Origin of the sequence: Micromonospora noduli, from assembly GCF_003264475.1 — a bacterium.
Lineage (GTDB): Bacteria > Actinomycetota > Actinomycetes > Mycobacteriales > Micromonosporaceae > Micromonospora > Micromonospora noduli.
This window is the reverse complement of sequence record NZ_PYAC01000001.1, coordinates 114,495-171,307: the sequence shown is the minus strand read 5'-3', so window position 1 is coordinate 171,307 and position 56,813 is coordinate 114,495. Positions and strand designations below refer to the sequence as shown.

At 71.9% G+C, this 56,813-nt stretch carries 54 protein-coding genes (2 of these 54 cut by a window edge); 24 read left to right on the top strand and 30 right to left on the bottom strand.

The window, feature by feature from the left end; genetic code table 11:
* From MED15_RS00790 to MED15_RS00775, 4 genes are all read left to right on the top strand, one after another.
* Nucleotides 1-61, top strand: the final stretch of a protein-coding gene (locus MED15_RS00790) for a hypothetical protein (protein WP_112734558.1). It extends 1,166 nt beyond the left edge of the window; 61 of the gene's 1,227 nt are visible here — the last part of the coding sequence; the start codon falls outside the window, past its left edge; the stop codon is at nt 59-61.
* A 34-nt stretch (nt 62-95) separates the two neighbouring features.
* A complete protein-coding gene (locus MED15_RS00785; RefSeq protein ID WP_112602463.1) occupies nt 96-536 on the top strand; it encodes a hypothetical protein in 441 nt (146 codons plus the stop codon).
* Nucleotides 537-616: 80 nt separating this feature from the next.
* A complete protein-coding gene (locus tag MED15_RS00780; RefSeq protein WP_112590056.1) occupies nt 617-1,189 on the top strand; it encodes a GNAT family N-acetyltransferase in 573 nt (190 codons plus the stop codon).
* Between the two features lie 29 nt (nt 1,190-1,218).
* Complete coding sequence (locus tag MED15_RS00775; protein WP_112734557.1) at nt 1,219-1,632, top strand: type II toxin-antitoxin system Phd/YefM family antitoxin; 414 nt, start codon at nt 1,219-1,221, stop codon at nt 1,630-1,632.
* An 84-nt stretch (nt 1,633-1,716) separates the two neighbouring features.
* Here the strand turns inward: MED15_RS00775 and MED15_RS00770 are convergent, their stop codons facing one another.
* The 7 genes from MED15_RS00770 to MED15_RS00740 all read right to left on the bottom strand — a co-directional run bounded on the left by MED15_RS00770 (nt 1,717) and on the right by MED15_RS00740 (nt 8,684).
* Nucleotides 1,717-2,784 (bottom strand): ABC transporter ATP-binding protein, encoded by a 1,068-nt coding sequence (locus MED15_RS00770; protein ID WP_112590061.1) that lies wholly within the window; start codon nt 2,782-2,784, stop codon nt 1,717-1,719.
* Nucleotides 2,781-3,617, bottom strand: a complete 837-nt coding sequence (gene modB / locus MED15_RS00765; protein WP_112590066.1) for a molybdate ABC transporter permease subunit — start codon at nt 3,615-3,617, stop codon at nt 2,781-2,783. Before modB ends, MED15_RS00770 begins: the two co-directional genes overlap by 4 nt.
* Nucleotides 3,614-4,381: a molybdate ABC transporter substrate-binding protein gene (gene modA, locus MED15_RS00760; protein WP_425271068.1), complete on the bottom strand. Its 768-nt coding sequence runs from the start codon at nt 4,379-4,381 to the stop codon at nt 3,614-3,616. The genes modB and modA overlap by 4 nt, the downstream gene beginning before the upstream one ends.
* 107 nt (nt 4,382-4,488) lie before the next feature.
* On the bottom strand, nt 4,489-4,911 hold the full coding sequence (locus tag MED15_RS00755; protein WP_112699363.1) for a TOBE domain-containing protein: 423 nt from the start codon (nt 4,909-4,911) through the stop codon (nt 4,489-4,491).
* Nucleotides 4,912-5,409: 498 nt separating this feature from the next.
* Nucleotides 5,410-5,802: an SCO5389 family protein gene (locus MED15_RS00750; protein WP_112590077.1), complete on the bottom strand. Its 393-nt coding sequence runs from the start codon at nt 5,800-5,802 to the stop codon at nt 5,410-5,412.
* A 127-nt stretch (nt 5,803-5,929) separates the two neighbouring features.
* On the bottom strand, nt 5,930-6,421 hold the full coding sequence (gene smpB / locus MED15_RS00745; protein WP_112590079.1) for an SsrA-binding protein SmpB: 492 nt from the start codon (nt 6,419-6,421) through the stop codon (nt 5,930-5,932).
* Nucleotides 6,422-6,446: 25 nt separating this feature from the next.
* Nucleotides 6,447-8,684, bottom strand: coding sequence for a hypothetical protein (locus tag MED15_RS00740; protein WP_112590082.1), 2,238 nt, complete (start codon nt 8,682-8,684; stop codon nt 6,447-6,449).
* Nucleotides 8,685-8,835: 151 nt separating this feature from the next.
* On the opposite strand from MED15_RS00740, the gene MED15_RS00735 reads away from it, so the two are divergent.
* Both MED15_RS00735 and MED15_RS00730 read left to right on the top strand, forming a co-directional pair.
* Nucleotides 8,836-10,494 carry an NAD(P)/FAD-dependent oxidoreductase gene (locus MED15_RS00735; RefSeq protein WP_112590084.1) on the top strand — a complete coding sequence of 553 codons (1,659 nt, stop codon included), beginning with the start codon at nt 8,836-8,838 and terminating at the stop codon, nt 10,492-10,494.
* A gap of 98 nt (nt 10,495-10,592) precedes the next feature.
* On the top strand, nt 10,593-12,026 hold the full coding sequence (locus MED15_RS00730) for an ATP-binding protein (protein ID WP_112699360.1): 1,434 nt from the start codon (nt 10,593-10,595) through the stop codon (nt 12,024-12,026).
* A gap of 108 nt (nt 12,027-12,134) precedes the next feature.
* On the opposite strand, the gene MED15_RS00725 is transcribed toward MED15_RS00730, so the two are convergent.
* Genes MED15_RS00725 through MED15_RS00700 form a run of 6 tightly spaced genes read right to left on the bottom strand, consistent with a single transcriptional unit; the run spans nt 12,135 to nt 17,309 of the window.
* Complete coding sequence (locus MED15_RS00725; protein WP_112734556.1) at nt 12,135-12,650, bottom strand: NUDIX domain-containing protein; 516 nt, start codon at nt 12,648-12,650, stop codon at nt 12,135-12,137.
* Nucleotides 12,651-12,709: 59 nt separating this feature from the next.
* Nucleotides 12,710-13,351 (bottom strand): SRPBCC family protein, encoded by a 642-nt coding sequence (locus tag MED15_RS00720; protein WP_112734555.1) that lies wholly within the window; start codon nt 13,349-13,351, stop codon nt 12,710-12,712.
* Nucleotides 13,351-13,716 carry an ArsR/SmtB family transcription factor gene (locus MED15_RS00715; protein WP_112590094.1) on the bottom strand — a complete coding sequence of 122 codons (366 nt, stop codon included), beginning with the start codon at nt 13,714-13,716 and terminating at the stop codon, nt 13,351-13,353. The genes MED15_RS00720 and MED15_RS00715 overlap by 1 nt, the downstream gene beginning before the upstream one ends.
* Nucleotides 13,717-13,744: 28 nt before the next feature.
* A complete protein-coding gene (locus MED15_RS00710; RefSeq protein WP_112734554.1) occupies nt 13,745-15,835 on the bottom strand; it encodes a xanthine dehydrogenase family protein molybdopterin-binding subunit in 2,091 nt (696 codons plus the stop codon).
* Nucleotides 15,832-16,815 carry an FAD binding domain-containing protein gene (locus MED15_RS00705; RefSeq protein WP_112590100.1) on the bottom strand — a complete coding sequence of 328 codons (984 nt, stop codon included), beginning with the start codon at nt 16,813-16,815 and terminating at the stop codon, nt 15,832-15,834. Before MED15_RS00705 ends, MED15_RS00710 begins: the two co-directional genes overlap by 4 nt.
* Nucleotides 16,812-17,309 (bottom strand): 2Fe-2S iron-sulfur cluster-binding protein, encoded by a 498-nt coding sequence (locus tag MED15_RS00700; RefSeq protein WP_181518587.1) that lies wholly within the window; start codon nt 17,307-17,309, stop codon nt 16,812-16,814. The genes MED15_RS00705 and MED15_RS00700 overlap by 4 nt, the downstream gene beginning before the upstream one ends.
* A gap of 126 nt (nt 17,310-17,435) precedes the next feature.
* Here MED15_RS00700 and MED15_RS00695 point away from each other — a divergent pair, with 126 nt between their 5' ends.
* A complete protein-coding gene (locus tag MED15_RS00695; protein ID WP_244220319.1) occupies nt 17,436-18,044 on the top strand; it encodes a nucleotidyltransferase family protein in 609 nt (202 codons plus the stop codon).
* On the opposite strand, the gene MED15_RS00690 is transcribed toward MED15_RS00695, so the two are convergent.
* From MED15_RS00690 to MED15_RS00670, 5 genes are all read right to left on the bottom strand, one after another.
* Nucleotides 18,004-18,672, bottom strand: coding sequence for a TMEM175 family protein (locus MED15_RS00690; protein WP_112590109.1), 669 nt, complete (start codon nt 18,670-18,672; stop codon nt 18,004-18,006). The two genes, MED15_RS00695 and MED15_RS00690, sit on opposite strands and share 41 nt — an antisense overlap.
* Before the next feature lie 109 nt (nt 18,673-18,781).
* Nucleotides 18,782-20,158, bottom strand: a complete 1,377-nt coding sequence (locus MED15_RS00685) for a GH1 family beta-glucosidase (protein ID WP_112603190.1) — start codon at nt 20,156-20,158, stop codon at nt 18,782-18,784.
* Between the two features lie 29 nt (nt 20,159-20,187).
* Nucleotides 20,188-21,027: a carbohydrate ABC transporter permease gene (locus MED15_RS00680; RefSeq protein WP_091398610.1), complete on the bottom strand. Its 840-nt coding sequence runs from the start codon at nt 21,025-21,027 to the stop codon at nt 20,188-20,190.
* Nucleotides 21,020-22,012, bottom strand: a complete 993-nt coding sequence (locus MED15_RS00675) for a carbohydrate ABC transporter permease (protein ID WP_112590114.1) — start codon at nt 22,010-22,012, stop codon at nt 21,020-21,022. Before MED15_RS00675 ends, MED15_RS00680 begins: the two co-directional genes overlap by 8 nt.
* Before the next feature lie 70 nt (nt 22,013-22,082).
* Complete coding sequence (locus MED15_RS00670; protein ID WP_112590117.1) at nt 22,083-23,381, bottom strand: ABC transporter substrate-binding protein; 1,299 nt, start codon at nt 23,379-23,381, stop codon at nt 22,083-22,085.
* A gap of 235 nt (nt 23,382-23,616) precedes the next feature.
* Between MED15_RS00670 and MED15_RS00665 the strand changes: the two genes are divergently transcribed.
* Together MED15_RS00665 and MED15_RS00660 are read left to right on the top strand one after the other, a co-directional pair.
* Complete coding sequence (locus MED15_RS00665; RefSeq protein ID WP_112603191.1) at nt 23,617-24,816, top strand: ROK family transcriptional regulator; 1,200 nt, start codon at nt 23,617-23,619, stop codon at nt 24,814-24,816.
* Between the two features lie 226 nt (nt 24,817-25,042).
* A complete protein-coding gene (locus MED15_RS00660; RefSeq protein WP_112734553.1) occupies nt 25,043-27,679 on the top strand; it encodes a discoidin domain-containing protein in 2,637 nt (878 codons plus the stop codon).
* 109 nt (nt 27,680-27,788) lie between these two features.
* Here the strand turns inward: MED15_RS00660 and MED15_RS00655 are convergent, their stop codons facing one another.
* A complete protein-coding gene (locus tag MED15_RS00655) occupies nt 27,789-29,099 on the bottom strand; it encodes a flavin monoamine oxidase family protein (protein ID WP_112734552.1) in 1,311 nt (436 codons plus the stop codon).
* A gap of 183 nt (nt 29,100-29,282) precedes the next feature.
* On the opposite strand from MED15_RS00655, the gene MED15_RS00650 reads away from it, so the two are divergent.
* Together MED15_RS00650 and MED15_RS00645 are read left to right on the top strand one after the other, a co-directional pair.
* A complete protein-coding gene (locus MED15_RS00650; protein WP_112699355.1) occupies nt 29,283-29,639 on the top strand; it encodes a YciI family protein in 357 nt (118 codons plus the stop codon).
* A 2-nt stretch (nt 29,640-29,641) separates the two neighbouring features.
* Entirely contained in the window at nt 29,642-30,862 is a 1,221-nt protein-coding gene (locus MED15_RS00645) for an RNA polymerase sigma factor (protein WP_112590128.1), read from the top strand.
* Here MED15_RS00645 and MED15_RS00640 read toward each other — a convergent pair.
* On the bottom strand, nt 30,816-32,477 hold the full coding sequence (locus MED15_RS00640; RefSeq protein WP_112734911.1) for a DUF885 domain-containing protein: 1,662 nt from the start codon (nt 32,475-32,477) through the stop codon (nt 30,816-30,818). The genes MED15_RS00645 and MED15_RS00640 overlap by 47 nt on opposite strands.
* A 235-nt stretch (nt 32,478-32,712) precedes the next feature.
* Between MED15_RS00640 and MED15_RS00635 the strand changes: the two genes are divergently transcribed.
* Nucleotides 32,713-33,846, top strand: a complete 1,134-nt coding sequence (locus MED15_RS00635) for a carboxylate-amine ligase (RefSeq protein ID WP_112603199.1) — start codon at nt 32,713-32,715, stop codon at nt 33,844-33,846.
* 25 nt (nt 33,847-33,871) lie between these two features.
* Here MED15_RS00635 and MED15_RS00630 read toward each other — a convergent pair whose 3' ends face one another.
* Together MED15_RS00630 and MED15_RS00625 are read right to left on the bottom strand one after the other, a co-directional pair.
* Complete coding sequence (locus MED15_RS00630; protein ID WP_112734551.1) at nt 33,872-35,656, bottom strand: N-acetylglutaminylglutamine amidotransferase; 1,785 nt, start codon at nt 35,654-35,656, stop codon at nt 33,872-33,874.
* Between the two features lie 98 nt (nt 35,657-35,754).
* Complete coding sequence (locus tag MED15_RS00625) at nt 35,755-36,186, bottom strand: MarR family winged helix-turn-helix transcriptional regulator (RefSeq protein ID WP_091398582.1); 432 nt, start codon at nt 36,184-36,186, stop codon at nt 35,755-35,757.
* Nucleotides 36,187-36,284: 98 nt separating this feature from the next.
* On the opposite strand from MED15_RS00625, the gene MED15_RS00620 reads away from it, so the two are divergent.
* Nucleotides 36,285-38,063, top strand: a complete 1,779-nt coding sequence (locus MED15_RS00620; protein ID WP_208646433.1) for an ABC transporter ATP-binding protein — start codon at nt 36,285-36,287, stop codon at nt 38,061-38,063.
* 44 nt (nt 38,064-38,107) lie between these two features.
* On the opposite strand, the gene MED15_RS00615 is transcribed toward MED15_RS00620, so the two are convergent.
* Complete coding sequence (locus MED15_RS00615) at nt 38,108-39,073, bottom strand: TetR family transcriptional regulator (protein ID WP_112734549.1); 966 nt, start codon at nt 39,071-39,073, stop codon at nt 38,108-38,110.
* A gap of 108 nt (nt 39,074-39,181) precedes the next feature.
* Between MED15_RS00615 and MED15_RS00610 the strand changes: the two genes are divergently transcribed.
* The 9 genes from MED15_RS00610 (at nt 39,182) to MED15_RS00575 (ending at nt 46,973) form a co-directional block, all read left to right on the top strand.
* A complete protein-coding gene (locus MED15_RS00610; RefSeq protein ID WP_112734548.1) occupies nt 39,182-40,201 on the top strand; it encodes an ABC transporter ATP-binding protein in 1,020 nt (339 codons plus the stop codon).
* The gene (locus MED15_RS00605) at nt 40,198-41,823 is read left to right on the top strand and encodes an ABC transporter permease (protein ID WP_112734547.1); all 1,626 of its coding nucleotides are present in this window, start codon (nt 40,198-40,200) and stop codon (nt 41,821-41,823) included. The genes MED15_RS00610 and MED15_RS00605 overlap by 4 nt, the downstream gene beginning before the upstream one ends.
* Before the next feature lie 199 nt (nt 41,824-42,022).
* On the top strand, nt 42,023-42,748 hold the full coding sequence (locus MED15_RS00600) for a hypothetical protein (RefSeq protein WP_244220318.1): 726 nt from the start codon (nt 42,023-42,025) through the stop codon (nt 42,746-42,748).
* Between the two features lie 6 nt (nt 42,749-42,754).
* Nucleotides 42,755-42,964 carry a DUF559 domain-containing protein gene (locus MED15_RS33905; protein WP_244220317.1) on the top strand — a complete coding sequence of 70 codons (210 nt, stop codon included), beginning with the start codon at nt 42,755-42,757 and terminating at the stop codon, nt 42,962-42,964.
* A 51-nt stretch (nt 42,965-43,015) separates the two neighbouring features.
* Nucleotides 43,016-43,588, top strand: a complete 573-nt coding sequence (locus tag MED15_RS00595) for a hypothetical protein (RefSeq protein WP_112734546.1) — start codon at nt 43,016-43,018, stop codon at nt 43,586-43,588.
* Between the two features lie 322 nt (nt 43,589-43,910).
* Entirely contained in the window at nt 43,911-44,462 is a 552-nt protein-coding gene (locus MED15_RS00590) for a restriction endonuclease (protein ID WP_167457539.1), read from the top strand.
* A gap of 246 nt (nt 44,463-44,708) precedes the next feature.
* Nucleotides 44,709-45,278: a carboxymuconolactone decarboxylase family protein gene (locus tag MED15_RS00585; RefSeq protein WP_244220316.1), complete on the top strand. Its 570-nt coding sequence runs from the start codon at nt 44,709-44,711 to the stop codon at nt 45,276-45,278.
* A 259-nt stretch (nt 45,279-45,537) separates the two neighbouring features.
* Nucleotides 45,538-45,795, top strand: a complete 258-nt coding sequence (locus tag MED15_RS00580; protein WP_146758905.1) for a hypothetical protein — start codon at nt 45,538-45,540, stop codon at nt 45,793-45,795.
* 227 nt (nt 45,796-46,022) lie between these two features.
* Nucleotides 46,023-46,973 (top strand): DUF559 domain-containing protein, encoded by a 951-nt coding sequence (locus MED15_RS00575; RefSeq protein ID WP_112590162.1) that lies wholly within the window; start codon nt 46,023-46,025, stop codon nt 46,971-46,973.
* A gap of 38 nt (nt 46,974-47,011) precedes the next feature.
* Here MED15_RS00575 and MED15_RS00570 read toward each other — a convergent pair whose 3' ends face one another.
* Nucleotides 47,012-47,833, bottom strand: coding sequence for a hypothetical protein (locus tag MED15_RS00570; protein WP_146766666.1), 822 nt, complete (start codon nt 47,831-47,833; stop codon nt 47,012-47,014).
* A gap of 244 nt (nt 47,834-48,077) precedes the next feature.
* On the opposite strand from MED15_RS00570, the gene MED15_RS00565 reads away from it, so the two are divergent.
* Together MED15_RS00565 and MED15_RS00560 are read left to right on the top strand one after the other, a co-directional pair.
* Complete coding sequence (locus tag MED15_RS00565) at nt 48,078-48,527, top strand: ribonuclease domain-containing protein (protein WP_244220315.1); 450 nt, start codon at nt 48,078-48,080, stop codon at nt 48,525-48,527.
* Nucleotides 48,528-48,634: 107 nt separating this feature from the next.
* The gene (locus MED15_RS00560; protein WP_208646431.1) at nt 48,635-49,000 is read left to right on the top strand and encodes a barstar family protein; all 366 of its coding nucleotides are present in this window, start codon (nt 48,635-48,637) and stop codon (nt 48,998-49,000) included.
* A 234-nt stretch (nt 49,001-49,234) separates the two neighbouring features.
* Here MED15_RS00560 and MED15_RS00555 read toward each other — a convergent pair whose 3' ends face one another.
* From MED15_RS00555 to MED15_RS00530, 6 genes are all read right to left on the bottom strand, one after another.
* On the bottom strand, nt 49,235-50,728 hold the full coding sequence (locus MED15_RS00555) for an FAD-binding oxidoreductase (protein WP_112734543.1): 1,494 nt from the start codon (nt 50,726-50,728) through the stop codon (nt 49,235-49,237).
* A 150-nt stretch (nt 50,729-50,878) separates the two neighbouring features.
* The gene (locus MED15_RS00550) at nt 50,879-51,604 is read right to left on the bottom strand and encodes an HD domain-containing protein (protein ID WP_091398550.1); all 726 of its coding nucleotides are present in this window, start codon (nt 51,602-51,604) and stop codon (nt 50,879-50,881) included.
* A gap of 82 nt (nt 51,605-51,686) precedes the next feature.
* Nucleotides 51,687-53,042 carry a pectate lyase family protein gene (locus MED15_RS00545; RefSeq protein WP_112734542.1) on the bottom strand — a complete coding sequence of 452 codons (1,356 nt, stop codon included), beginning with the start codon at nt 53,040-53,042 and terminating at the stop codon, nt 51,687-51,689.
* Between the two features lie 53 nt (nt 53,043-53,095).
* Nucleotides 53,096-54,310: a Gfo/Idh/MocA family protein gene (locus MED15_RS00540; protein WP_244220314.1), complete on the bottom strand. Its 1,215-nt coding sequence runs from the start codon at nt 54,308-54,310 to the stop codon at nt 53,096-53,098.
* The gene (locus MED15_RS00535) at nt 54,300-55,790 is read right to left on the bottom strand and encodes a mannitol dehydrogenase family protein (RefSeq protein ID WP_112590174.1); all 1,491 of its coding nucleotides are present in this window, start codon (nt 55,788-55,790) and stop codon (nt 54,300-54,302) included. The genes MED15_RS00540 and MED15_RS00535 overlap by 11 nt, the downstream gene beginning before the upstream one ends.
* Nucleotides 55,781-56,813 carry the 3' portion of an enolase C-terminal domain-like protein gene (locus MED15_RS00530; protein WP_112734541.1) on the bottom strand. 272 nt of this gene lie beyond the right edge of the window, so 1,033 of the gene's 1,305 nt are visible here — the last part of the coding sequence; its start codon lies off the right edge, out of view — the gene reads right to left on this strand; its stop codon occupies nt 55,781-55,783. The genes MED15_RS00535 and MED15_RS00530 overlap by 10 nt, the downstream gene beginning before the upstream one ends.

The window sequence follows — 56,813 nt, the reverse complement described above, 5'->3', positions numbered from 1 at the left end:
CGTGGTGCAGGGCGTGCTGTTCGTGCTCTGGCTCAGCTACTGGACCCACATGATCATCTGATTGGCGCTGCCGTCGGCCGGGCAAGATGTACACGATGACCGAGCCACGGGTACGCCTCGACGACCTGGGCGCCTGGCTGATCAAGGGCAACGCTGACCTGGTCGACCTCGCCGCCCGGTTCGCCCGCGAGCCACTGGTGACGAGCTGGTGCGTGCGTCCCGGCTACCGGGCGCGGTTGATGCGCGCCGGGCAGCCGGTGGTCTTCTGGGCCAGCGGCAGCCGGGGCCGACTGCCGTACGGAGTATGGGGCGTCGGGCGGGTCACCGGGGCGGCCGAGCCAGGCGCACCGGGGCAGCCGTGGTCGGTGCCGCTGGATCTGCCCATCCTCGCCGAACGGGACCGGGTATCCCGGCTGCTGCTGCGCGCCGATGACCGGCTCGCCGCCCTGGAGGTGTTCCGTCAGCCGCAGGCCGCCAACCCCTCCTACCTGACCGTGGCCCAGTTCGCCGCGCTGCGTACCCATCTGCCGGAGTGAGCGGCCCCGGGCCGTGACCGACCTGCGGCCCTGTGCGAGTCTGCTACCCGTCGTTGCCAACGCACCTTCGGGGAGGCCCGGTGTTCGCCCTGCCGCTGACCGAGGACGTCGAGCTGCGCCCGTTGAACCCGTGGCGGGCCGAGGAGTTCCTCGCCCACCTCGATCGGGCCCGTGAGCACATCCAGCCCTGGGTGTCGCCGTCCTTCGTCGCCACCGATCTGCCGTCGGCCCGTGCGGTGTTGCAGCGGTACGCCGACTTCTGGGCCAGCGACAGCGGTGGCATCTGGGGGCTGTGGTGGCGGGGCACACTCGTGGGTGGGGTCATGTTCGTGTCGTTCGACGTGACCCGGGGCGTCTGCGAGGTCGGTTGCTGGGTGGAGCCGGCAGCGCAGGGCAGGGGCATGGTCGCCCCGGCGGTGCGCCGGATCGTCGACTGGGCGGTGCGCGAGCGCGGCATCCAGCGGGTGGAGTGGCGTACCAACGCCGACAACACCCGCAGCAAGGCCCTCGCCGACCGGCTCGGCCTGCGCCTCGACGGCACGCTGCGCCAGGTCAGCCCGGGTCCGCACGGTCGGATCGACCTTGAGGTCTGGTCGGTGCTGGCCGACGAGTGGTCCGCCCGCCACGCACCGTCCACTGACGACAGCGAATAGTTGTCATACCCGAGCGGCACCATGCATCCATGGCCGTCCCCGCGCTCACCCCTCATTCCGACCCGCCGCGTTCCGTGCCGCTGCGTGAGGCGCGCACCCGGTTCAGTCAGCTCGTCGCGCTGGCCGAGCTGACCGACGCGGTCACCGTCGTCACCCGCGACGGCGATCCCCGCCCGGTCGCCGCGATCGTCCCCGCCGCAGCCGCCCGCAGCGGCGCCCAGGCCCGCGCCGACGCCGACCGGCTCGCAACGGTCACCGCCGGCTGGGCCCGCCGCCTCGAGGAGCAGCACCGACGCAGCACACAACGACACGCCGCCGAGCTTGGCGCGGTCCGCGCGGCGCTGGCCGAGGCGTGGGCCGAGCTGGACAGCCGGGTCGTCCCGGGCAGCGACGCGACACTGGCCCGGCTGCGCGCCGCACACGCCGACCTGCTCGCCGGCTGACCCGCGGCGGTCTGCTTGGCGCGGGCGGCGGCGAGGGACGCGCCGGCCCGGTCCACCCCCGGTGACAATGTGGCCGGCGTCGGGTCAGCCGGTGGCCGGGTACGCGTGGGTCTCGGTCGCCTTGACCGCCACCCAGACCCGCTGGCCGGGGATCAGCCGCAGCTGGGCGGCGGCGGCCGGCGTGACGTCGGCGGCCACCCCGATCGGTCCGTCCAGTTGCACCCGCACGTTGTCACCGTGGCGCTGGACGCCGGCCACGGTGCCGGCCCAGGTGTTCCGTGGGCTGCCCTCCGGCCGGGCCGGGTGTAGAGCCACCGCGGCCGGACGGAACGCCACGAACGCTTCGCCGTCCAACCGGTCGGCGACCGTGAGGGTCAGCTCCGGCGAAACCCGCACCCCGTGCCCGTCGGCGCGACCCCGGTACAGGTTCAGCCCGACCAGCCGGGCGACGTAGTCGGTGCGCGGGCGTGCGGTGACGCTCGGCCCGTCGCCCTCCTGCACCACCCGGCCACCCTCGACGATGACCAGCCGGTCGGCCAACGCCAGCGCGTCCAGCGGATCGTGGGTGACCAGCACCGTCGCGCCCGCGTGCGCCGACAGGTGCCGGTGCAGCTCCGCGCGGGTGTCCAGCCGGGTGCGGGCGTCCAGCGCGGCGAGTGGCTCGTCCAACAGCAGCAGCGACGGCGCCACGGCCAACGCGCGGGCCAGCGCCACCCGCTGCGCCTGACCGCCGGAGAGCTGCCGCGGCCGGCGCTGCGCCTGCGCGTCAAGCCCCACCCGACCCAGCCACTCCAGGGCCGTGGCGCGGGCGGCCCGCCGCTCGACGCCGTGCCGGCGCGGCCCGAAGGCCACGTTGTCCAATGCGCTGAGGTGCGGAAAGAGCAGGTAGTCCTGGAAGACCACGCCGATCGACCGGCGTTCGGTGGGCACCCAGCCACCGGTCGCCGGGCGGTCCAGGTCGACGTCGTCGAGGGTGACGTGCCCGTCGGTGAGGGGATGCAGCCCGGCCAGCGCCCGCAGCGCGGTGGTCTTGCCGGCGCCGTTCGGGCCGAGCAGCGCCACCACCTCGCCCGGCGCGACCCGCAGCGGCACGTCGAGCCGAAAGACGCCCCGGTCGACGACGAGCCGCGCGTCGAGAAGCCGGTCGCTCATGCGGTGGTCATCCAGCGGTCCCGCAACGCCACCAGGATGCCTACCGACACGACGAGCAGCACCAGGCTGAGCACGATCGCCGACTCCAGGTCCGTCTCCAACGCCAGGTAGACCGCGAGCGGCATGGTCTGCGTCCGGCCTGGGTAGTTGCCGGCGAAGGTGATGGTGGCACCGAACTCGCCGAGCGCCCGCGCCCAGCAGAGCACCGCCCCGGCGGCCAGACCGGGCGCCACCAGCGGCAGCGTGACGTGGGTGAAGGTGGTCCACCGGCTGGCGCCCAACGTCGCCGCGGCCTCCTCGAAGCGGTGGTCGGCGGCGCGTAACGCACCCTCCACGGCGATCACCAGGAACGGCATGGCGACGAACGCCTCGGCCAGCACGACACCCGTGGTGGTGAAGGGCAGGGTGACGCCGAACGTGCTGTCGAGCCAGCCGCCGAGCAGGCCGCGCCGGCCGAAGACCAGCAACAGCGCCACCCCACCGACCACCGGCGGCAGCACCAGCGGCACGGTGACCAGCGCGCGTACCAGCCGACGGCCGGGAAACTCGACCCGGGCCAGCACCCAGGCGAGCGGCACCCCGAGCAGCAGGCAGAGCGCGGTGGCCAGGGTGGCGGTCTGCACCGACAGCCGCAGTGCGGTCAACGCGCCCGGCTCGGTGAGCCGCTCCGGCAGCGTCGTCCACGGTGCCCGGATCAGCAGCCCCGCCAACGGCAGGACGAGAAACAGCAACCCCAGCCCGGCGGGGATCAGCAGCGCCGCCGGCACCCGCCCCCGCCGTCGAGACGCGGCCGGCCGACGGCGGGGTGTGTTGTGGTCGTGGACCTGCCTCACGGAGCCTGGAACCCCGCCTCGGCGAGGACCGCCTGCGCCGGCGCCGAGCGGACGTACGCGACGAAGGCCCGTGCGCCGTCCGGATTCGGCGCGTTCTTCAACGCGACGATCGGGTAGTCGTTGACCGCCCGCGCCGACTCGGGAAACTCCACACCGGTCACGTCGGCGCTCGCCACCCGCGTGTCCGTTCGGTAGACCAGTGCCGCGTCGACCTCGCCGAGCTTCACCTTGGCGAGCGCACCCTTGACGTCCCGTTCCAGGGTGACCGGCGTCAGCGCGACGCCGGCCGCGTCCAGGGCGGCGCGGGCCGCAGCGCCGCAGGGAACCTGACTGGCGCAGAGCGCCACCTTCACACCCGGGTTGGTCAGGTCGGCCAGGCCGACCACCGCCTTCGGGTTGCCCCCGGGCACCGCGATCACCAACTGGTTGCGAGCGAAGACGCTCGGCGTGCCGTCGGCGTCGCCGGCCTCGACAACCGTGGTCATGTTCGCCGGGGCGGCCGAGGCGAACACGTCCGCCGGCGCGCCCTGGGTGATCTGGTTGGCCAGGGCGGAACTGCCGGCGACGTTGAGGGTCACGCGGCTGCCCGGGTTGGCGGCCTCGAAGTCCTTCCCGATCCGAGTGAACGACTCGGTCAGCGAGGCGGCCGCGAACACGGTCACCGGGCCGGTCACCCGCCCGTCCCCACCGCTGCCGGTTGCCCGGCCGTCGCCCGCGCTGCAGCCGGTCACCGCCAGGCCGGTGACCGCCAGGCCGGCTGCCACCAGCACGGCCACCGCCGTACGCCTGCCCCGTGCGTCTATCCGCCCGGCCGTCCGCGCGTTCATCCGCCCGGCCGTCCGCGCGTTCATCCGCCCGGCAGTCCCCGCGTTCATCTGGCCGACCGTCCGCGCGCCGGGGCGGGTGCGGCCCGCTCCACCACGACCGTGGTCGACTTGATCACCGCAACGGCCACCGAACCGACCCGCAGGTCCAGCTCGTCGACGGCCTCCCGGCTCATCAGCGAAACGACCCGGAACGGGCCTGCCTGGATGTCGACCTGGGCCATCACCGTGTCCTTACGGACGTCGACGACGATGCCGCGCAACCGGTTGCGGGCCGAGGAGAACTCGGCGCCCGCATCCGGGTCGGTGGCCTGAGCGCGAGCGAACGACGCCAGGTCGACGCCGTCGACGACGCGGTGGCCGTGCTCGTCGCGCCCGGCCGGCAGGCGCCCGGCGTCCACCCAGCGGCGAATGGTGTCGGCGCTGACGCCGAGCAGGTCGGCCGCCTCCCCGATCCGGTACGTCGTCACCCGCTCACCCTAAACCCGCATCTGCCAGGGGGAAAGCTCGACATTGGCAGCAACCGCGTTTACTGAGGGCCGCAAGGCCAGCATTCGCGCCTTTCTGCCCGGTGTCCGGACGCCTGCGGCCCTCCTTGGGCGCTCCCGCAAGATCGCGCTCGAACCAGGAAGTAGTGGTGTCGCGTACCGATGAAGCCACTGCATCCTGGTTCGAGCACGATCTTGGGCGCGGGGCGCGGGGCGCGGGGCGCCCCAAAACCCGCACCCGGTCGGTCGGGCCCGGTGTCCGTCGTCAAGATCCGCGCAATATCAGGGATGTTGCTGCCTCTCCCGCGTCGAAGGCAGCAACATCCGGGAAGTTGCCTAGATCTTGGGCCGTCGCCGTCGCCGTCGCCGTGGCCGTGGCCGTGGCCGTGGGGTGTGGGCGCGGGGTGGGCGTGGGGTGGGCGTGGGGTGGGCGTGGGGTGGGCGGCGGGCGGGCTCGCGTGAGCCCGCCCGCCGCGACGGTCAGCAGTTGCGGAGTTCGGGGGACTGGTTGAGCAGTTGGCCACGGGTCGACACGAAGCGGCGGTAGCGCTCGCTGTCGACGGCCGATGGGCGGAACGCGGCGACGCGGTGGCAGTTCTGGAAGGCCAGGCGTACGCCGAAGTGTCGCTCCAGGCCGGCGCGGATCGCGTCGCTCGCCAGCGCGCGGAGCAGTTGACCCCGGTCGGCGTCGGTGGGCGGCGGGACGACGTTGTCGGCCAGGTCGGCGTCGCCGGCCTCCAGTTCCGCGACCACCCGGCTGACGGTGGCCCAGGCGTACGGCAGCGAGTCACGGACGCAGGCGATGAACGCCTCGTCGTCGATGGGGCCGCGTTCGGCGGCGTCGAGCAGGGCGGGCGGGACGGTGAGTGACATGGTTCTCCTCCGCTTCAGCTAATGATTACCGTTTTCATTAACGGCGTCGACTGAGCAGACCACGTCATCGCAGGGACGTCAACGACCGCAGGGCGTGCCGCGTGAAAGAACCGCGATCCGAAGGAGGTCAGGGCCGGCGGGGGTGGCCCTTGAGGTGCCGGCCCAGCTCGCGGGCGATCTCCCGGTTGGCGTCGCGCTCGGCCAGCGTCTGCCGCTTGTCGTAGGAGCGCTTGCCCTTGGCGAGAGCCAACTCGACCTTGGCGTAGCCGTTCTCGAAGTACATCGACAGCGGGACCATGGTCACCCCACCCTCGCGGACCTTGTCCAGGATCCGGTCGATTTCGGCGCGGTGCAGCAGCAGCTTGCGGTTGCGGCGCGGGGCGTGGTTGGTCCACGTGCCGTAGGCGTACTCGGCGATGTGCAGGCCGTACAACACGATCTCCCCGTCGCGCTCGTGCGCGAACGCGTCCACCAGGGAGGCCCGCCCCTCGCGCAGCGACTTCACCTCGGTGCCGACCAGCACGATGCCCGCCTCGTACGTGCGCAGCACTGTGTACTCGTGCCGGGCCTTCTTGTTCGAGGCGATCAACCGGCGTTCGGGCTGCTTGGAGGGGCTCACCCCGCGACGATATCCGGCCGCTGCCTCAGCCGGTCGTCCGGCGTTCGGCGAGCAGTCGCGCGGTCAGGTCCCGTACCGCGTCCCCGAACGCCTCCTGCGACTCACACGGCCAGTGTCCGAGGATCGGTGGTGGAACGCTGTCGCTGGGCGCCGGCACCACGTCCTGCGGGTCGGTCAACCGCCGGTCCACGGTCGCCGGCGGACCGGTCAGCGTCTCGGCCTCCCCGGGACGGTGGGAGGCGAAGATCCAGCCGCCGATCGGGTCGGTGTCACGCCACAGGTTGATCCAGCGCCAGCCGATCCGTTCGCCGATCTCCCGCAGCGCCGGCTCGTCGGCGTAGGCCGGGAAGAGCCGGGAGTACAGCCGGCCCAGCGGTGACCCGTAGGTCAGCAGGGCGACCCGCTCGGTGATCCGGGTGGGCAGTTGCAGGACCGTGGCGGCGAGCAGCACCGAGCCGTGGCTGTGTCCGGCCAGCAGCACACCCTGCCCCTGTTCGACCAGGTAGGTGATGCGCTTGGCCAACTCCGGCACGGCCCGCTCGGCGTAGCAGGGCGGCGCGAACGGGTGCGCCGCCCGGGGCCAGAAGGTGCCCAGATCCCAGAGCACCCCCACGTACCGACGGAACTGTGCCGTCCGGTACGCGAAGATGCCGCCCACCACCAGGCCGAGCAGGATCGCGGCGATCACGTAGCTACCCGAACCGATCAGGAAGTTGACCATGCCCTCCGGCACGCCGATGTAGCGCTGCGCCACGTCGCCGGGTGGGAGCTGGAGCAGGCCGAGCACGCTGGTGGCCAGGCCGAGCGCCGCCAGGCCGGCGTACACCACGGAGAGCGGTTCCAACCGTTCGGTGAAGCGGGCCCGGGCCACCGCCTGCTCGACCCGCCGCAGCCGGGCCGCCGCCCGCGGCGGCGCGTCCGGGAAGTCGGCGGCCACGATCGCCCGCGCGGCCCGCCGCCGCCCGCGCCGGGTCATCCTGGTGACCAGGCCGGCCACCAGTAGTGCGGTCACCACGGCCAGGAAAAACCCGAAGATCGCCCATTTGTACGCCAGCGGAGGGCTGGTTTCCAGGCCGTCCGCGGTCGTCCCTTCGCGATCGAGCAGGTCCGCCACCCGGTAGACCAGCTCGGCCGAGAACGCCACGGCGAGCCCGGCCGAGATCGTCATGAAGACCGGCGCTCCCAACGCGCGTATCGGTGACCGGCTCTGCCCGCCGCCCCGCCGCCAGATCACCAGGGCGGCGAGCGCAACCACCAGGACCGTCTGACTGACGAACAGCCAGGCCACGATTGCGCCGTAACCGGGCAGCGCACCGCCTTGCGGCCACGGCGCCGGGCTGATGACGACGTGCACGATCACCAGCATCGTCAGGCCGCAGGTGATGGTGCGCAGCCCGCGGAAGACGGCGTCCACCCGGGGCGACCGGTCGGTGCGGTCGATGCTCGGCACCACGGTGACCATGACCAGGCAGGCCAGCAGCGCCGCCCCGGTGGCCGTCAACAGGATCACCATCACCCACGAGCGGTGCTGGCTGGCTCGCGCGGCCAGCAGGCTGCCGCTCAGCGTGGCGAACGCCGCCGCGACATGGACCGAGCGCAACCGGCCCACCAGCGGCTCGCCGTCCCACTGGCCGACGGCGCTCAACTGGTGTTTCGACGTCAGCGTCGAAGGCGTCCGGAACGCGTCGAACGAATGGCCCGGGCGAGCGCCCAACCACCAGACGAGCCCGATGGCGGCGACCGGCACGAGCGCCAGCACACCCAGGCGCAGCCCGGTCGGGCGCCCGCCGAGCCAGGACAGCCAGCTCCGGCCGGACAGGCAGGACGGGGTGTCCATGCAGCGCCACGCGACCAGGTCCAGCGCCACCCCGACGATGGAGAGCACGTAGAGCACGGTGAGGGTGAGGGCGAGCACCCGGCACAACGCCATGAAGCCGCGCTGCGAGACGGTGTTCGCCGGACGCATCCAGAGCGCCACGTTGCAGAGCATGAACGGCAGCAGGAAGACCAGCGACAGCGTCCGCACGGCAGTGCCGGAGGGCAGGTCACTCCAGCGGTACGCCTCCAGCGTCACCCCGTCCGTTCCGGTGGAGTCGGGATAGCCGGGTCGGGGTCGGTAGAAACCTCCGCTGCGGTCTCCGGCGACCTGGTGCACGTACGGCCGGTCCAACACCTGGTCCGCGCCCGCGCCGGAGACACCGTGCACCCGCAGCTCCACGATCCCGCCCGACGTCGTCGGTCCGGTCGGTGTCGCGTCCGCCATGGGCCCCCCGAGGTTCGCGCGGCAACCGGGCGGGTCGTCGATGTCCGGCCACCCGCGCGGCTTCCCGGCTTACCCGTCTGCGAGGCGGTCAACCGTGGGTCGGACCTTGGCGATGGTGCGGTCGACCCTCGACAGGTGATTTCATGGCGCCATGGCGAACCCGGTGATCCTGACCGTCGACGACGACCCCGTGGTGTCCCGGGCGGTGGCCCGGGACATCCGGCGCCGCTACGGCGACCGCTACCGGGTGTTGCGGGCGTCCTCCGGCCCGGAGGCGCTGGACGCGCTGCGCGAGGTCAAACTGCGCGGCGAACAGGTGGCGCTGCTGCTGGCCGACCACCGGATGCCGGAGATGACCGGCGTCGAGTTCCTGGAAGCGGCCATGGACATCTTCCCGGCGGCCCGCCGGGTGCTGCTCACCGCGTACGCGGACACCGACGCCGCGATCGAGGCCATCAACGTGGTCGACCTGGACCACTACCTGCTCAAGCCCTGGCACCCGCCGGAGGAGAAGCTGTACCCGGTGGTCGACGGGCTGCTGGAGGCGTGGGCGGTCACCCCGGACGCGGCCAGCGCGGAGATCCGGGTCGTCGGGCACCGCTGGTCGGCCCCGTCGTTCAAGGTCCGCGACTTCCTGGCCCGCAACCTGGTGCCGTATAGGTGGCTGTTGTCCGACGATCCGGAGGGCGTCCGGTTGCTCGACGCGGCCGGGGCCACCGAGGCGGACGTACCGCTGGTGGTGACGCCGGAGGGCAAGGCGTTGGTCGCCCCGAGCGAGGCCGAGTTGGCCGCGCTGGCCGGGTTGACGGTGGTGCCGGCGTGTGACTTCTACGACCTGGTGGTGATCGGCGGCGGCCCCGCCGGTCTCGGTTCGGCGGTGTACGGCGCGTCGGAGGGGCTGCGCACCGTGCTCGTTGAGCGACGGGCGACCGGCGGTCAGGCCGGGCAGAGCAGCCGCATCGAGAACTACCTGGGCTTCCCGGACGGTGTCTCCGGCGCGCAGTTGACCGATCGGGCTCGGCGGCAGGCGGTCAAGTTCGGCGCCGAGTTGCTCAGCGCCCGGGAGGTGGTCGGTCTCAGCGAGGCCGGCGGTGCCCGGCTGCTGCGCTTCGGCGACGGCACCGAGATCGCCGCGCACACAGTGGTGCTGGCCACCGGCGTGTCGTACCGGGTGCTCGACGCCCCGGGGCTGGCCGACTTCACCGGGCGGGGGGTGTTCTACGGCGCCGCCGCCACCGAGGCGCCGAGCTGCGTCGAGCAGGACGTCTACATCGTCGGCGGGGCGAACTCCGCCGGCCAGGCGGCGGTCCACTTCTCCCGGTACGCGTCGAGGGTGCACCTGCTCATCCGTGGTGCGGACCTGACCAACTCGATGTCGCGTTACCTGATCGACCAGCTGGAACGGATCGACCGGATCACCGTGCACCCGCACACCGCCGTGGTCGGCGGGGCGGGGGAGGACCACCTGGAACGGCTCACCCTCTGCGACACCCGCACCGGGGAGGCCCGCTCGGTCGACACCTCCTGGCTGTTCATCTTCATCGGCGCGGAGCCCCGCACCGACTGGCTGGACGGGGTGCTGGTCCGCGACGACCGTGGTTTCATCGTGACCGGTCCGGATCTGCTCGCCGGGGGGCGGCGGCCGGCCGGCTGGTCGCTGTCGCGCGACCCGTACCACCTGGAGACCAGCGTGCCGGGCGTGTTCGCCGCCGGCGACGTGCGGGCCGAGTCGGTCAAGCGGGTCGCCTCGGCCGTCGGCGAGGGTGCGATGGCGGTGTCGCTGGTGCACCGCTACCTGGAGGCCCAGTGAGCCGGTTCTGCGAGCCCAGTCGCGAGCGAAGGAGTCCCGGTGAGCGCGAGGAGTGAGCCGGGTTTGCGAGCCCCGCAGTCGCGAGCGAAGGAGTCCCTGTGACCACCGAGTCTGACCGGCTGACACCGGCGCAGTTGCGCACCCTGTTCCTGTTCGAGGCGCTCGACGACGGGCAGCTCGACTGGCTGGCCGAGCACGGCCGGGTCGAGCAGCGCGCCGGCGGCACCCTCGTGTACGGCGAGGGTGAGCCCGCGACCTGCTTCTTCGTGCTGGTGCGGGGGGCGGTGGCGTTGAGTCGCCTGGTGCGCGGCGACGACGTCGAGGTCAGCCGGACCGACCAGCGCGGGGTGTACGGCGGGGCCACTCAGGCGTACCTGGGTGACCAGGTCGACCAGATCTACCGCAACAGCCTGCGGGCGGTGACCGACGCGGAGTTCTTCGTGCTGCCGGCGGAGGACTTCGCGTACGCCCTGCGGTCGTGGTTCCCGATGCCCATGCACCTGTTGGAGGGGCTGTTCTTCGGGATGCGGGACAGTCAGGCCATCGTCGGTGAGCGGGAGCGGTTGCTGGCCCTCGGTTCGCTCTCGGCGGGGTTGACCCACGAGCTGAACAATCCGGCCGCGGCGGCGGTGCGGGCCACGTCGGTTCTGCGGGACCGGGTCGCCGGGATGCGGCACAAGCTCGCCATGATCGCCGACGGGCGGCTCGACGGAAGCGCCCTGCACGGCCTGGTCGCCTTGCAGGAGGAGGCGGTCGCCCGGGTGGCCACCGCGCCGAAGCTGACCCCGATGGCCACCGCCGACGCCGAGGACACTCTCACCGACTGGCTGGAGGACCATGGCGTCGGCGGGGCCTGGGACCTGGCGCCGATCCTGGTCGGCGGTGGGCTCGACGCGGCCTGGCTGGCGCAGGTCAAGGCCGCGGTCGGCGCCGCGGACCTGGAGGCGGCGGTGCGTTGGCTCACCTACACGGTCGACACCGAGCTGCTGATGCGCGAGATCGGCGACGCGGTCACCCGGATCTCGGGGCTCGTGGACGCCGCCAAGCAGTACTCGCAGCTGGACCGCGCGCCGCACCGGGTGGTGGACGTGCACGACCTGCTCGACGCCACGCTGGTGATGTTCAAGGGCAAGATCCCCGCCGAGGTCAAGCTGGCCCGCGAGTACGACCGGGGCCTCCCACCGGTCCCGGCGTACGCGGCCGAGCTGAACCAGGTGTGGACCAACCTGATCGACAACGCGCTGGGCGCGATGGGGGAGAAGGGTGTGTTGACCGTCCGTACCGGACGGGTCGGCGACCAACTGGCGGTGGAGATCACCGACACCGGGCCGGGCATCCCGCCGGAGGTGCGTCCGCGCATCTTCGAGCCGTTCTTCACCACCAAGCCGGTCGGCGCGGGCACCGGCCTGGGGCTGGACATCTCGTACCGGATCGTGGTGCACAAACACCACGGCGACATCCGGGTGGAGACCGAGCCGGGGCGTACCACCTTCCGGGTCCTGCTGCCGATCACCGAGGACGCACCGCACTGAAGTCCACGCGTCCGCCGCGCCGATCTTGCAGTTTCGGTTGCCGATATGGGTGGTACGCCGCCTTGTGTCGGCACAGTAAGTGCAAGATCGCGGGGTGGGGTGCAGGGATCAGGCGGGGTGGTTGGGGGTGAGGAAGTCGGCGAGTACCCGGGTGTGGGTGGAGAACGCCAGCTCGACCGGGTCGGTGAGCACCAGCCACTCGGTCGCCTCCTCGGTCGGCGCCGACGGTGGCAGGTCCTGGGCCGCCCGCTCGGGCAGCACTCCGAAGACCATCATCGTGCCGCCCGCCGGTGCGCCGTGCACCGCGAACAGGCGGGCGTCCTCGGCCGCCGCGATCAGGCCGGTCTCCTCCCGCAGCTCCCGCACGAGTGCGTCGGACCACTCCTCGCCGTACTCGATGAAGCCGCCGGGCAGCGCGAGCAGGCCGCGGGCCGGCTCGATGTCCCGGCGGACCACGACCACACCCAGGCCCTCGGCGGTGCGGACCGGCAGCACCGCGACCGCCACCGGCAGCGGGTTGCGCCAGACGGTCTCGCCGCAGACCGCGCAGACTCGCGGCCATCCGGCGGCCGACGGGTAGGCGGCGCCGCAGTAGGAGCAGTGCGAGTACGGCGTGCCGGTCATGCCGCAGCACGTTACTCCGACCCCCGCCCAGACCGTCGCGCCGCCGCCTCGTCCCGGGCTCAGGCTGCCGGGTCGCCCGTGTAGAAGGCGGTGGTGCGTTCGGCGGCGGCCTTCGCCTCGTCGGCGTCGGTGCCGGCGGCGATGCTCGCTTCGCACCACAATTGGTTGCTCAGCTCCATGGCCCGTCGTCCCTCGGCGGAGGCGGTCCACTCGGCGCCCTGCTCGGGGGTGATCCCGCTGCCGTCGCCGGCCAGGTGCGAGGCGAGGCCGAGCAGCCCGAGGTCCCAGCCGACGCCGACCGCGCCCGGCCCGAACTGGGCCCACCGGTCCTGGTCGACGTGCGCGATGTGGTCCAGGTCGAGGCGGGCCCGCTCGTCGCCGACGGGGGTGACCCGCACCTCGATCCAGCTCACCTCGCCGCCCATTTCCCAGGTGGCGGTGAAGCGGTGCGGCGGCTCACAGCTCTCGACGGTGCCGTGGGCGTTGCCCTGGAGCTGGTACGTGCCACCCAGCCGCAGGTCACCGGAGATCGGAAGGAACCAGCGCGGGATGCGCTCGGCGCTGGTGCAGGCGTCCCACAGATCCTCGGCCGTCGCCTGGTAGGTCTGGCTGATCGTGGTGACCCGCGCCTCACCGGCTTCCAGGGTGCGGCTGCCGACCTTCCGCTGGACGGCGTTGATCTGCTCGGTGGCGTCGAACATCAGGTGTTCCTCTCGTCGGGTTTGTCGGCGGGCCCGCGCAGCCGACGCTCGCGTCGGCCCCGGGCCAGCTCGGTGGCGAGTGCCGCCAGGGGTGGGGTCCAGAACCGGCGGAAGTGCTCCAGCCAGCCGTCGACCTCGCGCAGTGGGCGTGGGTCGACCGCGTAGAGCCGCCGGGTGCCCTCCGGCCGCACGGTGGCGAAGCCGTTGTCGCGCAACACCTTGAGGTGCTGGGACACGGCGGGCTGGGAGATGCCGAACTCCTCGCGGATGACCGCGCTGACCGCGCCAGCGGTCTGCTCGCCACCGGCGAGCAGTTCCAGGATGCGGCGCCGGACCGGATCGCCCAGCACGTCGAAGGCGTGCACGACGACAGTTGTATCACTGACGGCTTATTTAAGCCAAGTCTGATACTCCGATAAGCTTGTCCAGCCGGATCGGCAGTTCCCGGATCCGTACGCCGGTCGCGTGGTGCACCGCGTTGGCGACCGCCGCCGCGGCGCCGACGATGCCGATCTCGCCGAGGCCCTTCACCCCGGCCGGGTTCAGCTCGTCGTCCCGCTCGTCCAACCAGTACGCCTCGATGGACTCCACATCCGCGCAGCCGGTGATGTGGTAGGTGGCCAGGTCGTGGTTGACCCAGTCGCCGTACCGCTCGTCGAGCACGCCTTCCTCGTGCAGCGCCATCGACAGCCCCATCGTCATGCCGCCGATGAGCTGACTGCGCGCCGTCGTCGGGTTCACCACCCGCCCCGCCGCGAACACCCCGAGCATCCGATTCAGCCGTACCTCGCCGGTGTCCGCGTCGACCCGCACCTCGACGAAGTGCGCCCCGTACGCGTACCGGGGCAGCGCCGGCTGCCCACCCACCTCCTCGGTGGTGTCCGCCTCGGCGGTCACCTCGCCGGTCGGCGGCCCGCCGTCGCGCAGTTTCTCGCGCAGCGCCTGCGCGGCGCGTATCACCGCCCAGCTCCAACTGGCGGTGCCCATCGAGCCCCCGGCCACCGGCGCGGTCGGCAGGATGGTGTCGCCGATGTGGATCTCCACCCGCTCCGGCGGCACACCGAGCGCGTCGGCGGCCACCTGCCAGATCGCCGTCCGGGCGCCGGTGCCGATGTCGGTGGCGTTGATCTGGACCAGGAAGCTTCCGTCGGGGCGGGCGGTGGCTCTGGCCGACGACGGCCGGGCGCGGGCCGGGTAGCTCGACCCGGCCACCCCCGTGCCGACCAGCCAGCGCCCGTCGCGCCGGGCGCGGGGCGTCGGGTCCCGGTCCGCCCAGCCGAACCGCTGTGCGCCCTCGCGCAGGCAGGCCACCAGGTTGCGGCTGGTGAACGGGCGCCCCTGGTCGGGGTCGACAGCCGTGTCGTTGCGGATGCGCAACTCCACCGGGTCCATGCCGACGGCGATGGCCAGCTCGTCCACCGCCGACTCCAGGGCGTACGCGCCGGGGCACTCCCCGGGGGCGCGCATCCAGAACGGCGTGGGCACGTCGAGGCGGACCAGCCGGTGCGTGGTGCGGCGGTGCGGTGCCGCGTACATGCTGCGGGTGTAGACGGCGGTCTGCTCGGCGAACTCGCGGATGGTCGAGGTCTGGCTGATCGCGTCGTGGCAGATGGCGGTGAGCCGGCCGTCGGTGTCGGCGGCGAGGCGGACCCGCTGGATGGTGGGGGTGCGGTAGCCGACCGGCCCGAACAGTTGCTGGCGGGTCAGCGCCAGCTTCACCGGGCGGTCCACGTGCCGGGCCGCCAGGGCGGTCAGCACCACCGCGGCCTTGGCGTAGCCCTTGCTGCCGAAACCGCCGCCGACGTGCTCGGTCACGACCCGCACCGACTCCGGAGACACCTCGAACAGCTCTGCGAGGGTGGCCCGCACCGACGACGCGCCCTGGTTGGAGTCGTGCACCAGCAGCCGTCCGTCGTGCCACTGCGCCGTCGTGGCGTGCGGTTCCATCGGGTTGTTGTGGTACGCCGGGGTGCGGTACGTGGCGTCCACCCGCACCGGGGCGGCCGCGTACCCGGCGTCGAAGTCGCCCTCGGCGGTGTCCGTCGGATAGCTGGGGTTGACCTGGTCCGGCTTGTACAGGCCGGGATGGTCGTCGGTGAGCACTGTGCTGTGCGGGCCGGTGTCGTAGTCGATGCGGACCAGTCGGGCGCCCTCACGGGCCGCCTCCAGGCTGGTGGCCACCACCACGGCGACGTACTGCCCCCGGTAGTGCACGGTCGGCTCCTGCAACAGCCGCAGCTCCGGCTGCGGGCCGGGCGCCATCCGGGGCGCGTTGCCGTGGTGCACCACGGCCAGCACACCGGGCGACGCCAGCGCGTCCGTCGTGTCGATCCGGGTGATCCGGCCCCGCACCACCGCCGACGGCACCGCCCAGCCGTAGGTGACCCCGTCCACCGGGTACTCCACCGCGTACCGGGCCGTGCCGGTGACCTTCGCCGGGCCCTCCAGCCGGGGGTACGCCCGTCCGACCGCCCCGGTGCTCACGACGACGCCAGTTCGCTGAGCGCCCGCACGGTGATGGCCCGGGTCAGTGGCAGCTTGAAGCCGTTGTGTCGTAACGGGCGCGCCTCGGCCAGCTCCGCGTCGGCGGCCCGTGCCGCCAGCTCCGGGCTGAACTGACGACCGCGCAGCTCCTGCTCGGCCCGGTACGCCCGCCACGGCCGGTGCGCCACCGCCCCGTACGCCAGCCGCACGTCGCGAACCACGTCCCCGTCGAGGTCCAGCACCGCGGCCACCGAGCCGACGGCGAAGGCGAACGAGGCCCGGTCGCGCACCTTGAGGTACGTCGAGCGGCGCGCGGCCGGTAGGGGCGGCAGCCGTACGGCGGTGATCAGCGCGCCCCGGGTCACTGTGGTCTCCCGTTCCGGCTGGGTGCCGGGGGAGCGGTAGAAGTCGGCGATCGGGACGTCACGGGGGCCGTCGGCCTCGTGCACCTCCACCACCGTGTCGAGGGCGGCCAGCGCGACGGCCAGGTCGGACGGGTGGGTGGCCACGCACTGCTCGGACCAGTCCAGCACGGCCAGGTCGCGGTTCTGGCCGTGCAGAGCGGCGCAACCGCTGCCCGGCTCTCGCTTGTTGCACGCCTTGCCGGTGTCCTGGAAGTAGACGCAGCGGGTGCGCTGCAACAGGTTGCCGCCGGTGGTGGCCATGTTGCGCAGCTGTCCGGAGGCGGCGGCGAGCAGGGCGCGGGCCAGCACCGGGTAGTCGCGGCGTACCACCGGGTGGGCAGCGAGGTCGCTGTTGCGGACTGTCGCGCCGATCCGCAGCCCACCGTCGGGCAGCCCCTCGACGGTGTCGAGTGGAAGCCGGGTCACGTCCACCAGCACGTCGGGGCGTTGCACCCCGAGCTTCATGAGGTCCACCAGGTTGGTTCCGCCGCCCAGGTAGGCGGCCTGCGGTTCGGCCGCCAGCACGGCGACCGCGTCGGCCACGTCGGCGGGCCGGTGGTAGCGGAACGCCTTCACGAGGACGCCGCCGTCTCGCGCACGGCCGCGACGATGTGCGGGTACGCGGCGCAGCGGCACAGGTTGCCGGCCATCCGCTCGCGAATCTCCGCGTCGGTCAGCTCGGCGGGCGTGTTCAGGTCGTCGGTGACAGCGCTGGGCCAACCTCGGGAGACCTCGTCGAGCATGCCGCGGGCGGAGCAGAGCTGCCCGGGGGTGCAGTAGCCGCACTGGAACGCGTCGTGCGCGATGAAAGCGGCCTGCAACGGAGACAGCTCGTCCGGACCCGCCAGTCCTTCGACTGTCACCACCGACCGGCCGTCCACGGTGACCGCGAAGACCAGGCAGCTCTTCACCCGGCGGCCGTCGAGCAGCACCGTGCAGGAGCCGCACTGGCCGTGGTCGCAGCCCTTCTTCGCCCCGGTCAGGTCGAGATGCTCGCGCAGCGTGTCGAGCAGGGTGGTGCGGTTGTCCAGGGTCACCGCACGGGACGCGCCGTTGACCTCGACCGTCACCCGGGACGAGTGGCGCTCGTCGATCGTCGTCGCGTTCTCTCCTCCGCCCTGCACCGGCCCAGACTAGCTTTGTCGGTATATCTCAGGGCGAATAACGCAAAGCCCTTCGTACGGGAGGTGACGACGGTGACCGCCGGACTGTTGCTCGCCGCCGGCGCCGGGCGGCGCTACGGCCGACCGAAGGCGCTGGTGGAGCTGGACGGCGAGCCGCTGGTGCGGCGCGCGGTCCGGCTGCTCGGCGACGGCGGCTGCGCACCCGTGCACGTGGTGCTCGGCGCGGGCGCCGACGAGATGCCCGACCTGCCCGGCGCCGTGCCGGTCCGGCACGACCGCTGGTCCAACGGGTTGGGCTCGTCGCTGCTGCGGGGCCTGGCCTCGCTGCCGGCCGACGTACCGGCCGCCGTCGTGGTCCTCGTGGACCAGCCGCTGCTCAGCCCGGTCGCGGTGCGCCGGGTGCGCACTGCGTACGCCGACGGCGCGGTCGTCGCGGTCGCCACCTACGCCGGCCGGCGCGGGCACCCGATCCTGCTGACTCGACGAACCTGGCCGCTCCTGAGCGGGTATGCCCTCGGCGACCGGGGCGCTCGCGACCTGCTGCGCGACCGGCCGGATCTGGTGGTCGAGGTGCCCTGTGACGACGTCGGGTCCCCGGCCGACGTGGACACCCCGGCCGACCTGCTCCGACTCCGCCCGCTCAGCGGCGGGTCAGCCAGCGGGGCAGCCCCTCGCTGGTGACCGCGTGATAGGTGATCATGACGATGACGCCGATCAGGCCCAGCAGCGGGCTGACGAACCAGCCGAGCAGACCGCTGAGCCCGTACAGGATCAGGCCGGTGACCGGTCGCAGCCGCTGCGTACGCACGTACTCGGGGCTGACCCGACGCTCCAGCAGTGCCGGGTGGCGGTGCAGGTAGCCGAAGAACACCAGCCAGGGGGCCGACATCAGGGCCGCGGCCAGCGCGTACAGGGCGACGGCCGCGCGTTGGTCGTCGGTGTCGCCGTGGGTGAACGCGGACGCCAGCACCGCGGTGGGGAAGGGAATGATCACCGCGCCGAAGAGCACACCGAGGTTGATCCAGCTCAGCGTGAGCGTGGTGCCTCGGATCAGCCGCAGCAGCGCGTGGTGGTTGAGCCAGAGCACCCCGATGTAGACGAAGGACACCACGAAGGCCAGGTAGGAGGCGCCCTCGCCGAGCAGGCCGGTGAGGAGTTCGCCCTCGTGGTACTCGGGCACCCGTAGCTCGATGACCAGCAGCGTGATGACGATGGCGAAGACGCCGTCGCTGAAGGCCGTCATCCGGTCGGTGGCGGAGACTCGCCCCTTGGGGTCGGGCTGCTCGACCTCGTCGGGTGCTGCGGACATTGCCGCAGGCTAGCCACTCGGCGACGCGGTCGGTGGCGGTTTCGTCCGATCCGGACGGGAACGGCCGCCCGGGGTCGAAACCCCGGGCGGCCGCTCGCACCGCCCCCGTTCAGGCCACCGGCGTCGCGCTGCCGGTGGTGCGGGCGAGCCGCTGGTGGGCGCGGATCAACTCGGCGTAGCGCAGACCGCTCGCCTTCACCGTCCGGCGCTGGGTGGCGTAGTCGACGTGCACCAGCCCGAAGCGCTTGTCGTAGCCGTACGCCCACTCGAAGTTGTCCAGCAGCGACCAGACGAAGTAGCCGTCCAGGGGAACCCCTCGGGCCACCGCCGACGCGCACGCGGCCAGGTGCTGCTCCAGGTGGTCGGTGCGTTCCTTGTCCTCCACCGTGCCGTCCGGGGTGACCTCGTCCGACCACGCCGAGCCACTCTCGGTGACGATGATCCGGCCCGGCCGGTACTCCTCGTGCACGTCGACGAGCAGCCGCTCCAGACCCGCCGGGTACATCTCCCAGCCCATCGCGGTCTCCACCGAGCCGGGCACCGGCACCTGCCGGGCGTACGGGGCCGGACCGGTCGGGTCGTCGACCACCAGTTGGCGGAAGTAGTAGTTCACCCCGAGGAAGTCCGTCGGCGTGGCGATCACCGCCAGGTCGCCGTCGCGTACCGGCGGCTCGACGCCGTAGGTGGCGATCATGTCGGCCGGGTACCCGCGCCCGTGGATGGGGTCCAGCCACCACCGGTTGACGTGCCCGTCGGCCCGGCGGGCCGCCGCGACGTCCTCGGGTCGGTCGGTCGCCGCCTCGATCGGGCTGAGGTTGACCACCAGACCCACCGAGGGCGGGCGGGTCGCGTTGGCGCGGATCGCCTGGGTGGCCAACCCGTGCCCGAGCAGCACGTGGTGCGAGGCGTGCACCGCACGGGTGAGGTCCCGCTCGCCGGGGGCCATGTTGCCCTCCAGGTGCCCGATCCAGCACACGCAGAGCGGCTCGTTGACGGTGCACCAGTCGGCGACCCGGTCACCGAGGCGGGCGGCGACCACCGCCGCGTAGTCGGCGAACGCCTCGGCGGTGGCGCGCTCCGGCCAACCACCCCGGTCCTGAAGGACCTGCGGCAGATCCCAGTGGTAGAGCGTGACGAACGGCCGGATCCCGTCGGCGAGCAACGTGTCGACGAGCCGGTCGTAGAAGTCCAGCCCGGCGGCGTTGACCCGCCCGACGCCGTCGGGCATGACCCGGGGCCAGGCCACCGAGAAACGGTACGCGTCCACGCCGAGTCGGCGCAGCAGCGCCAGGTCCTCCGGCCACCGGTGGTAGTGGTCGCACGCCACCGCGCCGGTGTCGCCGTTGTCGACGTTGCCGGGGGTCGCCGAGAAGGTGTCCCAGATGGACGGCGCCCGGCCGTCGACGTCGACGGCCCCCTCGATCTGGTACGCCGCCGTGGCGACACCCCAGAGGAAGTCGGGTGGCAGCTTGGACAGGTCGGGCACGGGTCGGTTCTCCTCTGGGGTTGGATGACTCACTTGACCGCGCCGGCGGTGAGGCCGGCGACGAAGTAGCGCTGCAGGGCCAGGAACCCGACGACGACCGGGATGCTGACCACCAGCGAGGCGGCCATGATCTGGTTCCAGTAGACGTTGAACTGGGTGGAGTAACCCTGCAGGCCGACGGCCAGGGTGCGGCTGCCCTCGTCGGTCATCACCGACGCGAAGAGCACCTCACCCCACGCGGTCATGAACGCGTACACGGTGACCGCGACGACGCCGGGCACGGCGGCCGGCAGGATGACCTGGAACAGGGTGCGCAGCGGACCGGCGCCGTCGACCTGCGCCGCCTCGTCCAGACCCCGGGGGATCGAGTCGAAGTAGCCGACCAGCATCCAGATCGAGAACGGCAGCGAGAAGGTCAGGTACGTGATGACCAGGCCGGTACGGCTGGCGTACAGCTCGATGCCGGTGGCGTTGCCCAGGTTGACGTAGATGAGGAACAGCGGCAGCAGGAACAGGATGCCGGGGAACATCTGCGTGGACAGCACCGTCACCGAGAAGACACCGCGACCGCGGAACCGGTACCGGCTCACCGCGAACGCGGCGAAGATGGCCACCGCCACCGAGCAGACCGCCGCGATGCTCGACACCACCAGGCTGTTCACCAGGTACCGGGCCAGCGGCACGGTGCTCCACATGTCGATGAACGGTTGCAGGGTGGGTCGGCTGGGCCACCAGGTGAAGCCGTTCTGCACGTCCTGCAACGGCTTGGCCGCCGAGGTGACCATCACGTAGAGCGGGATGACGACGAAGAGGGTGAGCAGGGTCAGCACGATGCGCCGGCCCCAGCGCTCACCGGCGGTCTCACGCATGGTCGTCCCTCCGACGGTTGGTGATCAGCAGGTACGCGGCCGAGACGACCAGCAGGAACAGCAGCAGCGCCACCGACATCGCCGACCCGGAGCCGAAGTCCCAGGTCTTGAAGGAGCTGCGGTAGATGTGGATGGAGATCAGGTCGGCCTGCTCCGGCGCGGAGCCGCCGAACAGCACGAACGGGGTGTTGAAGTCGTTGAACGTCCACAGGAACAGCACCAGCAGCAGCACCAGGTTGACCGGCCGCAGCATCGGCAGGGTGACCGAGCGCAGCCGGCGCCAGAACCCGGCGCCGTCGATGGCGGCGGCCTCGTACAGCTCGCCGGGCACGTTCTGCAACCCGGCCATCAGGCACAGGAACGCGAACGGCCAGTTACGCCAGACCGACACGACCAGCAGCGACCAGAAGCTGTTGTCGCCGATCAGCCAGAAGGGCCGTTCGTTCATCAGCCCGAGCTGGTCCACGAGCACGTGGTTGACCAGGCCGGTGTCGCGTTGCAGCAGGAAGCTCCAGGTGATCACGGCGGCGTAGACCGGCAGCGCGTACGGGGTGAGGAACAGCGCCCGCAGGATCGCCCGTCCACGGAACGGCCGTTGCAGGACGACCGCCGCCGAGATGCCGAGCAGCCAGGCGAACCCGACCGAGAGCAGGCTGTAGGCCAGGGTGATCCAGAACGAGTGCAGCAGTTCCTTGCCGGCGGCGCTGTTCAGGTCGAGCGTCGCCCGGTAGTTCTCCAGCCCGATGAAGGGCGCTGTGGACCAGTCGCGGATGTGGAACTGGGTCAGCTCCAGCAGGCTCATCCAGACCCCGACGACCATGGGGATCACGTGGATGGCGAGTTCCAGCACGATGGCCGGTGCGAGCAGCAGGTACGGCAGGAGCGAGCGGCGGGGGCCGCGGGGCCGGCGGGCCGGCCCCCGGGTCGGCGACCCGGCCCGGGGTTCGCGCCGGTCGGCGTCCGGCGCGGTGGTGCTGGTTGCCATCGGGGTCCTCTCGGAGGCGGTGGCCGTGGCCGGGCTCAGCGCCCGACCACGGCCACCGGTGACGCCTGGGTCAGCGCATCTTCTGCTGCGCGTCGGTCAGCTTGGCCTTCACCGACGCCTCGGTGACCGGCTTGCCGCTGGCCGCGTCGGCGAACAACTCCTTCATCGCGGTGCCGACCAGGGTCTCGAAGGTGCTCTCATCGGGCACCTGCGGCAGCGGGGCCGCGGTGGTGACCAGGGTCTCCTGGATGGTCTTCTGCTCCGTGGCACTGAACGCCGGGTCGGAGGCCGCGGTCTTCACCGCAGGCAGCGAGCCGTACGTCTTGTTGAGGATTGTCTGCTCCTCGTCGCTGGTCATGAACTTGACGAAGCTCAGCGCGCCGTCCTTGTTCTTGGTGTGCTTGAAGACCGCCATGTTGATCCCGGCGACCATGCTGTTGACCTTCTTGCCGCCGGCCGGCGGGCTGGCCAGGAACGGCACCGGGGCCACCCCGTACGCGTCGGCGGGCATGTTCTGCGTCTTCAGGTTCGACCCGGCGGACTGCCACAGCAGCATGGCGGCCTTGCCGTTGGCGAAGTCGGAGACCGACTGGTTCTGCGCGTACTCGGCGTTGCTCGGGTTGGTGATCTTGTCGGCGGCCATGAAGTCGATGTACCGCTTGATCGCCGAGACGTTCTGCGGGGTGTCGAAGGTCGGCTTGCCGGCCGAGTCGAACCACTCGCCGCCGTACTGCTGGCTGAAGGTGAAGGCGTGGTGGGCGTTCTCCGACGGGTTGGCACCCTCGATCGCCAGGCCCCACTTGCCGCCGGTGCTCAGCTTCTTGCCGTACTCGGCGAGCTGCTCCCAGGTGGTCGGCGGCGCGGTGATGCCGGCGTCGGCGAACGACTTCTTGTTGTAGTACAGGCTGTACGCCATGCTGTAGAGCGGCACGGCGGCCGGCGGTTTGCCGGGGGCGCCGGCGGCGGCGAGCGCGGCGGGCACGATCCGGTCCTTGCCGCCGACGGCCTGCAGGGCGGCGTCGTCGAACTCGACCAGCGCGCCGGTGGCCTGCAACGACGCCGACCAGGTGTTGCCGATGTTGACCACGTCCGGGCCCTTGCCGGAGGCGGCGGCGGCCAGCAGGCGGTTGAGCAGATCCGACCAGGGGACCACCTCGACGGTGACCTTGATCCCGGTCTGCTTCTCGAACTTGTCCAACTCCGGCTGGAGGATGGTCTTGTCGGCCTCCAGGCTGGCGCCCTGGTTGCTGGCCCAGTAGGTGAGCGTCTTGGGCGATGCGGCGGAGTCGTCGCCGGAGCCTCCGCAGGCGGTCAGCGAGGCGGCCGCCAGTACGGCGGCGGTGAATATCCCGAGGTGTCGTCTCGACACGGGTCAGCCCTTCCGGTGCGTGGTGGGGGTCCGCCGGCCTTCGTCACCGATAGGGGTCGGGCGACGGGGGCCGGCTGCGGACAGGGTTCGGGGGTGCGCCGTCGGGGTCCGTCGGCGTTTCCCGGGAGTTACATCACGGCTTAAATTATGTCGTCATTAAAGTTGCTGGCTGGTGGGTCGTCAAGCACGAGGCGGTTACAGTCGCCTCGAACGGCCGACGGGAACGAGGTGACGAGTGGAGCTGGCGCGAGCCACCAACCGCAGCGTGCGGTTGCGCAACCGGTCCGCCCTGCTGACCAAGCTCTTCCTGGACGGCCCGCTCACCCGGCAGGACCTGGTGCGCAGCACCGGGCTGAGCCAACCTGCGGTCAGCAACGTGGTGGCCGACATGATCGACGAAGGGCTGGTCGTCGAGGCCGGCGCCGCCGAGTCCGACGGCGGCCGGCCCAGCATGCTGCTGCGGATCGCGCCCCGCTTTGCCTTCCTGATCGGCGTGGACGTCGGCGAGACCCGGGTCCGGGTGGAGCTGTTCGACTTCGCGATGACCCTGCTGGCCAGCGTCGAGTACCCGCTCGACCCGGCCCGCACCGAGCCCGACCTGGTGGCCGGGCACGTGCTGGCCGGCATCGAGGCGGTCACCGGCCAGGCCGGGGTGGCCCCCGGCGACGTGCTCGGCGTCGGCATCGGCGTCTCCGGCGTGGTGGAGCAGGGCGCCGAGGCCGTCGTGCACGCCCAGGCTCTCGGCTGGGACGGGGTGCCGCTGGAGCGTCTGATCGGCGCCGGCACCGACCTGCCACTGCACATCGACAACGGCGCGAAGACCCTCGGTCAGGCCGAGATGTGGTTCGGCGCCGGCCGGGGCGCCCGGCACGCCGTCTTCGCGTTGGTCGGCTCCGGGGTGGGCGCGTCGGTGGTGACCAACGGCGCCACCTATCGGGGCGCGTCCAGCAGCGCGGGGGAGTGGGGGCACACCACGCTGGTGTACGGCGGCCGGGTCTGCCGGTGCGGCGCGCGCGGGTGCCTGGAGGCGTACGTGGGGGCGGAGGCGATCATCGACCGCTACCGGGAGGCGCGCCGGGGTCGACCGGTGCCGGGCGAGGACGAGGAGTCCCAGATCGCCGCGCTGGTCGCCGCCGCCGAGACCTCGGCCACCGCCCGACGCGTGCTGGAGGACACCGCCGGCTACCTCGGCGCCGGGGTGGCCAACCTGATCAACCTGTTCAACCCGGAGCGCGTGGTGCTCGGCGGCTGGGCGGCGATGGCCCTCGGCGACCTGCTGCCGGCCGTGCGGGAGGCGGCAGGCCGGCAGGCGCTACGCCAGCCGTACGAGCAGGCGTCGATCGAGTTGTGCCGGCTCGGGGTGGACGCGGTGGCGCTGGGCGCGGCAACCCTCCCGATCGCCCGCTTCCTCACCGAGGGTGGCGTCCGCCGCTGAGCGGGGACGACTGCGGCGCCGTCGGCAAATTACCCAAAAAGAATCCTCGGGATAAATAACGAAGTTATAGATCGATGTCTTGACGCCGTCGCAATCTCGCCGCAACACTCCTACGAGAGCGCTCTCCGACCCGCGACGCCGCATCGGCGGCACCACCCACGGCGCCACGGGGCGAGCCGATCCCATCCGCGCGGCACCCCCCGTACCCCTATCGACAGGCGATGTCATGACATCTCGTGCAACATCCGTACGCCCGCGTCCTCGACGCGCCGTCCGGCACCTGCTCGTCGGGCTCACCGTGGCCCTGGTCGCGGCGCTCACCCCGACCGGTGCCACCGCGCCCGCGCAGGCCGCGCCCACCCTGCTGTCCCAGGGCCGCCCAGCCACCGCCTCGTCCAGCGAGAACGCCGGCACCCCGGCCTCCGCGGCCGTCGACGGCAACACCGGCACCCGCTGGGCCAGCGCGTTCAGCGACCCGCAGTGGCTCCAGGTCGACCTGGGCGCCCGGGCCACCATCAGCCAGGTCAACCTGCTCTGGGAGGGCGCCTACGGCCGGGCCTTCCAGCTCCAGACCTCCGACGACGGTGCCACCTGGACGACGATCTACTCGACCACCACCGGCACCGGTGGCACCCAGAACCTCACCGTCACCGGCGCCGGCCGCTACGTACGGATGAACGGCACCGCCCGGGGCACCGGCTACGGCTACTCGCTCTGGGAGTTCCAGGTGTACGGCGAGACCGGCGGCACCACGCCGACCTGCGGCAGCACCAACGTCGCGCAGGGCAGCCCGGCGACCGCCTCGTCCAGCCAGGACGCCGGCCTCGCGGCATCCGCGGCGGTCGACGGCAACACGGGCACCCGCTGGGCCAGCACCGCCAGCGACCCGCAGTGGCTGCGCGTCGACCTCGGCAGCACCCGCACCATCTGCCGGGTGGTGCTCACCTGGGAGGCCGCGTACGCCCGGGCCTTCCAGCTCCAGACCTCGGCCGACGGGTCCACCTGGACCACGATCTACTCCACCACCACGGCCACCGGCGGCACGCAGTCCCTCACCGTCACCGGCAGCGGGCGCTACCTGCGGATGTACGGCACCGCGCGGGGCACCGCCTACGGCTACTCGCTCTGGGAACTGGCGGTGAACACCACCGGCGGCGGGACCGGCGAGCCCCCGGTCGACACGACCGACCCGCGCAATCCGAACCTCGGGCCGAACACGTTCGTCTTCGACCCCAGCACCCCGACGTCGACCATCCAGACTCGACTGAACACTCTCTTCACCCAGCAGGAGACCAACCAGTTCGGCCCGCAGCGCTACGCGGTGCTGTTCAAGCCCGGCAACTACACCGCCGACGTCAACCTCGGCTTCTTCACCCAGGTCGCCGGCCTCGGCATGAGCCCCGACGACGTCAACCTCAACGGCCACGTGCGTGCCGAGGCGTTCTGGTTCGGCGGCAACGCCACCCAGAACTTCTGGCGGGCCGCCGAGAACCTGTCGGTCACCCTGCCCGCCGGGCAGACAGTGGAGCGCTGGGCGGTGTCCCAGGCGGCGCCGTACCGGCGGATGCACCTGCGCGGCGCGCAGAACCAGATCCAGCTCTGGAACGGCGGCGACGGCTGGTCCAGCGGTGGCCTGATGGCCGACACCCGCATCGACGGCCTGGTCGTCTCCGGCTCGCAGCAGCAGTGGTACTCCCGCAACAGCGAGTTCGGCAACGGCTGGACCGGCTCGGTGTGGAACATGGTCTTCCAGGGCGTCAACGGCGCTCCCGCGCCGAGCTTCCCCAACCCGTCGCACACCGTCATCCCGCAGACCCCGCAGGTCCGGGAGAAGCCGTTCCTGTACGTCGACGGCACCGGTGAGTACCGGGTCTTCGTGCCGGCGCTGCGCACCAACTCGACCGGAACCAGCTGGTACAACAAGACCCCGGCCGGCTCGTCCATCTCGCTGTCGCAGTTCTACGTGGTCCAGCCCGGCACCAGCGCCGCCACCATCAACGCGGCCCTCGCCCAGGGGCGGCACCTGCTCTTCACCCCGGGCGTGCACCGCGTCACCGAGCCGATCCAGGTCAACCGGGCCGACACTGTCGTCCTCGGTCTCGGCCTGGCCACCATCCAGGCCGACAACGGTGCGGTGGGCATGCGGGTGGCCGATGTGGACGGCGTGAAGGTGGCCGGCATCATGTTCGAGGCCGGCACGACGAACTCGCCGGTGCTGATGGAGGTCGGGCCGTCCGGCTCGTCCGCGAGTCACGCCACGAACCCGACCTCGCTGCACGACGTGTTCTTCCGCATCGGGGGGCCGCACGTCGGCAAGGCCACCAACACGCTGACGGTCAACAGCGACAACGTGATCGGCGACCACATGTGGCTGTGGCGGGCTGACCACGCCGCCAGCGGCGTACCGACCGGCTGGACGCTGAACACCGCCGACACCGGGCTCACCGTCAACGGCGACAACGTCACCATGTACGGCCTCTTCGTCGAGCACTACCAGAAGTACCAGACCATCTGGAACGGCAACGGCGGCCGGACGTACTTCTACCAGAACGAACTGCCGTACGACCCGCCCAACCAGGCAGCCTGGATGAACGGGTCGACCCGGGGCTACGCCGCGTACAAGGTGGCCGATTCGGTGACCAGCCACCAGGCGTTCGGGCTGGGCAGCTACAGCTACTTCAACGTCAATCCCGCCGTCGTGGAGGAGCGGGCCTTCGAGGTGCCCAACAACCCGAACGTGCGCTTCACCAACATGGTCACCGTCTCGCTCGGTGGCGTCGGAACCATCAACCGGGTGATCAACAACGCCGGTGGCACCGCGAACGCGGCCAACCAGCAGGTGTACCTGACCACCTACCCCTGACCGGGGCACCCGCGTCGGCCCGATCCTCCGGGACCGGGTCGGCCGGGTAGCACCCAGGGCCGTGGCCGGCCCGGTCCCGCCGAGACCGGGCCGGCTGCGGTCGTGCCGCTCAGCCGGCCAGCACCTCGGCCGCCGCCCGTTCACCGGCGCGCACCGCGCCCTCCAGGTAGCCACTCCAGCGGGTCGCCGTCTCGGTGCCCGCCCAGTACACCCGCCCCACCGGCGTCCGCAGGTGCGGGCCGTACGTCCGCCACGTGCCCGGGGTGAGCGCACCGGAGAAGCAGCCCCGGGTCCACTCGTCGACCGACCAGTCGTACTCGACGAGATCCACCGGGTCCTCGGCTCGTGGCCCGACCACGCTGGCGAACGCTTCCAGCAGGCATCGTCGACGCCGCCCGGGGGACATGCCGCGCAGCGTGGCGGCGTCCGTGGAGTAGCTGAACCCGGTCAGCACCCCGAGCGGCGAGGTCGGGGTGGAGTTGTCGACCGTCTCGGTGAGCGGACCGGCGCTGCTGGTGGCCACCCCGGAGCGCCCGTCGGCACGCCAGAACGGCTCCGCGTAGACGGCGTGCACCTTCAGCGCCGAACCCATCGGCATGCGCTGGGTGAGCCCGTCACGCAGCGGAGGCAGCGGCGGGTCGTACCGGATCCGGCCGGCCAGTGCCGGGGCCAGCGCGACCACCACGGCGTCGCCGTCAACGGGCCCGGTGTCGGTCCACGCCGTCGCACCGTCGACGGTCTGTTCGATGGCCCGCACCGGCGCGGCCAACGTCAGCGTGCCCGGCGGCAGAGCGGTGGCCATCCGTTCGGCCAGCGCCGGCGGCCCGCCCACGATCCGGTCCTGCTGCGCGCCGCCAGCCATCCCCAGCAACGGCCCGGTCCCGCCGGCGCTGCGCAGGTAGAACAGCAGGTGCAACAGGGACAGCTCGTCCGCACCGGTGGCCAGCAGCCCGCCGGCGAGCACCCGCCCCAGGTAGTCGGCGGTGTCGTCGTCCCCGGCCGTGGCGGCGAGCCAACCGCCGAGGGTCGTCCGGTCCCACAGTGCGGCCTCCGGCGTCGCCCAGGGTGCGGCCGGGTCCAGACGTGCCGCGTACTCGTCGAGCAGACCGAGCACCCGGCCCACCTGCGCCGGCGGCTCGGCCCGGCGCTCACCGGCCCAGAGCACTGTGGTCGCGCCGACCGATGCCGAGGCGAAGGTGGCCAGCCCGTGCTCGGCGACCAACCCGTACATCCGGTCCTGGGTCGGCCCGATCCACTGCGCCCCCAGGTCGAGTTGCGTGAGCTCGGGCAGCCAGCGGCTCAACACCCGACCGCCCACCCGGTCGCGGGCCTCCAGCACCCGCACCTGGGCACCGGCGCGGCTCAGCGCCAACGCGGCCGCGAGACCGGAGAAGCCGGCGCCGACCACGATCACGCGCATACCGTCGACCACACCGCGGTCTACCCACAACGGCCGCAGCCATGACTACCGGCCCCGGTCACGGCACACACCGGGGCCGGGTCGGCCGCCGAGAATTTTCCGCCGGCCTGTCGATCTGGGCGGCGGCCGATCGTGTGGAGGATGAGAGGTCGGCGACGGGCCGGCCGTCCGTGAGGAGGAACAATGACGCGCTACCTGCTCAGCATCCACCAGCCGCAGGGTGAGCTGCCGCCGGAGCCGGAGTTCCTGGCCGGGGTGATGCGTCAGCTCGGCGAGCTGCGCGACGAGTTGGCGTCCACCGGGTCGTGGGTCTTCGGGCAGGGCCTGCACGGCCCGGAGACCGCCACCGTGCTGCGTCCCCGCGACGGCGAGGTGCTCATCACCGACGGACCGTTCGTGGAGGGCAAGGAGTACCTCGGCGGCATCACCATCATTGACGTGCCGGACCTGGACGCCGCCCTGCACTGGGGTCGCCGTTACGCGTTGGCCACCACCCTGCCGATCGAGGTGCGCCCCTTCCAGGGCGGGGCCGGCAACTGACAGTGCCCGACGTGGAGGCGGTGTTCCGCGCCGAGTACGGCCGCGCGGTCGCCGTCCTGGTTCGCCTCCTCGGCGACATCGACCTCGCCGAGGAGGCCGTCCAGGAGGCCTTCGTCGTCGCGGTGGCGCGCTGGCCGACGACCGGCCTGCCGCCCAGTCCGGCCGGCTGGATCATCACCACGGCCCGGCACCGGGCGATCGACCGGCTGCGCCGCGACGCGTCCCGGGTCGACCGGCACGCCCAGGCGACTCTGTTGTTCGCCGCCGACAGTCCCGTCGAGGAGGGACCGGTGCACGACGACCGGCTACGGCTGATCTTCACCTGCTGCCATCCGGCGCTCGCCCCGAACACCCGGGTCGCCCTCACCCTGCGGCTGCTCGGCGGACTGAGCACCGCCGAGATCGCCCGAGCCTTCCTGGTGCCGGAGCCGACCATGGCGCAGCGGCTGGTCCGCGCCAAGTCGAAGATTCGCAACGCGGGGATCCCGTACCGCGTGCCCCGCGACGCCGACCTGCCCGACCGGCTGCACGCGGTTCTCGCGGTGCTCTACCTGATCTTCAACGAGGGGTACACGGCCAGCGCCGGCCCGCACCTGGTCCGCGCTGAGCTGTGCGCCGAGGCGATCCGGTTGACCCGGCTGCTGGTCGAGCTGATGCCGGACGAGCCGGAGGCGCTCGGTCTGCTCGCCCTGATGCTCCTGACCGAAGCCCGCCGGGCAGCGCGGACCAACGCCGAGGGTCAGCTGGTGGCGCTGCCGAGCCAGGACCGGGCCCGGTGGGACGCCGAGCTGATCACCGAGGGGCAGGCGCTGGTGCGTCGCTGCCTGCGCCGCGACCGGCCGGGCCCGTACCAGATCCAGGCCGCGATCGCCGCCGTGCACAGCGCCGCGCGACACGCCCCCGACACCGACTGGGCCCAGATCCTTCAGCTGTACGACCAGCTGACGGTCGTCGCCCCCAGCCCGGTGGTGGCGCTGAACCGGGCCGTCGCGCTCGCCGAGGTGTCCGGTGCGGCGGCGGCGCTGACCGAGGTGGACCGCCTCGAACTGGTCGGCTTCCACGTCTACCACGTGGTCCGCGCCGACCTGCTGGCTCGGCTCGGCCGGCGCGGGGAGGCCGTCGAGGCGTACCGGACGGCCGTCGCCCTGACGCACAACGCGGCCGAACGGGCCTTTCTCACCGCACGCGCGACCGCCCTGAGCGCGCGTCTACCACCGGGGTAGGCCGGAAATCGAGGGAAGCTGTCAACTGATCCAAGCCCAGTGAACCCAGCTCCAGGGCCTGGCGATGGAATGCGCGCCGGTCGCCGGGGAAGGACGAGCGGCCTGCCAGCCACACGCGCTCACCCACCTTGTAGGCCAGCGCCTGCCCTGGCCGGCCCAGGTAACGCGCGAGTTCGGCGGATGCGTACGGCCCTTGATGGCAGCGGTCCTGCAACAGCTTCAGCGCCGCGTCCGCCGTCCACACGGCTCCATCGCCAGATGGCATCGGCAGTCGCAGGTGCAGGCCGATGTCGAGCACGACCCGCGCGGCGCGCAGCAGCTGCATGTACAGGTACCCCAGTCGAGCACCCGGCTGTTCGTAGAACCCGAGCTCGTCCATGAACCGCTCGGCGTACAGTGCCCAGCCCTCCTGGCTGCCGGAAAGGCCGCCGAGCAGGTTGAGCCTCCGCCCGAGGCCTCCGCGGCAGACCTCGGAGCCGAGGTGGAGGTGGTGGCCGGGAATGCCCTCGTGATAGGCGGTGCTGTAGGCGTACCAGGTGGGGAAACTCGCTGCGTCCTCGGGAATGGACCACCAGACCCGGCCCGGCCGCGTCAGGTCCCGCGACGGCCCGGTGTAGGCAATGCCGGACGACGTGGTCAACCGTGACTCGATGCACCGCAGCGGGGCGGGGATGTCGAAGTGCACGCCGTCCAGCCGCTCGGCGGCAGCCTCCAACAACTCCTGCAGCCACGCGGCGAACGACTCCCTGCTGTGCAGGGTGCCGGGTGCGTCGGGGCTGGCGAGCCGGGCAAGCACCTCTGGCACGCCCCCGCCCAGGGCCTTCGCTTCCGCGATCAGTTCTGCCTCTGTCGCTCTGAACTCGTCCCAGCCCCAGTCGTACAGCTCACGCAAATCAGGCTGCGCCGCGAGGAAGGTACGCACCCAGAGTGCGTACCGCTGCTGGCCGAACGCCTCCTCCTCGACGGCCTGTGGGGCCAGGTCCGCGGTCAGCATCCCAGCCAGTTTCTGGTACGCCTCTCGCGCGTCCGTCGCTGCGGCCTGCAACGACGCCCGCTGACGCCCTTCGCCGTAGCGGTCCACCAGGGCGACATCGTCGTCGATCCAGTTGCGGCAGCGCTGCGTGACGAGCTCCACTTGACGCCGCGTCGGCAGATTGCCGTGCTCTGCGGCGAGTACGAGGCTGCGGGCATACCCGTCCAGGGCGGCGGGGATCGCGGCTATGCGCGCACCGACACGAGCCCAGGCCTCCTCGAAGGCCGCGCCCTCGGCACCGGGGCCGGGAACGGTGGCCTCGACGGCCTGGCGGATGAGCTGGAGCGGACCGGTGGCGGCCGCGTGCAGTTCTCGCAGGTCCTCCCCGGCGTCGTGGAAGGCGATACGCGTGTGCAGCCGTTCGGCGAGGTGGGCGTGCAGCGGGCCCGCAGCCGGCAGTGCGTCGCCCAAGCTCTCGAGCTCGCACAGGGCGCGGACTGCGAGGTCGGCGCGGGCCTGGTGGCCCTCCGGGCTGTAGTCGGTAAGCCCGTCGACATCCTGCTCGCCAGCCTCGACGACCGCTGTGCAGGGGTCGAGGCTGGCCATGTCACAGAGGAGCCGATCCGCGAAATCCTCGATCACGGGGGCCATGCTAGGGCCTTGGCCTGGTCTGCCGTGGTGCGAGCCGCATCGATCGCGGTGGCCCGGCTCGGTCGGGACGCGGAGGCCGTCGAAGTACCGGACGGCCGTCGCCTTCACGGACAACGCCGCCGAACAGGCCTTCCTCACCGCCCGCGCGGCGGCCCTCAGCGCGTGTTTGTCATCGGGGTAGGCCGGGAACCCGAGGCACCGCCGCAGCAGGGGATGGGGAGGGGCCATGGCGTACCGCCGGACCGTCGTCGACACCGCGCCCGACCTGTCCACCCTCACGCTCGGCGTGGAGGAGGAGTACCTGCTGCTCGACCCGGACAGTGGCCGGAACCTGCCGGTCGCCGACCAGGTGCTCGCCGCGCTGCGCGGCCCCGCCCGGGACCAGAGCCGCCAGGAGTTCCGGCACAGCATGGTGGAGATGGTCACCCCGGTCTGCGCCGACCTCACCGAACTGCGCGCGCACCTGGTGGCGCTGCGCCGCTCCGCCGCGGAGGCCGCCACGGCGGCCGGGGCCCGGTTGGTGGCGGTCGGCGCCACCCCGGTGGCCGAACCGCACCGGACGGTCCCCGACGAACCGCGCTACCACGCGATGTCGCGCCGGTACGGGCCGGTGGCGCACGACCCGGCGGTGTGTGGCTGCCACGTGCACGTCGGGCTGCCCGACCGGGAACTGGCCGTGCAGGTCTGCAACCACCTGCGGGTGTGGCTGCCGGTGGTGCAGGCGATAACCACCAACTCTCCGCTGCACGACGGGTACGACACCGGGCACGCCAGTTGGCGCTCGATGCAGTTGGAACGCTGGCCCAGTATCGGTCCGACGCCGTACTTCGCCTCCGTCGCCGACTACGACCGCACTGTCGACGAGTTGATCGCCGCCGGCATCATGCTCGACGCGGCGATGGTCTACTGGTACGCCAGGCCGTCGTCGATGTACCCCACGGTGGAGGTGCGGGTCGGTGACGTCTGCACCGAGGTGGACGACGCGGTGCTGGTCGCCGCGCTGGTCCGGTCCCTCGTGGCCACCCTCGCCGACGACGTACGCGCCGGGGTGACCGCCCCGGACGTCCGGGACTGCCTGGTCGCCGCGGCGCACTGGCGGGCCGCCCACGACGGTCTCGACGGCGAGCTGATCGACCTGCGTGCCGGCGGGACCCGCCCCGCCTGGGCGCTCGTCGACGAGCTGATGGCGGTGATCGCGCCGGCCCTGCTGCGCCACGGCGACCTCGGGTACGTGCTGGCGCAGCTCGCCCGGCTGCGCCGCGACGGCACCGGTGCGATGCGGCAGCGACAGGTGCTGGACCGCGCCGGGGACCTGCGCGCGGTCCTCGACGACCTGATCACCCGCACCGCCGCCAACTGACCGCCCGTCAGCACGCACCGGGGATTCAGCGGATGTCGTGGGTCTGTAGCCACAGCTCCAGCAGGCCGAGCTGCCACAGCTTGTTGCTGCCGGCCGCGGCCTCCGCCCGGTCCGGCTCGGCCAGCAGATGTGCCACGTACTCCGGGCGGAACAGACCTCGCTCGCGTGCGGCCGGCGCCTGCAACGCCTCGGCCACCAGCTCGCGCACCGGGCCGTCCACGTTGCGCAGCGCCGGCACCGGGAAGTAGCCCTTGGGCCGGTCGATCACCTCGGCGGGCAGAACTTCCCGGGCGACCTCCTTGAGCACGCCCTTGCCGCCCTGGGCGACCTTGTGCTCCGGCGGGCAGTGCGCGGCCAGGGTGACCAGGTCCTGGTCGAGGAAGGGCGTACGCACCTCCAGACCCCACGCCATGCTCATGCTGTCCACCCGCTTGACCGGGTCGTCGGGGAGCATCAGGTGGGTGTCCAGGCGCAGCACGGCGTCCAGCGCGGTCTGCGCCCCGGGCGCGGCGAGGTGCCCGGTGAGCAGGTCCCGGCTGGCGTCGTGCTCCAGCGCGTACGCCGGGCCGACGATGCGGCGCAGCTCGTCGTGGCCGCGGTCGAAGAACGCGGCGGCGAACGTCTCGGCGGCGCCGTGCCGGGGCGCCTCGACCAGTGGCTGGTGGTAGCCGTAGCCGGCGAACACCTCGTCGGCGCCCTGCCCCGACTGGGCCACCTTCACGTGCTGCGCCACCTGCTCGGAGAGCAGGTGGAAGGCGACCACGTCGTGGCTGCCCATCGGTTCGGTCATCGCCAGCACAGCCCGTCGGACGGCGGGCACCAGGTCGTCGTCGGCCAGCCGGATCCGATGGTGGTCGGTGTCGTACGCGCGGGCCACCAGGTCCGAGTAGTGGAACTCGTCGCCGGACTCGCCGTCGCGGCTGTCGAAGCCGATGCTGAACGTACGCAGGTGTTGCTGGCCGGCCTCGGCGAGCAGCGCCACGATGAGGCTGGAGTCCAGCCCGCCGGAGAGCAGCACCCCCACCGGCACGTCGGCGACCAGCCGTCGGCGTACCGCCGCGCGCAGCGCTTCGCCGATCGAGGCCCGCCAGTCGGCGGCGTCCATCCCGGCGTCGGCGGGCTCGCGCACGTAGTCGGGTCGCCAGTAGACCTCCTCGCGGCTGCTCCCGTCCGCCTCGATCACCCGCAGGGTGGCCGGCGGCAGCTTGCGCACACCGCGTAGCACCGTCCGCGGCGCGGGCACGATGGAGTGCCAGGACAAATAGTGGTGCAGCGCCACCGGGTCGATGCCGGTGTCGACGTCGCCGGCCCGCAGCAGCGCGGGCAGGGTGGAGGCGAACCGCAGCCGCCCCGGTGTCTCGGCGAGGTAGAGCGGTTTGATGCCGAGCCGGTCGCGGGCCAGGATCAGCCGCCGCCGCACCCGGTCGACCAGCCCGATCGCGAACATGCCGACCAGGTGGTCGACGAACCGTTCACCCCAGTGGGCGTACGCCACCAGGATCACCTCGGTGTCGCTGGTGGAGTGGAAGGCGTACCCGGCGCGGCGCAACTCCTCGCGCAGCTCCGGGTAGTTGTAGATGCAGCCGTTGAAGACCAGCGCCAGGCCCAGGTCGTCGCGGACCATCGGCTGCCCGCCCGCGTCGGACAGGTCGATGATGGTCAGCCGACGGTGCCCGAGGGTCACCCAGCCGTCGGCGAACAGGCCCTCGTCGTCCGGGCCGCGTGAGCGCATCGCCTCGGTCATCCGGGTGACCGCCGCCGCGTCGGGCGAGCGGCCGTCGAATCGCGCCTCCCCGCTGATCCCGCACATCAGCCGGGCCTCCCGTCACCTCGCGCCGACCGGTGCCGGCCGGTCCCGCCGACCGGACCGGGGGCGCTGGCTACCCGTGGGCGCGGGGAGCAAACCCGTCAGCCACGCAGGGTGCGCAGGATGCGGGCCAGTTCGGCGCGGTCGGTGTCGTTGAGGTGGCCGAAGAAGCGGTCGGCCTCGGCCCGGCGCGCGGCCCGGATGGCGGTGCTGACCCGGTCGCCCTCCTCGGTGAGCGCGACCAGGGTCGCCCGACGGTCGGCCGGGTCCGGTCGGCGTTCGACCAGCCCCCGGGTCTGGAGGTCGTCGACGACCTCAGTCGCCGAGCGGGGCGCGATGCGCAGGTGCTCGGCGAGGGTGCCGGGGCGTACCTCGCCGTGCCGGGCCAGCACGCCGAGGGCCCGGGACTGGCTGGGGGTGACGTCCCAGGGCGCCAGTGAGTCGCGGGTCTGCCGACGCAGACGGGACGCCACCGCCCAGAACGTCTCCGCCAGGCTCTCGTCGTCGGCGCTGTCGACGGTGTGCTCGGTCACCGGAATACGGTAGCAGGATATGTGGTTGCTCCCTCATGATGAGGTAACCTCAGCAATATCGCCGACGAAAGGGTAGTGCCCCCTTGGAACCCACCCCGATGGGCCGCGACCGCGGCCACCGCACCCTCAGCGCCGAAGAGAAGACGCAGGCCCGTCAGGTGTCGCTGCGCCGCATCGGCCGCCTGTTCACCCCCCACCGGCCCGCGCTGGCCGCCGTCACCGCGATCATCGTGATCTCCTCGATCATCGCGATGGCCACCCCGTTCCTGCTGCGTGCCGTGATCGACCGGGCCCTGCCGCAGGGCGACGTGACGCTGCTGGTCTGGCTGGTCCTCGGCATGGTCGCCGTCGCGGCGGTGACCTCCGCCCTCGGCGTCGTGCAGACCTGGATCTCCACCCAGGTCGGCCAGCGGGTCATGCACCGGCTGCGCACCGACGTCTTCAGCCACCTCCAGCGCCAGTCGCTCGGGTTCTTCACCCGCACCCGCACCGGCGAGGTGCAGTCCCGGATCACCAACGACATCGGCGGCATGCAGTCGGTCGTCACCTCCACCGCCACCGCCGTCGCCGCCAACCTCACCACAGTGGTCGCCACCACTGTCGCCATGGTCGCGCTCTCCTGGCAGCTCTCCCTGGTCTCGCTCGTGGTGCTGCCGCCGGCCATCTGGCTGACCCGTCGGGTCGCCCGGATGCGCCGCGAGATCACCGCCCAACGGCAACGCGAACTCGCCGACCTCAACGTCACCGTCGAGGAGGGGCTCTCGATCAGTGGCGTACAGCTGGCCAAGACCCTCGGCACCGGCCCCGCGCTGATCGACCGCTTCACCGCCTCCTCGGCCCGGCTGGTCGACCTGGAACTGCGCAGTGAGCTGGCCGGCCGCTGGCGGATGGCCTCGATGAGCATCATCTTCGCCGCCGTACCGGCGGTCATCTACCTCGCCGCGGGCCTGCCCGGCACCGCTGGCACGCTGAGCATCGGCACCCTGGTGGCGTTCACCGCCCTGCAGGGCGGCCTGTTCCGACCGCTGATGGGTCTGCTCAACGTGGGTGTCTCGCTCACCGCGTCGTTGGCGCTGTTCGCCCGGATCTTCGAATACCTGGACCTGCCCGTCGACGTGGCCGACCCCACCGAGCCGGTCCGCCTCGACCCCACCCGGGTACGCGGCCACCTGCGCCTGGAGGACGTCACCTTCGGCTACCCGGGCAGCGACACCGCCGCCCTCGCCGGGATCACCCTCGACGTGCCCGCCGGCACCAGCCTCGCGCTGGTCGGCGAGACCGGCTCCGGCAAGAGCACCCTCGCCGGGCTGATCAGCCGACTGCACGACCCGAGCGCCGGCCGGATCACCGTCGACGGCGTCGACCTGCGCGACCTGCGCCTGGCCGACCTGGCCGCGATCGTCGGCGTGGTCAGTCAGGAGACGTACCTGCTGCACACCACCGTCCGGGAGAACCTGCGTTACGCCCGGCCGGAGGCCACCGACACCGAGATCGAGGACGCCGCCCGCGCCGCCCAGATCCACGACCTGATCGCCGGGCTGCCCGACGGGTACGACACAGTGGTCGGCTCACGCGGGCACCGGTTCTCCGGCGGTGAGAAGCAGCGCCTCGCCATCGCCCGGACCCTGCTGCGCGACCCGCGCATCCTGGTCCTCGACGAGGCCACCAGCGCGCTGGACACCGAGACCGAACGCGCCGTGCAGCGGGCCTTCGACGTGCTCGCCCAGGGACGCACCACGATCACCATCGCGCACCGGCTCTCCACGGTCCGCGATGCCGACCAGATCGCGGTGCTCGACCACGGTCGGATCGTCGAGGCCGGCACCCACGCCAGCCTGCTAAACCGAAACGGCCGCTACGCCACGCTGGCGGCCTGAACGCCGGATCACAACCGTCTCGAAACAGTCTCAGAACTGTCTCGTTATGACGCGGTCAGGTGGCGGTAGACGGTGGCCCGCGAGACACCCAGCGCGGCGGCGATAGCGTCCACGCTGTGGGTGCCCGCCGCGTGCATGCGCCGGGCCGCCTCGACCTGCTCCCGGCCCAGCGCGGGCGGCCGTCCCGGCCGCCGACGCCGACCCACCGCCCCGCCGGTCGCGTCCGGTGGCGACGCCGGGGCGGCGCTCACCGGGGCCGCGTCCCTCGCGGTCCCGGGCGCCGGGGTTTCGCGCGCCGACGCCGGGACCGTCGTGGTCCCGCGCGGCCCGGCCGCGAGTTCGGTGCGCGCCCCGGCCGCGGCGTCCGCGTGCGGTCCGGCACCCGCGTTCGCGTGCGGCCCGGCTGCGGCGTTCGCGTGCGGCCCGGCTGCCGCGCCCAGGGGCGGCGGGGCTGCGGCGTCCGCGGGCAGCGGGCCCAGCAGTCGGCGTACGCCGTCGAGCATGTCCGCGCGCAGCACCTCGTCGGACACGTCGGTGAAGAAGACGATCGGATCGCTGCACGCGGCGACCGCCTGCACCGCCCGGACCCGCTCCCGACGCCCGGCGTCCGGCCCCGCGATGACGTCGTTCGCCCGCATCGCAATCGTGATCAACCGATGGTACGTGTCGCCCCGACCGACAAGCGCGATGTCGTGATAGAGCATGCCGAGCGGCCGGCGGTGGGCGAGCATGATGTCCACCCAGCCCTCCAGCACCGTCCACCGGGCCTGTTCGGTCGGCTGTCCCTGTGCGGCGTCGAGCAGCCTCTCCAGGTCGGCCAGCAGTGGCTCGATCAGGGCGGCGAGCAGATGCTCCTTGGCCGGAAAGTGGTACAGGATCGCGGTCTTGGTGAGCCGCAGGCGCTCGCCGATCTGGCGCAGCGAGGTGCGCTGGTAGCCGTGTTCGGCGAACAGGTCGAGCGCGGCGCGCAGGATCCGGGTGCGGGTGTCGTCCGCGGGATCGGCGGTCATGCGGCCAGCCTAGCGACGCCCTGACCGGTGGGCACGATCACCGTTGATTCCACTGACCGTCGGTCAGTACAGTGGTGACGGTCGACGCAGCCAACCGCAGGAGGGGACATGCCCGTCATCTCGATCGGCAACCTGGTCAAGACGTTCGGCGCCATCCGGGCACTCGACGGGTTGGACCTGCACGTCGAGCAGGGGGAGGTGCACGGCTTCCTCGGGCCCAACGGCTCCGGAAAGTCCACCACCATCCGGATCCTGCTCGGGCTGCTCCGCCGCGACTCCGGCGACGCCCAGGTGCTCGGCGCCGACCCGTGGCGCGACGCGGTCCGCCTGCACCGCCGGCTGGCGTACGTACCGGGCGACGTCAGTCTCTGGCCCAACCTCACCGGCGGGGAAGCCATCGACCTGCTCGGTCAACTGCGCGGCGGCCTCGACCGGCGTCGCCGCGACGAGCTGTTGCACCGCTTCGACCTGGACCCGACCCGCCGATGCCGCACCTACTCCAAGGGCAACCGGCAGAAGGTCGCCATCGTCGCCGCCTTCTCGTCCCCGGTGGAGCTGTACGTACTCGACGAGCCGACCTCCGGCCTCGACCCCCTCATGGAGGCGGTGTTCCAGGACGAGGTCCGGCGGGTCAAGCAGGCCGGCGCCACAGTGCTGCTCTCCAGCCACGTGCTCGCCGAGGTCGAGGCCCTCTGCGACCGGGTCAGCATCATCCGCGAGGGCCGTACCGTCGAATCCGGCACCCTCACCGAGCTGCGCCACCTCACCCGCACGGCGGTGACCGTCGAGACCGCCCGCCCGGTGAGCGGCCTGGACGTGCTGCCCGGCGTGCACGACGTGCACGAGGTCGACGGCCGCACCCACCTGGAGGTCGAGCCCGCCCACCTCGACGAGCTGCTCGGCCAGCTCATCCGCTTCGGCGTCCGCGCGCTGACCAGCACACCACCCACCCTGGAGCAGCTCTTCCTACGGCACTACGGCGACGACCCCGCCGCTGCTGCCACGGGTGCTCCCGCCGCTGCTGCTGCAACGGGCGCTTCCACCGCCGCCGCCGCGTCGGGCGCTCCGACCGTCAGTTCCTCGGACGCCGATGTGCAGGCTGACGCCCCGCAGGGCGGTGCCCGGTGAGCGCCCTCACCGGCACGACCCGGCTTGCCCGGCTCGTGCTGCGCCGCGACCGGATCCGCCTCGCCATCTGGATCCTCGGCACGCCCCTGCTCGGCTACGCCCTCGCCGGCAGCGTCGCCGGCATCTACCCGGACCAGGAGGCCCGGCTGGGTTACGCCACCACCTCGGCGTCCAGCCTGGTCGCCCGCGCCTTCAACGGCCCCATCCACGGCACCGACCTCGGCGCCGTGGTGGTCGCCGAGACGTACGTGACGCTGGCCCTGATCGTCGGGCTGCTGAGCACCTTCGCGGTGACCCGGCACACCCGCCAGAACGAGGAGACCGGCCGGGCCGAACTGCTCGGCGCCAACGTGGTCGGCCGGTACGCGCCGCTCACCGCCGCGCTGCTCGTCATCGTTGTCGCGAACGCCCTGGCCGCCGTGCTGCTCGCGGTCGCGCTGGTCGGCGCCGGTCTGCCGCTCGCCGGCTCCGTCGCGGCAGCGGCCGCGATCGGCGGCGTCGGGGTCGCCTTCACCGCGATCGCCGCGGTCACCGCCCAGCTCTCCGTCACCTCGCGCGGCGCCAACGCGCTCGCCGCCGCCATCGTCGGGCTCTCCTTCGTGCTGCGCGCCGCCGGAGACGTCCTCGGCGAACAGAGCGCCGACGGCACCCGCGTGCGCAGCGCCTGGCCGTCGTGGATCTCCCCGCTCGGCTGGGGCAACCAGGTACGAGCCTTCGACGGTGAACGCTGGTGGGTGCTCGCCCTGCCCATCGCGCTGCTGCTCGCCGGGGTGGCGCTGGCGTACGCCCTCGCCGAGCGACGCGACCAGGGCGCCGGGCTGATCGCCCCCCGACGCGGCCCAACGACCGGTGCGCCGCGGCTGCTCAGCCCCTCCGGGTTGGCCTGGCGGATGCAGCGCGGCACGCTGCTCGGCTGGGCTGTCGGGGTGGCCGTACTCGGCTTCTCCATGGGCATCGCCGGCGACGAGTTCAACGACATGATCGACGCGAATCCGGCCGCCGCCGAAGCGATCAACGCGATGGGTGGCGGAGCTGACCTGATCAAGGCGTACCTGGCCGCGATGCTCGGCCTCTTCGCCCTGACCATCGGCGCGTACGTCGTGCAGGCCCTGCTCCGCGTACGCGGCGACGAAGCCGACGGGACGCTGGAGGCCGCCCTCGCCACGGCGGTCAGCCGTACCCGCTGGCTCGGCACCCAGGTGCTCGCCGCGACACTCGGCGCGGTCGCCCTGCTTCTCCTCGCCGGCGTGACCACCGGCCTCGGCTACGGCATCGTCACCGGAGACCCGCTCGGCCAGGCCGTCGAGCTGGGCGGCGCCGCGCTGCTGCGCCTGCCCGCCCTGCTCGTGATCGCCGGTGTGGTGACCGCGATCTTCGGGCTGCTGCCCCGCTGGTCGGTGGTGCTGTCCTGGACGACGCTGCTGGTCTTCCTGCTCCTCGGGCAGCTCGGCGCGGTGCTGGAACTGCCGCAGGCCGCGCTGAACGTCTCGCCGTACACCCACGTGCCGGCCGTGCCCGCGGCCGACCCGGCGGCGCTTCCCCTGGTGGTGCTGGCGGCGGTGGCCGCGGCCCTGCTCGCCGTCGGCGTGGCCGGCTTCCGCCACCGCGACGTGCCGTCGTGAGCCACGTTTCAGGCGTCCCGATGATCGTTGGCAGCTGAGCGACTCGACACGCCGACGTCAGCCCTGCTGAGCTGCCACCGATCACCTGAACTAGCACACGTGGGTTCCGGCCGGGCGTTGTACACAGGTCGGCGGCTGTCCACAGAGGGCCGGCTGGTGCGGTTGCGGAGGGCCGGGGTGCGGCCTGACGGTTCCGTGCGTGAACTCGGTGCTTCGGGAACTCGTGGAGCTTGGTAGTGGGTTGGTCACGCTCGGGACGGCCGGGCAGGTGGTGCCGTCGTGGACGCTTCAGCAGGCTTGCCGTAACGGCGAGTTGGTACGGGTGCTGCCTGAGGTGTTCGTGGCGGCGCACCTCGTTGGTGGGCGACCCGGCGCTCCGGTTCTGAGTCGACTCGACCCTGCCATCAGTCGGCGGGCGGCTCTCGCCTGGGCCGACGGCTACGGCGCGCTCAGTCATCTCAGCGCGCTCGCCGTGTGGGGATTACGCCCCGAGGTGGTTGGTGACCTCGTGCACCTGAGTGCGCCGGCGAGCGCGAGCCTGCGCACCCGGCCCGGGGTGATCGTGCATCGACGCCGCGGCCTGGCCATCGAGCCGCCGCAGGTGATAGTTCGGCGGGGCCTGACGGTCACCCGCCTCGAACAGGCCCTCGTCGACTCGTGGCCGACGATGCCGCCCCCCGACCGGCGTGCGTTGGTGATCCGAGCGGTCAACGACCGGCTGACCACACCCAAACGGCTGTCGGCAGCCCTGGAGTTGGTGCCGAAGCTGATCGACCGGGCGGCGCTCCGGCATTTGCTTGCGCAGCTTGCCGACGGGTGCCGCAGCCCGCTCGAAATCTGGGGACACGAGCACGTCTTTACCGGTCCCGGGATGCCGGCGTTCCGCCGGCAGGTGTCGGTCCGTGTCGGGCGCCGTCTGGTGTAGCTTGACATGTTCGCCGAGCGGGAACAGGTCAACATCGAACTCGACGGGGCTACCACCCACGGCAGCCCAGGCCAGCGGGAGATCGACCTGCGCCGTGATGCCCTACTGGCGGCCGTCGGGATCCTGGTGGTCCGCTTCGCCCACCGCCGCCTCGTGCAGGACGTCGACGAAGTACGCCGGGAAACCCTTGCCATTTTGGCGACCCGCCGAACTTGACGCGGTGGGCAGCCGCTGACGGGGTTGCCTGGTGCTGGCAGCCTCGAGCGCGTGAGCGACCTTCTGACGCAGCTTCCGGCGCTCCTCGGCGTCCTGGTGGGCACCCTGGGCACGATCCTCGCCACCTCCCTCGCCGACCGCGCCCGATGGCGTCGCGGCCAGAGCGTCCGCTGGGACGAGCGGCGGCTCGACGCGTACGTCGACTACGCGCACGCCCTCAAGGAGAGTCACGCGGTGGCGCTGCGACTCACGGCCGACCACCGGCCGGGATCGCGGAGCCACCCCATCGACCGCGAGGAAGGGCTGGTCCGGCTGGCTGAGGCGGACGCTCGGCGCACCATCGTCTGGGAGAACCTGCTGCTGCTCGGCGACGAGCCGACGGTCGCCGCCGCCGCCAACTGGCGGGACGCGATCTGGCAGGTCGAACGCCTTGCCCGGGGAATCGTCGAGCCGCCATCGGACGTGGCGGGCATGCTGACCCGCGTCGACGAGGCCCGCGACGGGTACTACCGGGCGGCCCGGCGCAGTCTCGGGGTGCGCGGGGGATCGGTGGAGCAGTCCGCGACGCTGCGGCAGGCGTTGGTCGACCGTTCCACGGCGACGGCGGAGGTACCCACCACCTGAGTGTGGCGGTGCCGAGGGCTCGCTGCGGGCGCTTCCGGATGGGACGGCCGGCTGACGGGTACCGGACACCATCGACGGCCGTGCAGGGGGTTTGTCGCACGCTACCGCGACACTGAGGCTTCCTCGACCGGGGAGGTGCCTCGTGCCGTATGTCAGGTCCCACATGAGGGAGGGTGGCGCGCGGGTTCGGGCGCATTACCGAAGGCGGCGCACGGGCAGCGTTCGGCGCAGGTCGACGGTTCGCCGCGCGGCTGGTGGCGGCAGGTCTGTCAACGGCTGGGCTCTGGTGCTGTGCACCGTCGTCGCTTTCGTGCTCCTCCGCATGGTCATCGATTTCGTGCAGCGGCATCCATACTGGTCCGCTCTCCTGGTCAGCCTCGCCGTGGCGGCGGCGGCTGCGGTGGGTCTTGTCGTGTCGAAGCAGCGTGCCCGCGAGCGGGCCGACCAGGCCCAGCGGGACAGGCTGATCGCGGTGACCGACACGATGAGCGGACCCGAGTTCGAGCAGTGGTTCGCCCGGATTTTGGTCGCGTCCGGGTTTCGCAACGTGACGGTGTGCGGCGGCTCCGGCGACCGGGGAGCGGACGTCCTGGCGATCGCCCCCGACGGCCGACGCGTCGTGGTGCAGTGCAAGCGGCAGAGCCCCCACAACCGGGTGGGCAGTGCCGCGATCCAGCGCTTCGCCGGCACCTGCCGAGACATTCACGGTGGCGAGATCTGCATGCTCGTGACTAACAGCTTCTTCACCGCGGGCGACGGCATTCAGATAGCCCGGCAGCTCAACATCACGCTCGTCGATCGGAACGCACTGGAAATGTGGGCCTGGACGGGGAGACCAGCGCCGGGGGTCATCGCGGGAGGCGGATCGCATTGATGCGCCCGAAACGGTCAACTCACCGGACATCTCCGAGTTGCTGATTCGGGTCACCACCGAGGCGCGGCGCTACTGCCAAGCTGGACGGTGCGGTGGTGCGGGTGGGCGACAACCAGTAGATCAAGTGAGGAGGCGTTCCGTCACCTGACGATCGTCGAGTGTCAGGGCCCCGTGCACGGCTGACTTCCCGACAGCGTCCGCAGTCTCAACGGCGTACCGTCCCGGGTCAAGCATGGGAGGAGTCGGATGAGTTTCCTGCAGCAGGCAGAACAGTCACCGGATACCGAGCGGATGTTCGATACGGACACGAACGCGATGGGATACCTGCCCAACTACACCAGGTTGTTCGCCCACAACCCGGCGGTGTACGTGGCATGGCAGCAGCTCAACGGTGCGGTGAAGGCCGGGATGGAGCTGCGCCGCTATGAGTTGGCGACCCTCGCCGCGGCCCGAGCCCTGAGATCGTCCTACTGCGGCCTGGCACATGGAAAGGTCCTACGCGACAAGTTCTTCGACGCGCCGACCGTCGCCGCCATCGCGTCGGACCACGGCAGCGCCGGTCTCTCCGCGCAGGAGGTCGCAGTCGTCAACTTCGCCGGGAAGGCCGCGGCCGATGCGAACTCCGTCACCGAGGCCGACGTCGCGGGCCTGCGAGGTCACGGTCTCGATGACACGGACATCTTCCATGTGATCCTCGCCGTTGGCGCCAGATGCTTCTTCAGCACCGTCCTCAGCGCTGCCGGGGCCGAGCCCGATCCGCAGTACAACGAGAGCCTGGACGTGGATCTGCGGCAGGCGCTGAGCTTCGGCGGTTAGACCCGGAGAGAACGCACCGACCGGGCTGTCCCAGGGTGTCCGTCCTGACGCCCCATGTGGCGCGGCGGCTGACGCGTGTTCAGGGCCGATGCCCATTCGATGGAGATCACGCTGGCGGATCGTCGCGGTAGCGCCGCCCGTTGTCGGGAGCCGAACCGCACGTCCCCATGCAAGCCTTTAGTTTCACAAACTTCGATGTCCCGGTCTCGGTTCGACGCGGAGCCGCCATACACCGTGGACGGTGATGTGAGGAGGCTTCATGCGCGGACGCAGATGGACGACCCTGGTAACGGCGGTGGCGCTGGCGCTGGGCGGGTTGGTCGGGTTCAGCGCCGCTCCGGCTGCGGCAGATCCGCCGGGCGGCACGCTGCGCAACGTCTACTCCGACGGTCAGTTCTGCAACAGCTACGGCAGCGAGGGTGTTCGGACCGGCCTCTGGAGTCGGTACTACTGCGAGTACCGCCAGTACGGCCCCAACGCCCCCGGCTTCTACTTCCTCTGGACCTTCACCTCCTAGCGCTCACCTGCTCGGACGGGCCCTCTCGGACCCGATTGGCCGCCGCCGGGTGGACCAGACCTGCGGTGGCCTTTCGCCATGGGTAGGTGGCTGCCCAGCTGGTCCGTCGGCATGCGGCGCTCAGTGGCGAGTACCACACCTGGGTAGGACTCGGGCCGTCGTCCACAGGTGCTTCTGCTGTCCACAGCAACCCCCGCGAGGGCGACGCTCGACGGCAGGGTGGGCCGGTGGACGCACGCTTACAATCCCTGCTCGACCGAGGCGGTGGCCTGGCTACCCGACGGGACGTGCTCCGCGTGGCGCCGCCGTGGACACTCCAGGGCGCCTGCCGGGCCGGTCGAGTGGTCCGGGTCCTGCCGGAGGTCTACGTCGATACAGCGCTCGTCCGGGATGCCAACGCTGATCTGCCACCTTTCGCGCGGATCGAACCGGAGCTGGCTCGTCGCGCCGCACTGGCTTACGCGGCAGGGCGCGGGGCGCTCGGTCGACTGAGCGCGCTCGACGTGTGGGGCGTACGGCGTCAGCCGCCGGGTGAGCCGGTGCATATCGACCTGCCCACCGAAGCGGGCATGAGAAGTTCGCCGCATCTCATCGTGCGGCACCGGCCGGGCTTGGTGATTGAGCCACCGCACGTGGTGATGCGGCGCGGGTTGCCGGTTACCCGGCTTGATCGGACCCTGGTGGACTGTTGGCCCCTGTTGCCGTCGGTCGACCGATCCAGCCTGCTGATCCGCGCGGTCAACGACCGCCTGACCACGCCGCAGCGCCTCGCCGCCGCTCTTGCCGAGGTGCCGAGGTTGACCGACCGCGCGGCGGTGCGCGGGTTGGTGGATCGCCTCGCCGCTGGGTGCCGCAGCCTCTTGGAGGTCTGGGGGCACGACCACCTCTTCACCGGTCCGGGAATGCCGAGGTTCACCCGGCAGGCGCGGGTACGGGTCGGCGCCCGGACGATCTACCTCGACATGTTCGCCGAGGCGGAACGGGTCAACATCGAGCTGGACGGCGCGACCAGCCATGGCGATCCGGCCGAACGGGAGATCGACCTCCGCCGCGACGCCCTGCTCGCCACCGCTGGCATTCTCGTCGTCCGCTTCAGCCACCGTCGCCTCACCACGGATCCGGCCAAGGTCCGCCAGGAGACTCTGGCCATCCTCGCGAACCGTCACGACCGCCCTTGATCACTTGATGCTCAGTAGTTCTCGTCAGCCCCAAACAACTACTCGCCATCAAGTGATCTTGAAGAAGCTTGTGGGGGGACCCGGGTGGTCGGGTCGCTTGAGGGGTTGGCGTGGCGGTGGAGGAGTTCGGCGATCCATCGTGCGGCTTCTCGTTGCGCGGTGAGCATGTGGTCGCGGGCGTCGGCCAGGTCGTGGTCGTCCCCGTGATCATCCAGGATCGTCGCCCACTGGCGGCTGAGCTCCTCGGCGTACCGGGCCTTTCGGATCTGCTCGTCGAACTGGTATTCCAGCTTGACCAGACGGTCGACGTGCGGCTGGAGCGCCGGCAGGATCCGCTCGTCGAGTCGTACGGAGGCGTCGGGGCGGCAGGTGAGCGTGATGTCGCCCCGTTGGTAGTGCCACAGGGGATCCTCGGCGAGCGCCCGCTGCAACGCCACCTCCAGGTCACCGGCCCGGTGTGGGGGCAGGTCCCGGGCGGCGTCGGCAGCCAGGCGGGTCAGCCGCTGGATCGCGTTCGGTTGGAAGTACTGCACGTACCAGCTCAGCACCTCGGACCGCAGGCTCGCCGGTGACGACCAGGCGAACGTGGCGCGGATGTAGAACGAGTACACGTATCCGCGTGCGGGGACCGCGATGAGCCGGGGTACGTCGCGTTGTTCGACGAGTGGACCGGGCGGCGACGGCGCGGCGGCGGAGCCGACGGGCGCCTCGTCCTGGAGCGCGGCGACCAGCCGATCCCAGCTACGCGCCCACCACCGCCAGCCGCGCACACCGGCGTCGCGGGCGATGGTCAACCCGCGTACGCCCCGGTGTCGCCACTGGTCCGGGGGCCTCGGCCTCCCGTCGGGGGCGTCCGTCATGACACCCCTCCACGGTCACGGATCCGCGTTTCACGCTAACAACCGGTGACCGATATGCCCGCCGCCACGCCGTCACCGAGCAGACGGCATATCGACACCAACCAGACTGACGATCATTCGGGGTTAACCGAGCATTGTGGAGCAGTTGGGATGCCGGGGGTGTTGTCGTCGACCGGCAGCGGTGAGACTGGGTTCGGTCCGACAATCAAGCGGATCGATGGAATGGATGGTCTGGAGGCAGCCTGTGTCCACCCTCGTGTCCCCGCTGGCCACGCTCGGCGCGATCCGCCGGCGTACCACCACCCTCGCCCTTCTCCTCGCCATGGTCGCCGCCGCGCTGGTCGGCCCGTCCGTGGTTTCCCCCCGGTTGACCGACACGGCCTTCGCATCGGTCTACAGCTCCTGCACCATGAGCCGCTGCGCGGACGCCCGCACCGCCCGTTCGGGCTGGTCCGCCAAGGGGTTCCCGACCAGCCGGGGTTGGTACTCCTGGAGCGGCGGGAAGTCCAACTTCGCCGGCGGCCAGTTCTACAACTACGAGGGTCAACTGCCCACCAACGCCACCTACTACGAGTACGACGTCTATCCGCGCACCCAGGGCGCCGCCCGGGACGCGTACCGGATCGTGGTGAACCGCAGCACCGGGGTCACCTGGTTCTCGCCCAACCACTACACCGACTTCTACCGGCTCTGATCCGAGCTGGGGGTCGGCTGGCCTCGGTCGGCCGGCCCCGCTACGGCGTCGTCCCGGTCGGATGTCGCCCGGTCAGATGTCGTACCGGTCAGATCAGGAGGAACATGATGGTCGACGAGCACGCGGGTCGGGTGCCCGATTGGCTGATCGTCTGCCACGATGGCGACCTCGACGTGTCCGGCGCTGTGGTGTTGGCCGGAGCGACGACGCGGACCCGGGCCGGGTTCTTCGCCGCGCTCGCCTCCGTGCTGGCCCTACCGGCGTACCTGGGGGAGACCTGGGACGCCCTCTCCGACGTGCTCCGGGACCGGCTCGACGCCGGTCCGCTCACAGTGCTGATCACCGACGCCGGCCAACTGCTCGTCGACGAGCCGTCCGATCAGCACGGTCTGCTGCTCGCCGTGCTCGGCGACCTCGCCACCAGCGCCCCGCACCCGCTGCGTGTCGTCCTCGACGAGACCGCGCCGTCCTGACCGGTGGGTGGAGCCCCGCCGGCGGCGGCGGTGGGGACCGCATCTCACAGTGGGTGACGGCCGCCGGGGGGAGTTTCTTCGATGAGCGGTATACCTCAGAGGTATGAATATGACTCTGAGGTATACCGCACTCACGAGTGACACGCTTCCCGCGCCGAGTCGCGCCTTCTCCCGGACGCGAGGTTGGTGGTCCGGCGGTGCGGGTCGGTGTCACCCGCACCGCCGGTCATCCGGTCAGTGCGTCGCGGGCGGGATGCTCTGCTCGTACTGGAAGACGTTGTGCGGGTCGTACTTCGCCTTGATCTTGCGCAGCCGGGGGAAGTTGTGCCCCCAGTAGGCCTTCTCCCACTCGGCCATGCCGATGTTCGGCACGTTGACGTAGGCGCCGTCCACGTAGGGCCGCAGCGCCTGGCTGAACTCGGCGATCCAGGTCTGGGCGATCGGGGTGACGGCGTCGTTGCTGTCGGGTTCGCCGCGGGTGCCCCAGCCGACGCCGGGCTCCGAGTAGAAGAGCGCGTCGCGGTGCGGGAACGCCGAGCCGCCGAATGGCTCCTGTCGTTGCGCCCCGCGGCCGAAGGCCTGGGTGAAGAAGTTGCTGTCGGGCGAGGGCGCCTTCTCCATGAACTCACGGACGATGCTGACCGCCTTCTCCGGGAACGGTTCGCGGGTGAACTGGGAGAAGAACTTCCACTTCGCCGGCTCGTCCTCGTTCGGGATCTGGAAGCCGGCGTAGACGTCACCCCAGCCGCCGGTCTGCACGGTGACCGTGGGGCTGCCGATCGACAGGATCGGCGCCAGCAGCTTCCTGGCCTCTGCCTCGGACCCCTCCGCGAGCACCGCGAACAGCAGGATCTCATCCGGGTGGACCTCGACCTGGGTGCCGAGGCGGGGGTCGGTGAAGGGTGCGACCCGCTGCCAGGCGTCGAAGACCTCGTGCAGGTCGCCGAGACCGGGCCAGGTCACCTGCAGGTAGGCGACGCTGGTGAGCGGCGCGACCTTGTAGGTCAGGGAAGTGACGATCCCGAAGTTGCCGTTGCCCGCTCCGCGCAGCGCCCAGAGCAGGTCCGAGTGGTTCCACGGGTCCACTTCGAGCACCTTCGCGCCGTCGGCGCCCGCCGCCACGACGATCTCCGCACCGATCAGGTTGTCGCAGGCCATCCCGAGATAGCGGGTGAGGAAGCCGAAGCCGCCGCCGAGGGTGGCGCCGGAGAGGCCCACGGTCCCCTCCGTGCCGGTCGTCGCCGCGAGGTCGTGCTCCCCGAGGGCGGTCACCGCCTCCGACTGGTTGAGCCCCGCGCCGACCTTCGCCGTGCGGGTGGCGGTGTCGATGTGGACGTCCTTCAGCTCGCTGACGTCGATCACGATGCCGTTGTCGACGTTCGACCAGCCTTCCAGGTTGTGCCGGCCACTGCGTACCCGCAGCGCGACGTTGTGCTGCCGCGCCCAGGTGAGCGCGTTGACCACGTCCTGGGTTTCCTGAGCGAAGACGATGACCAGCGGGTAGTGCACGAACAGCTCGTCCCAGCCGAGGCTCGCCTCCGCGTAGTTGGGGCTCTGCGGGCGGACGATCCGGCCGGTCAGCTGTGCCGGCGGGAACTTCGTGTCGGAGGGCCACCCGGGACCGTCGGCCGCGACGGCCGAGCTGCCGGCGATCACGCTCGGGATAGCGACCGCTCCGGCGCCGACGGCCGTCGCCCTGAGCAGATCACGACGGGAAAGGTCGCGCATGGTCCGAATCCTCTCGATTGGTGACACGCCAGAAAAACGAATCGAGAGGGGCATTTCCTCTCATCTGGCGCAAACCAACCGTAATGCCCGAGGCTTCCTGGCAGATCTGAGAACTTGTCACGGAACCCGGTCGGGTGATCCGGAGACGGATCAGTTCGGGGCGGGCTGGTCCAGGATGGCGCTGAACCGCTCCTCGGCAAGGTCCAGCTGGCCGAAGATGTGCCGCTTCACCGCAGGCGACAACGGGGTGTCCGGCCGGCCGATCAGATCCCGGAACAGCGGCACCAGCGGCCGGTACTTCCGGGCCGACGAGATCACCTTCGGCCCGACCGTGTGGATCACGCCCACCCCGTTGTCGGTGAAGTCCGACACCTTGATCACCCGGGCCCAGGGCTCCCGGTCCAGACTGACCGCCAGATGCTCCCGGTACTGCGCGTTGCGGTCACGCTCGGGGTCGTACACCGGATTGGTGACCGCGGCGACCAGGGTGGCCACCCGTGGCCCGAACCGCGCGGCGAGCGCGGCCAGCGCGGCCCCGGTCGGGTCGGTGCCCGGGTCGCCGTCGGCCAGCTCGACCGGATGGTCCTCCACCGCGTCGTGCAGCAGACCGGCGACGATCACGTCCACGTCCCGCACCTGGTAGTGGTGCATCAGCCTGATCGCCACCCGCAGCAGGTGGTTCAGGTACGGCTCGCGGACGCGTCGATCGTCGCGGTGCAGTTCGGCGGCGAGGTCGAGCGCGGCGGTCAACCGCGCCCGGGCGGCGTCATCGAACTGCTGGACCTCCAACCGGAAACGTTCCAGCAGGCCCGGTTCCCCGTGGATCTCGGTGATCGCGTGCATCGGCATGCTGCCCAGGTGCGGCGGGAAGTCCATGCGTCACTTATAGCCGATCTTCACCACATCGATGAGCCCGTACGTCGCCGACCCGACCGCAAGTCGCGGGCGCGCCGAGCCGTCAGATCGGCAGCCGGTCGGCGCCGGCGAGCGGGCCCACCAGGAGAGGGACCAGCGGCGCCGGCAGCACGGGGTCGCGGCGCAGGGTGGGCGTCCAACCCGCATCCGCGGCCAGGTCGGGGTCATGGGTCGCGTTGTACGCCGCCAGCAGGTCGACCGGTCGGGCCGCGCCGCCGCCCCGGCGGACCCAGGAGCCTCGCTCCGTCACCGCGGTGCCGCCCCAGTCGTAGAGCAGGTCCGCCGGGTCGACCGCCGCGTCCAGTGTGAAGAAGTTGTTCTGCGCGTAGATCGCCGACTGGACACCGACGCCCAGCGCGTACTGGAAGTCGTCCCCACCGAGTCGGTAGTGGTTGTTGTAGATGTCGACCTGACCGAAACGTACCCGGGGCAGCCGTTGCAGGACGCCGTCGAAGAGGTTGTGGTGCAGGGTGACCCTCAGCCGGCCCACGTCCGGGCCGACGGTGTTGGACGAGCCGATCAACAGCAGCTTGTCCCGACCGGTGAAGCGGTTCCAGGAGGCGGTGACCAGGCTGGCGGTGTGTGTGACGTCCAGCGACCCGTCGTGCACCTGGTACGGCCGACCGAAGTACACCGGCTGGGCGCTGTCCGGGTTGTCGCCGTCGGTGAAGGTGTTGTGGTCGACCCAGACGTTCTCGCTGCGGCGTACCGAAATCTGGTCGTACTGGCTGTTCCAGTTGCCTGCCTCGCCGTCGGTCGGCGACCAGGCGGGGAAGCAGTCCCGGGCGTCGACGAGGGTCAGATTGCGGACGATGACGTTCGACGCCCGGTCGATCATGAGGGTGAGGCCGGTCAGTCGAGCGCCGCGCAGCCCGACGATAGTGGTGTTCGGCCCGACGTTGATCTGGGTCTGCCGGGTCTGGTTGGTCACCGAGCGCACCCGAGCCTCCTCCAGCGGCCCGCTCGGTGGCACCCGTCCCCACACCGCCGGGTCGTACGCGGCCAGGTAGGCGTCCAACCGGTAGGCCGGGTCGGCCAGGTCGGCACAGCTCAGCGGCGTGCCGCCGGGTCCTTCGAAGCCATCGATGGCGCCGTCGACGTAGATGAGCTTCGGGGCGGCATCGGCGGCGTTGCCAGCGTTGTCGCCGCCCAGCGCGGCGACCAGCTCCGCCCGGTTGTGGACCACCCGGGTCCGCTCGGGGGTGGCCGCCGAGCCCCCGGTGGTGCCGGGGCCGTCGGCCGCCCAACCGTCCCGCTCGGGCAGCGTCTGCCGGCCGAGGTGGTCGGCCAACCAGGAGAGCCGGTCGGCGGACGGGACGTCCGGACGGGCGGCGGCCGCGGCCGGGGCGGCGCCGAGAAGAAGGGCGACCACTGTGGCGCCGCCGAGGATTCTGCGCATCGACTCACTCCATTCGTTGGTGGTGGAGGTCCGTCCCAGGTAGGTGTCTGCCGCTATCCGGCCAGCTCGGCGCGGTAGGCGGCGGACGCCCACGGCACCCCCAGTTCGCTCGGCAGCGCCCCCCGCTCGGCCGACCGGCGCAACACGTCCACGACTCCCCGCAGGTGGCGGACCCGCTCCCCGCCCTCGCCGAGGGTGATCACCAGCTCGCCGTCGAGCAGCCGGGGCTCCGGCGCGGGCCGCAACGCGTCCAGCAGCGCGGTGAACGGCGCGGTACGGGCCAGCGGTGCGATCAGTGGCACGCCCACCGGGTCGACCCGGTGGGCGAGCAGGTTCTCCAGCAGTCCCAACCGCCCCGGCACCCGGCGGGTAACCACGTCCCCGGGCAGGCGGAGCCGGTCGGTCGGGTACTCCAGCACCGCCTGCCCCGTCGTACCGGTCACCACCACCTCGCCCGCCACGAACTCCTCGGCCGCCAGGGTCACCGCCACCAGCACCGGCGGCCCGGCGCGGAACCGGACCCGCAGCACGGCCGTGTCCTCCACCTCGATCGGCCGGACCCGGTAGCGTTCCACCTCGATCGCGACCGGCCACGGCGTCGCCCCGGCGAGCGCCTCGGCGATCGCCAGGCACTGCATCACCGCGTGCGCGAGCGGGTTGGCGAGCGCGCCGTCCAGCACCGGTCGGCCGTCCACACTCCGTCGACCGGCCCAGGGGGAGCGGGCGTAGTAGGCGTCCGGCCGTTGCCAGGCGGCGATGGTGGAGATGCCGGTGACAGTGCCCAGCCGGCCGGCGGCCAGCGCGTCGGTCAGCGCGGTGAGAGCCGCCGAGCCGAGCGCCTGGAAGCCGACCTGGGCCACCCGGCCGGCGGCGGTGAGGGCCCAGGTCAGCTCCTCGTGCTCGGCCAACGACAGCACCGGCGGCTTCTCCAGCAGCAGGTCCGCGCCGGTGGCCAGGGCGTCGCGGGCGATCGCCAGGTGGGTGTGCGGTGGCGTGCAGATCACCACCACCTCCGGCCGGGTGGCCGCGAGCATCGCCCGGTGGTCGGTGAACACCGCCACCCCGGGCGGCACCGGGGCGGCCGGGTCGTCCTCCACCGGTCGGACGTCGACCAGGGCGACCAACCGCAGCCGACCGGCGGCGTGCAGGGGCGCGATCACCCGCCGGTGCCAGCGACCGTGCCCGTTCGCCCCGATCACCGCCACCCGGGGCGGCGGGGTTGTCCCGCTCACCGCCGGCCGGTCCGGGTCGACCCGGTCACCGGGCACCGGCCAGGGTGGCCTCGACGCCGTGCCGCTCCAACGCGGTGAGCCACGCGATCACGTCGGCGCGGACCTCGTCGTCCTCGGCCACCTCCACCGGGATGACGTCGCGCAGCGCGAAGACCGCGTCGACCGCGCCCGCCGGGCTCTGCGCCCCGGCGTCCAGCGCGGCCCGGATCGGCCCGGCCAGCGGGTCCTGGAGCGGCAACGGCCGGCCGTCGTCGGCGTACCCCAGCGCGAAGCGCAACCAGGACGCCACGACCAGCGCGCCCCAGCGCGCGGACCGCCCGGTCGCGCGCAGGTCGGCGATGGTGTGCAGGACGCGCTGCGGCAGCTTCTGGGAGCCGTCGATCGCCACCTGGAGGGTGCGGTGGTGGATCGCCGGGTTGCCGAACCGGGCGAGGGCCTGCTCGCCGTAGTCGACCACCCGCACCCCGTCCGGTGGGGTGAAGCTGGCCGCCACGTCCTCGGCGATCAGCCGGCGCAGCACCTCACGCAGGTGCGGAATCTCCAGCGCGTCGGCGATCGTCTCCCGACCGGCCAAGGCTCCGAGGTACGCGATGGCGGAGTGCACCCCGTTGAGGGCGCGCAGCTTCAACCGCTCCCACGGGCCGGCGTCGTCGGTGAGCACCGCCCCGGCGAACTCCCAGCCGGGCCGACCGCCGGGGAAATCGTCCTCGATCACCCACTGCGCGTACGGTTCGGCGGCCACCGCGGCCAGGTCGGTCACGCCGAGCGCCCGCCGGGCCGCCTCGATCGTCTCCGGGGTGCTGGCCGGCACGATCCGGTCCACCATGGTGCCGGGGCAGGTGACGTTGCCGGCCACCCACTCGACCAGCCCGGTGGGCACCGCGCCGGCCCGGCTGACCGCCTGGTCGAGCATGCCGCGCAGTCGTCGACCGTTGGCCGGCAGGTTGTCGCAGCTCACCAGGGCCACCGGCCCGGCGTCCGCGGCGGCCCGGGCGGCCAGCCCGCGCAGCAGCAGGCCCGGCACCGTGGTCGGCGGTCCGCCGCCAGCCAGGTCCGCGGCGAGCGCCGAGTCCGGGGACAGTCGGCCGGTCACCGGGTCGAGTTGGTACGCCTTCTCGGTGACGGTCAGGGTCACCACGCGGACCGCCGGGTCGGCGAGCAGCGCCACCACGGCGTCCGGGTCGCTGGGCGCGTGCCGGACACCGCTCAGGGCGCCCACCACCCGGGTCGAGCTGCCGGCCGCGGAGAGGGCGCTGACGCTGAACAGGTTGTCCTGCGCGGCGATCGCCTCGACCACGGCGGTGCTGCGCGGGGCAACGGCCATGATGCCCCAGTCACCGCCGGCCGCGCCGACCGCCGCCTCGGTGAAGACGGCCTGGTGGGCCCGGTGGAACGCGCCCAACCCCAGGTGTACGACGCCGGTCGGCACGGTGCCCGGCCGGATCAGCGGGCGGGCCTCGGCGGGCAGCCGGCGCAGCATGCCCAGGCCGAGCCGGGAGCCGACGGTCACCGCCATGCCGGACCGTCCGGGAAGCGGAACTCGGCGATCGACGCGGGCTTCATGGTGGCGCTGTAACCGGGCCGTTCGGGCAGCAGGTAGCGGCCACCGCGGGTCCGCACCGGATCGACGAAATGTTCGTGCAGATGATCGACGTACTCGATCATCCGACCGTCCAGACCGGTGCCCACCCGCAGGTAGTCGAAGATCGCCAGGTGCTGGACGTACTCGCAGAGGCCCACGCCGCCGGCGTGCGGGCACACCGGCACGCCGAACTTCGCCGCCAGCAGCAGCTCGGCCAGGACCTCGTTGACGCCACCGACCCGGCAGGCGTCGACCTGCATCACCCCGATCGCCTCGGCCTGGAGCAGCTGTTTGAAGATCACTCGGTTGGCGGCCACCTCCCCGGTGGCCACGCGACAGCGGCCGGCGGTCAACTCGGTCACCGCGCGGGCGATCCGGGCGTGCCCGAGGATGTCGTCGGCGTGGGTGGGCTCCTCGATCCAGTACGGGTCCACCTCGGCCAGCGCCGCCATCGCCGTGATCGCCTCGTCGACGTCCCAGACCTGGTTGGCGTCCATCATCAACAGCGCATCCGGGCCGATCTCCTCCCGGATGATCCGGGCCCGCCGCAGATCGTCGGCGAGCGGGCCGCCGACCTTCATCTTCATCGCCCGCCAGCCGTCGGCGTACGCCTGCCGGGTCAGCGCCCGCACCTTGTCGTCGGGGTAGCCGAGCCACCCGACCGAGGTGGTGTACGAAGCGAAACCACTCTGCTTGAGTTCCGCGAGCCGGCCATCCCCTCCGATTAATCCCTTGTCGAGGATGGCGGCCGCCTCGTCCGGGGTGAGCGCGTCGGTGATGTGCCGGAAGTCGACGCTGGCCACGAGATCCTCGGTGGGCAGGTCGGCGAGGAACCGCCACATCGGCTTGCCGGCCAGAGTGGCCCGCAGGTCCCACACCGCGTTGACCAGCGCGCCGGTCGCCATGTGGATGACGCCCTTCTCCGGGCCCAGCCAGCGCAGCTGCACGTCGGCGCTG

Excerpts from the sequence above, each read along its gene's own strand:
- MED15_RS00785 (WP_112602463.1), top strand. The coding sequence starts at position 96 with ATGACCGAGCCACGGGTACGCCTCGACGACCTGGGCGCCTGGCTGATC.
- MED15_RS00775 (WP_112734557.1), top strand. The coding sequence starts at position 1,219 with ATGGCCGTCCCCGCGCTCACCCCTCATTCCGACCCGCCGCGTTCCGTG.
- MED15_RS00770 (WP_112590061.1), bottom strand. The coding sequence starts at position 2,784 with ATGAGCGACCGGCTTCTCGACGCGCGGCTCGTCGTCGACCGGGGCGTC.
- MED15_RS00750 (WP_112590077.1), bottom strand. The coding sequence starts at position 5,802 with ATGTCACTCACCGTCCCGCCCGCCCTGCTCGACGCCGCCGAACGCGGC.
- MED15_RS00740 (WP_112590082.1), bottom strand. The coding sequence starts at position 8,684 with ATGGCGGACGCGACACCGACCGGACCGACGACGTCGGGCGGGATCGTG.
- MED15_RS00735 (WP_112590084.1), top strand. The coding sequence starts at position 8,836 with ATGGCGAACCCGGTGATCCTGACCGTCGACGACGACCCCGTGGTGTCC.
- MED15_RS00725 (WP_112734556.1), bottom strand. The coding sequence starts at position 12,650 with ATGACCGGCACGCCGTACTCGCACTGCTCCTACTGCGGCGCCGCCTAC.
- MED15_RS00720 (WP_112734555.1), bottom strand. The coding sequence starts at position 13,351 with ATGTTCGACGCCACCGAGCAGATCAACGCCGTCCAGCGGAAGGTCGGC.
- MED15_RS00690 (WP_112590109.1), bottom strand. The coding sequence starts at position 18,672 with ATGTCCGCAGCACCCGACGAGGTCGAGCAGCCCGACCCCAAGGGGCGA.
- MED15_RS00680 (WP_091398610.1), bottom strand. The coding sequence starts at position 21,027 with ATGCGTGAGACCGCCGGTGAGCGCTGGGGCCGGCGCATCGTGCTGACC.
- MED15_RS00675 (WP_112590114.1), bottom strand. The coding sequence starts at position 22,012 with ATGGCAACCAGCACCACCGCGCCGGACGCCGACCGGCGCGAACCCCGG.
- MED15_RS00660 (WP_112734553.1), top strand. The coding sequence starts at position 25,043 with ATGACATCTCGTGCAACATCCGTACGCCCGCGTCCTCGACGCGCCGTC.
- MED15_RS00655 (WP_112734552.1), bottom strand. The coding sequence starts at position 29,099 with ATGCGCGTGATCGTGGTCGGCGCCGGCTTCTCCGGTCTCGCGGCCGCG.
- MED15_RS00650 (WP_112699355.1), top strand. The coding sequence starts at position 29,283 with ATGACGCGCTACCTGCTCAGCATCCACCAGCCGCAGGGTGAGCTGCCG.
- MED15_RS00635 (WP_112603199.1), top strand. The coding sequence starts at position 32,713 with ATGGCGTACCGCCGGACCGTCGTCGACACCGCGCCCGACCTGTCCACC.
- MED15_RS00630 (WP_112734551.1), bottom strand. The coding sequence starts at position 35,656 with ATGTGCGGGATCAGCGGGGAGGCGCGATTCGACGGCCGCTCGCCCGAC.
- MED15_RS00620 (WP_208646433.1), top strand. The coding sequence starts at position 36,285 with ATGGGCCGCGACCGCGGCCACCGCACCCTCAGCGCCGAAGAGAAGACG.
- MED15_RS00615 (WP_112734549.1), bottom strand. The coding sequence starts at position 39,073 with ATGACCGCCGATCCCGCGGACGACACCCGCACCCGGATCCTGCGCGCC.
- MED15_RS00610 (WP_112734548.1), top strand. The coding sequence starts at position 39,182 with ATGCCCGTCATCTCGATCGGCAACCTGGTCAAGACGTTCGGCGCCATC.
- MED15_RS33905 (WP_244220317.1), top strand. The coding sequence starts at position 42,755 with ATGTTCGCCGAGCGGGAACAGGTCAACATCGAACTCGACGGGGCTACC.
- MED15_RS00590 (WP_167457539.1), top strand. The coding sequence starts at position 43,911 with ATGGTCATCGATTTCGTGCAGCGGCATCCATACTGGTCCGCTCTCCTG.
- MED15_RS00585 (WP_244220316.1), top strand. The coding sequence starts at position 44,709 with ATGAGTTTCCTGCAGCAGGCAGAACAGTCACCGGATACCGAGCGGATG.
- MED15_RS00580 (WP_146758905.1), top strand. The coding sequence starts at position 45,538 with ATGCGCGGACGCAGATGGACGACCCTGGTAACGGCGGTGGCGCTGGCG.
- MED15_RS00570 (WP_146766666.1), bottom strand. The coding sequence starts at position 47,833 with ATGACGGACGCCCCCGACGGGAGGCCGAGGCCCCCGGACCAGTGGCGA.
- MED15_RS00560 (WP_208646431.1), top strand. The coding sequence starts at position 48,635 with ATGGTCGACGAGCACGCGGGTCGGGTGCCCGATTGGCTGATCGTCTGC.
- MED15_RS00555 (WP_112734543.1), bottom strand. The coding sequence starts at position 50,728 with ATGCGCGACCTTTCCCGTCGTGATCTGCTCAGGGCGACGGCCGTCGGC.
- MED15_RS00550 (WP_091398550.1), bottom strand. The coding sequence starts at position 51,604 with ATGGACTTCCCGCCGCACCTGGGCAGCATGCCGATGCACGCGATCACC.
- MED15_RS00545 (WP_112734542.1), bottom strand. The coding sequence starts at position 53,042 with ATGCGCAGAATCCTCGGCGGCGCCACAGTGGTCGCCCTTCTTCTCGGC.
- MED15_RS00535 (WP_112590174.1), bottom strand. The coding sequence starts at position 55,790 with ATGGCGGTGACCGTCGGCTCCCGGCTCGGCCTGGGCATGCTGCGCCGG.